This window comes from Streptomyces sp. NPDC034111, assembly GCF_055575375.1.
Genome location: NZ_JBVIST010000003.1, coordinates 284,014 through 341,684 on the forward strand (window position 1 = coordinate 284,014; position 57,671 = coordinate 341,684).

Below are 57,671 nucleotides of genomic sequence, written 5' to 3' on the forward strand. Positions count from 1 at the left end.
CAACAACAGGTCGTGGCCCATCTACGTGGCCTCGCTCTGCGCCATCATCTCCATCGTCTGTAGCATCGCCGCCCTGCTCATCCGTCCCACGGGCCGCGGGGTCCTGTGGGAGACGGGCGTGCTCGTCCTCGGCGTTGTCTTCTACATGGCCTCCCTGAGCATTGCCGTGGTCGGCGCCGCCCAGGCCGCGGGCGGAAACGGCCGCCCGACCTTCACCGACGTCAGACTCGACGGACCTCGCTCCCACATGCGGCTGCACTTCAGCGTGCACGCCGACGGCGTCCAGAAGTGGTCACACATCGAGGTGACCGTAAACCCTCAGAATCTTTCCTCCGGGAAGTGGGGCAGGGAGCTCTACTGGAGTGTGCTCAGACCTGACGATCAGGGGAAGGTTGCGCAGCAGATCGACATCCCGCTCTCGCCTCCGGCCGGAACATCGGTGGTCGCGGTTTCGGCCGTTAACCCAGACGAGTCCGGGCAGGGCGACTGCGAAGCCAAAACGCAGCACGGGCCGGCATGCACGGAACTCCACATCCCCTGAAGCCGGACCACAACGACGGGATCCACGGCTGGACTCCGCTTGTCAGCTGCCCGGCGGTTGGTGACGAGGACACGGGAGGCGATCACCGATCACTTGAGAAGGGCCCGGAGGACTCTCCCGCCCTGCCCCATCGGACAGGCTCTAGAGCTTTTCCACCGGGGCGTAGCGCAGGAGCAGGCGTTTGGGCTTTTCGCCGCCGAAGTCGATGGTGGCCTCGGCGTTGTCGCCGGTGCCCTTGACGCCGACGACCGTGCCGAGGCCGAAGCTGTCGTGGGTGACCCGGTCGCCGATGGCCAGTGGGACGACCTGGCGGTCCTTGGCGCGGCGGGTGGCGAAGCCGCTGGGGCCCTTGGAGCGGGCCGACGACAGCGTGGCGCCGATGCCCCCGCCGAGGCCGCCACCGCCACCGCCGCGCGACGAGAGGCCGCCCATTGAGGCGGAGGGGGTCGCGGGGCCGGTACGCCGCCAGTCCACGTAGTTGTCCGGGATCTCCTCCAGGAAGCGGGAGGGCGGGTTGTACGAGGGCTGGCCCCAGGCGCTGCGCATGGTGGAGCGGGTGACGTACAGCCGCTCGCGGGCGCGGGTGATGCCGACGTAGGCCAGCCGGCGCTCCTCCTCCAACTCCTTGGTCTGGCCCAGTGCGCGCATGTGCGGGAAGACGCCGTCCTCCATGCCGGTGAGGAAGACGACCGGGAATTCCAGGCCCTTGGCGGTGTGCAGCGTCATGAGTGTGATCACGCCGCTGCCTTCCTCGTCCTCGTCCGGGATCTGGTCGGAGTCGGCGACCAGCGCGACCTGCTCCAGGAAGTCGGAGAGGGTGCCCGGGCTCTCTTCGCCGCGGTCCTGCTCGAACTCGAGGGCCACCGCGGCGAGTTCCTGAAGGTTCTCGATGCGGGTCTCGTCCTGCGGGTCGGTGGAGGCCTGGAGTTCGGCGAGGTAGCCCGTACGCTCCAGGACGGCTTCCAGGATGGTGGCCGGTCCGGCGCCCGATTCGACGATCGTCCGCAGCTCTTCCATCAGGACGTTGAAGCGCTTGACGGCGTTGGCGGAGCGGGCGGCCATCCCGTACGCCTCGTCGACCCGGCGGAGCGCCTGCGGGAAGGTGATCTTCTCGCGGGCCGAGAGGGCGTCGATCATCGCCTCGGCGCGTTCGCCGATGCCGCGCTTGGGGACGTTGAGGATGCGGCGCAGCGGGACGCTGTCCTCGGGATTGGCGAGCACCCGCAGGTACGCGAGGACGTCCCGGACCTCCTTGCGCTCGTAGAAGCGCACACCGCCGACGACCTTGTAGGGCAGCCCGACCCGGATGAAGATCTCTTCGAAGACGCGGGACTGGGCGTTGGTCCGGTAGAAGACGGCGACGTCGCCGGCCTTGGCGTCGCGGGCGTCGGTCAGCCGGTCGATCTCGTCGGCGACGAACTGTGCCTCGTCGTGCTCGGTGTCGGCGACATAGCCGGTGATCTTGGGGCCGGCGCCGGCGTCGGTCCAGAGGTTCTTGGGGCGGCGGTTCTCGTTGCGCTCGATGACCGCGTTGGCGGCGGAGAGGATCGTCTGCGACGAGCGGTAGTTCTGCTCCAGCAGGATCGTGGTCGCGTCCGGGTAGTCCTCCTCGAACTGGAGGATGTTGCGGATGGTGGCGCCGCGGAAGGCGTAGATCGACTGGTCGGCGTCACCGACGACGCACAGTTCGGCGGCGGGGATCTCGGGGGTGCCGGTGCCGACGAGTTCGCGTACGAGGGTGTACTGGGCGTGGTTGGTGTCCTGGTACTCGTCGACGAGGACGTGGCGGAAGCGGCGGCGGTAGTGCTCGGCGACGTCGGGGAAGGCCTGGAGGAGGTTGACCGTCGTCATGATGATGTCGTCGAAGTCCAGGGCGTTGGCCTCGCGCAGCCGCGCCTGGTACATCGCGTACGCCTCGGCGAGGGTCTTCTCGAATCCGTCGGCCGCCGTGCCTGCGAAGGTCTCCTCGTCGATGAGCTCGTTCTTGAGGTTGGAGATCTTCGCGCTGAAGGACTTGGGCGGGAAGCGCTTGGGGTCGAGGTCGAGGTCGCGGCAGACCAGGGCCATCAGGCGCTTGGAGTCGGCGGCGTCGTAGATCGAGAAGGAGGAGGTGAAGCCCAGCTTCTTGGACTCGCGGCGCAGGATGCGGACGCAGGCGCTGTGGAAGGTGGAGACCCACATGGCGTTGGCGCGGGGGCCGACCAGCTCCTCGACGCGCTCCTTCATCTCCCCGGCGGCCTTGTTCGTGAACGTGATCGCGAGGATCTGGCCGGGGTGGACATGGCGCTCGGCGAGCAGATGCGCGATGCGGTGGGTGAGCACCCGGGTCTTGCCGGAGCCGGCGCCGGCGACGATCAGCAGCGGGCTGCCGGTGTGCACCACGGCCGCCTTCTGTTCGTCGTTGAGTCCCTCGAGCAGCGCCGCGGCGTCGACGGCCGGGCGGGCGGCGCCGTCGCGGTAGTACGCCTCCCTGGGCACGGGCACGTCGAAGCGCCCGCCGAAGAGGTCGGCGGGGATCTCCTCCGGGGCCGGCTCGTGCTCGTCCTCGGGGGGCGGCGGGTGCTCCTCCTCGCCCTTGTGGCCGAGGTCCGCCAGGAAGCTGTCGTCAAAGAGGCTGCTCATCGCCCACCGAGTCTAGGCCGCCGCACTGACAGCGTGCGGCGGAGTGGGGGATTGCCCGCCGGTTTACGGGACGTGCCCGGTGTTACGGGGGGCGGCGGCAGGTCAGGGGCCTGGCGTCGTCCTGTCGCTGCGGCCGTACGCCGGGACGGTACGGGCCGGGGCGGACCGGGTCGGGACGGGACGGGGCAGACCGGCTCGGGACGATGCGGGCCGGGTCGCGACGGCGGGCCGGGGCGGTACGGCGGGCCGGGTCGGATCGGGTCGGGTCCGGCAGCGGCGGCAGCAGCAGCACGTATCCCGAAACCGACATCTGCCGCAACAACCCCCGCATCGCGTTCAGGTCACGAAAAGGTTTCGGGCATATCGAACATCAGCCTTCACAGGAGCCACACGAGTTGGCTAACGTCCTCGCTCAGGCAGCCCGCCTCCCCGTGGACGACAGCGTCCGCACGGGCCGCCCGCGCCGAGTCCGGCCCTGCCACGAGGCATCCGGAGCCGGGGACCCACCAGCACCACCGGGGTGAATCGGTCCTGCGCCCGTCCAGGCGGACGCGCGGACCGTAGGGCAAGCCTTCCGTCAGCGACACCGCCCGAACCCGACAGCTAACCCGGTAGGCGGTCCACGGAAGGAGTTGCCGGCCTTGGCGTCCCATCGCAAGCCGCGCACCAGTGTTCTGACCTCGCCCGGAGGCCGGCGTACGGCGGCCGGGATCACCACCGCCGCCCTCGCCTCGGTCACCCTGCTCTCGCAGTCCGCCGACGCGGCCCCCAGGGCGCCCCGGCCCACCATCGAAGAGGTCAAGCAGAAGGTCGACGGGCTCTACCGCCAGGCCGAGGTGTCCACCCAGAAGTACAACGCCGCCAAGGAGCGGGCGGACCACCAGCGCGAGACCGTCAACGGCCTGCTCGATGCCGCGGCCAAGCGTGCGCAGCGGATGAACGACTCCCGGCGGGAGCTGGGCACCTTCGCGTCGGCGCAGTACCGCACCGGCGGGATGAACCCGACGGCGCAGCTGATGCTCGCCAAGGACCCGCAGCAGTTCTTCGACCGCAGTCACCTCATGGAGCGGCTGACCAGCCGGCAGAAGCAGGCGGTCACCGACTACCAGGAGCAGGCGGCCGCGGCGGCGCGCCAGCGGGCCGAGGCGACCCGCAGTCTGGAGCAGTTGCAGAGGTCGCAGAGCTCCCTCAAGGCGTCCAAGCAGTCCGTGCAGCAGAAGCTGGCCGAGGCCCGGCAGTTGCTGTCGCGGCTGACCGCGCAGGAGAAGGCGCGGCTGGCGGAGCTGGAGCGTCAGAAGGAGGCCGAGGCCAAGCGCCGGGCCGAGGAGGAGGCGCGCCGGCAGCAGGAGCGGGAGCGCCAGCGGCAGCAGGACGGCGACGGTACGAGCGGCGGTCAGACGGGGGGCGGCACCAGCGACGGCGGCTCCACCGGGGGCTCGCAGTCCACCCAGGCCGAAAAGGCCCTTGCGTTCGCCCGCGCCCAGATCGGCAAGCCGTATGTCTGGGGCGCGACCGGCCCGAGTTCCTATGACTGCTCGGGGCTGACGCAGGCGGCGTGGAAGGCGGCCGGGGTGGATCTGCCGCGGACGACCTGGGATCAGGTCAAGGTCGGCGAGCGGGTGGCGACCAAGGATCTGCAACCCGGTGACCTGGTCTTCTTCTACGACGACATCAGCCATGTCGGGATGTACATAGGCGACGGCAAGATGATCCACGCTCCGAAGCCGGGCGCCAATGTCCGGGAGGAGTCGATCTACTACATGCCGATCTACGGGAGCGTCCGCCCGGCTTGAGCCGCGGCCCGCGCCCCACTTCAGGCCACCCCCCACGGGTCACCCCCCACACGCCACCGCGCGGCCGTCGTTCCCGGATCCGGGGACGATGACCGCGCGGTGTGCGTGGGCGCTCCGCCGGAGCGGCGGGCCGCTCAGGTCCAGAGCACCGCGAGGAAGATGTTGGCGACCGTGAGCGCGCCGACCGCGGCGAAGAGCGGCTTGTCCACCGTCTCCTCGTCCCGCTTGACGTAGACCAGCGCGAGGATCACCACCAGTACGGCCATCTTGATGCCGATCTTGATGTTGTTGACCGGGTGGTCCTGGGCCTGGTTGAGGCCGACCAGCACGATGCCGGTGACGAGCATCGTCAGTGCTCCGTGCAGCATGGCCGGCACGAAGCGGGCGGTGCCCGCGCTCATCGCCTTCATCTGGGTCAGGAAGCCGCCCAGCAGGGCCGCGATGCCGATGATGTGCAGCCCGACGAAGATATTGGTTACTACGTCCATAGTGCTGGATCGTAGCCGCCGTATAGCACGGCCTCCCGGGCAGGGCGTCCGCAATCGCCGCTTCGGTCAGGGCAGACCGGTCCCGGCGTGCAGGCGGCGCCGCCGTGGTCACGCGCGTACCGGCTGGCGGTCGAATGCGAACAATGCCGGGCAATCGGGCTCATTCGCGAGACGTCCGGGCTTAGCGTCCTCCTCCAGGTGGCCGACTCCCCGCCATCGCCGGACGTGTACCGGTGCTCCGTCGGCCACCCCGCCGAGAGGTCCGGCGGCGGTCCGCTGCCTCGTGGCGGACCGCCGCCGGATCCACGGCCCGAAGGGAAGGAAGTGACGGCCACCGTGGCCTCGCACCGCAAGCCCAGGCAGCATCCGCTCGCCTCGCTGACCGGCGGCTCGCGCACCGCGCGCACCGCCCGTACGGCCGCCACCCTCGCCCTCGCGGGTGCCGCCACCGCCACCACCTTCGACGGCACCGGCCAGGCAGCACCACCGCCCACACCCGCCCAGGTCAAGGGCCGGGTCGACGCGTTGTACCAGGAGGCAGAGGTGGCCACACAGAACTACAACGGCGCCCGGCAGGCCGCCGGCGCCGCACGCGAGGAGCTGAGCAGACTCCAGGACGAGGCCGCCCGCCGGACCCGGCAGCTGAACGGCGCCCGCGCCGAACTGGGCGCCGTGGCCGCCTCCCAGTACCGCTCGGGAGGTGTGGACCCGACCGTGCGGCTGCTGTTGTCCGCGGATCCGCAGCGCTATCTGGACGGCGCCGCGGTCCTGGAGCGTACGGGCAGTCACCAGGCGACCGCGGTGGCCGGTTACGCCCGTCGGCTGGGCAGCGTACGGCAGGTCCGGCAGCGGGCCGAGGACACCGTGCAGCGGCTGGCGTCCACCGAGGCCACGATGAAGAGGCACCGGGTCACCGTCGTCCGCAAACTGGACGCCGCCGAGCAGTTGCTGAGCCGGCTGACCGCGGAGCAGCGGCAGCGGATGGTGGGCGCGGACGGCTCGCGGGAGGCGACCGGCGCCGGCCGGGCGGACCGGGGGACCGGGCGTGGCGACGGTCTTCTCGGGGGTGTGCCCACCGGTTCGGGGGGCTCCGCGGCGGCCGCGTCGTCCTCCGCGCAGGCCCCCAACGCCCGTGCCGCACGCGCGGTTTCCTTCGCCTACGCCGCGCTCGGCAAGCCGTACGTCTGGGGCGCGACGGGGCCGTCCGCCTACGACTGCTCGGGGCTGACCCAGGCCGCCTGGAAGTCCGGCGGGGTCGCCCTGCCCCGCACCACCTACACCCAGATCAACTCCGGCCCCCGTGTCGGGCGGTCCGAACTCGCCCCCGGTGACCTGGTGTTCTTCTACTCCGGCATCAGCCATGTGGGCCTGTACGTCGGGGACGGCAAGATGATCCACGCCCCGCATCCGGGCGCTCCGGTACGGATCGCGCCCATCGACCAGATGCCGTTCGCGGGTGCCACCCGGCCTGCGTAGGGGGTGGGCGGGGGCGGTTGTGGGGCGGCGCTGTCGGGTCGCCCCACGGGCTACGCCCGCAGCTGGCCGCCCAGCCAGCGGAAGGTCTGCGGCACCTGGTGGCGCCAGACCTCCGTGGTGTGGCCGCCCGCGTTCGCCGGGATCTGCTGCACGGTCACCGTCGTCGGAAGCTTGGCGAACTGGCGCAGGCCGATGCCTGCCTGGTAGCCGTCGCGCGCGGCGCCCGAGACGTACAGCGCCGTACGGGGCGGCTTTCCGGCGGCGTTGGCGGCCTTCAGGATGTGCAGCGGGTTGGACTGGGTGCGGAGCTTGGGGTCCTTGCCGGCGAGCGAGTCCGGCTCCAGCGCGGGGTCGTTGTAGCCGGACATGGCCACCGCGGCGCGGTAGCGGTCCGGGTGGGCGAGGGCGAGCTTGGCGGCGCAGTGCGCACCGGCGGAGTAGCCGGCCAGCGCCCAGGAGTCGGGCTTGTCGCCGGCCCGGAAGTTGTCGGTGATCATTTTGCGTACGTCGACGGTCAGCCAGCTGTCGGCGTTGACCTTGCCGGGGATGTTGACGCAGCCGGTGTCGGCGCCGGTGAGGAGGTTGGTGCGCGGCGCCACCAGGATGAACGGTTTGACCGCACCGCTCTGCATCAGCGGCCGGAGCTGCTCGCCCACGTGCAGCGATCCGAACCAGGCCTTGGACGAGCCGGGGTAGCCGGGCAGCAGCTCGACCACCGGGAACTTCTTGTTGCGGTAGGCGGGGTCGTTGTACTGCGGGGGCAGCCAGACGTACACCTCGCCCCGCACGCCCGAGATGCGGCCCTCGAGGTCGGTCATCTGCACGCCCGGGCCGACCCGTGGGTCGTCCGCCGGGCGGAACTGCTGGAGCTGCTTGGGCTCGTTCTTGATCTGCTGGCCGCCCATACCGTCGGGGCCGAGGTCCTTGGCCACCGCGACATGGCTGTCGGTGCCGAGCAGATCGCCCCAGGTGTCGTAGAGGTTGTTGGCGTTGTTGACCAGGACGAAGACCAGGGTGATGGCGGTGACCTGCGCGAACAGCAGCATCAGCAGACGGGCGAGGCCGCGCACCAGGCGCGGCCCGGCTATCCGGCTCCACAGGGCCAGCGGCAGTACGACGGCGACGATCAGCAGCGCGACCGAGGTGAGGAAGAAGGGCGTGCCCGTCAGGCTCATCGGGATCTCGCTTCCAGGACAACTACGCGAAGGATGTGGGGATGGTTCGGGCCCCGCCTTCGGCAGTGAGCCTCTCCGCGCCCTTAGATGGTGATCCGCGTGGTCCTGGTTGCCCGTCTTTTGTGCTTCTTTGCGCCGCCGCCCGCGGCGGCTCCCCGCTTTCCCCCGGCCTGTCGTGGGGCGCTGCCGCGGAGCGGTCCTTACCGCCGGCCCCGCAAGGACCCGCAGGTCAGGCCGTCACGGGCCGGCGGGGCAGCGGTCGGGGCGGTGGTCAGACCAGTCGCCGGGCGGCCGCCCAGCGGGTCAGCTCATGGCGGTTGGACAGCTGGAGCTTGCGCAGCACCGCGGAGACATGGGACTCGACCGTCTTCACGGAGATGAACAGCTGCTTGGCGATCTCCTTGTAGGCGTATCCGCGGGCGATCAGCCGGAGGACCTCGCGCTCGCGCTGGGTGAGGCGGTCCAGGTCCTCGTCGACCGGTGGGGCGTCGGTCGAGGCGAAGGCGTCCAGGACGAAACCGGCCAGCCGCGGGGAGAACACCGCATCGCCGTCGGCGACCCGGAAGACGGCGTTGACCAGGTCCTTTCCGGTGATGGTCTTGGTGACGTAGCCGCGGGCGCCGCCGCGGATGACGCCGATGACGTCCTCGGCCGCGTCGGAGACGGAGAGCGCGAGGAAGCGCACCGGCCGCTCGGCGTCGGCCGCCATCGTGGCGCAGCGGCGCAGTACCTCGACGCCGCCGCCACCGGGGAGGTGGACGTCCAGGAGGACGACCTCGGGGCGGGTGGCGGTGATGACGGTGACCGCCTGGTCGACGTCGGCGGCCTCGCCGACCACCTCGACGCCGGTGCGTGCGGTCTCGCCGATCTCGGCCTGGACGCCCGTACGGAACATCCGGTGGTCGTCGACCAGCACGACCCGTACGGTCCGGCCCCCGTCGGCGCCGCCGGCCTCGCCCTGCTGTGCGTCCTCGCTGTTCATGTCTTCCGTCCGTCCGTCGGTGTCTGCCCGGTCATCATCCCGTCTCCCGGCCGGTGCTGTCGCCGCCGGGTGCCTGTCCCCCGGCCCGTTCATGTCTCGCGTTCCTCGGCCGTGCGCTCCATCTCCAGCTCGACGACGGTGCCGCCGTCGGGGGCGGGGCGCAGCCGGGCGGTGCCGCCGTTGCGCTCCATCCGCCCGATGATCGATTCGCGTACGCCCATGCGGTCCGCGGGGACCGCGTCCAGGTCGAAACCGGGTCCTCGGTCGCGCACCGAGACGAAGACCGAAGCGCCCTCCACCTCGGCGAACACCTGCACCGCGCCGCCTTCGCCACCGTATTTGGCGGCGTTGACCATCGCCTCGCGGGCGGCCTGCATCTGGGCGCTCAGCGCCTCGTCCAGCGGGCAGTCGCCGACGACCACGACCTCGATCGGGACGCCGTGGTGGTCCTCCACCTCGGCGGCCGCGGTGCGGACCGCCTCCGCCAGGGTGGTGGGCTCCTCGTCCTCGTCCTTGCCGCGGCCCTCGGGTTTGTAGAGCCAGGCGCGCAGCTCGCGCTCCTGGGCCCGGGCCAGGCGCGCGACCTCCTTGGGCCGGTCGGCGTTGCGCTGGATCAGGGTGAGGGTGTGCAGCACGGAGTCGTGGACATGGGCGGCGACCTCGGCGCGCTCCTGGGCGCGGATGCGCATCAGCCGCTCCTCGGAGAGGTCCTGCACGAGCCGTACGAGGTACGGGCCCGCGAGCAGGGCTATGCCGACGACGACGGCGAGGGCGGCCTGAAGCACCGAGCCGAGGTGCCGCACCGAGCCCTGGAGCACGACGATGCCGGTGACCCCGATGCAGACCAGCAGCACCCCGGCGGCGCCGCGCAGCACCGGCAGCAGGCCCTTGCGGCGGCCGAGCTCCAGCCACTGGGCGCGGCGGGAGTTGTCCGCCTGCCGCCACACCAGGGCCACACCGGCGGCGATCAGCAGTACCGGCCAGAGATAGCCGTTGGCCCGGCCCAGCTGGAACCTGGAGGCGATGACCGAGGCGCCGATCAGCAGGGCGATCAGGGCGAAGACCTGGCCCTTGTCGGGTCTGCGGGTCCGCAGCCGCCGCTTCGTGCCGTCGCCGGCGGCGGGCCGGCGGTGCTCGACACCGCCGACGCCCAGCGGGACGAAGAACCAGAACGCGGCGTAGAGCAGCGCGCCCATGCCGTCGGCCATGAAGAGGGCCACGAACACGACGCGCACCCAGGAGACCGGCAGCCCCAGGTGTCCCGCGAGTCCGCGCGCGACGCCACCGAGCAGCCGCCCGTCGGCGCTGCGGTAGAGCTTGCGCACGGGCGGTTCGTCGGGGTCCGGCGCGGGGGCGAAGCCCGGCTCGGCGCGGGGTGGAGCTGTGGTCATGTCCCCGATCGTCACACGGTGCACGGGCCGGCGGCATCAGGGACGACCCTGACCCCGCCCCTGACGTTTCACGGGGCCGGTGCGGGGGCCCGCAGCCGTCAGCTCTTCGGCTCGGTCCTGCGGAAGCCGTCCTTCACGTTGTCGAAGACCTTCGCGTACTTCGTCCAGTTGGCCTCGGGCGCGGACAGGTTGATGGCGTACTCCGTGCCCCCCTCGCGGCCGAATCCCACGTCGATGCCCCGGTACGTCCGGGCCTTGCCCTGGTAGGTGTACTCCCAGATCGCCGCGGGGTCGCCCTGGAAAGTGGTGGGCTGCATGCGCAACTGCGAGTAGATGGGGTATGACCGCTTGATGCCGGCCTCGACGTCCCTGAGGTGCTGCACCTGATCCCCCGAGGAGAAGGGCAGGACGCTGAGTCTGATCTCGGCGAGTTCGGCCTGGGAGTAGTAGACGATCTCCCGGCCACCGTCGCCGACCTTGCGTTTCCAGCCGTCGGGCACCGGGAGGGAGACGCCGAGCGCGCTCTCGGTGGCCTTGCGGTAGCCGGCGGGGACGGGCGGCGGCGGGCCGATGCTGTCCGGGCCGGGCTTCACCGGGGCTTCCTTGCCCGGCTGCTTGGCCGCGTTGGCCGTGCCGGTGTCGTCGCGGTGCAGCACGTACCAGGCCGCGCCCGCGCCGCCGCCGGCGGCGAGCACCCCGACGAGGCTCCAGGCCACGACCCGGGCGCCCCGCCGCTTCCGGCGCGTACGGCCGCCGGACAGCACGTCCGTACTGCTGGAGGACCGCGTGCCGAGGCCGCCTTCCGGGACGGCGACCCGGCCGGTCGCGTCGTTGCCGGCGACGGCGTTCATGGCGGCCGGCGCTCCGGTGCGGCCGCCGGAGGAGCGGTCGGCCCCGCCGGTGTGCGGCACGGCGCGTGTCGTCGACTCCGCCTGCTCATCGGCTCCGGCCGCGTCACGCCCGGACTTCCGCAGCGACAGCGTGGGATAGCCCATCAGGGCGGTGTCCGCGTCGCTCTCGGCGGACCGCAGCGCCTGTTCGACGACCTCGGCCGTCGGCCGGTCCGCCGGCTCCTTGGCGAGCAGCGCCTCGATGAGCGGGGTGAGCGGCCCGGCGTTGCGCGGCGGTTCCAGGGGGTCCATGGCGATCGCGTACGCCGTCTCGACCGCGGTGTTCTTGCGGAACGGGGGCCGTCCCTCGACGGCCTGATAGAGCGTCGCGCCCAGCGCCCACAGGTCCGAGGCGGGGCCCGGGGTGCCGCCCTTGACGCGCTCGGGCGCCAAGTAGTCGATGGAGCCGACCAGCTCGCCGGTCTTGGTGAGGGTGGAGGTGCCGCTGGCGACCGCGATGCCGAAGTCGGTGAGCACGACCCGGCCGTCCTCGCCGAGCAGCACATTGCCCGGCTTGACGTCGCGGTGCAGCACACCGGCGGAGTGCGCCGCGCGCAGCGCCGCAATCATGCCGCGGCCGATCCGGGCGGCCTCGCGCGGGGCGACCGAACTGTCGGACCGGGCGGCCTCCTTGATGGCGTCGCCGAGCGTCGTGGACGGGACGTACTCCATGACGATGCACGGCAGCCCGGCGTCGTCCACGACGTCGTGGACACCCACCACATTGGGGTGGTTGATGCGGGCCGCGGCCTGCGCCTCGCGGGTGGTGCGTTCATGGCGGGTCGCCAGTTCGTCCGCGTCCAGCTGTGGCGAGACATGCAGGCGTTTGACGGCGACCTGGCGGCCGAGGACTTCGTCCCGGGCCCGCCAGACGGTGCCCATACCGCCCTGGCCTATCCGTTGAACCAGGCGATATCGCCCGGCGACCAGTCGCCCCTCGTCCACCGACGCCGCCTCCGTCACCGCACGCCCCTCCGGAAACCCGTACGTATCCAGGGCGCAACGATAGTCTCCGGCGGCGCCGGACAGCCCCCCGGCCACCGCGCGTCCCCGACCGACTTTCCGCCACGGCCGCGAGCGCGGGGTATATGCGAACCCCCGGGGGGTTTCGGGACCCCCCGAGGGCATCTCGGGGCTGCCGCCGGCGGATCTCAGGGATCTGCCAGGGTTTCCACGGATGCCGGAGCTGTGGCGATCTTGTCACCATGGGTGCATGAACGAAGCAGCCCCCGTCGAGGAGTCGGCGCCCACCGGCCCCACCGCGCCGCACCCCCCGCTGCGCCGCAGCCGGCGGCACAAGGTCATCGGCGGGGTGTGCGGCGGGCTCGGCCGGCAATGGGACCTCGACCCGGTGATCTTCCGGATCGTGCTCGCCGTGCTCGCGGTCGGCGGCCTCGGCCTGATCGTCTACGGCTTCGCCTGGCTGCTGATCCCCGTCGAGGGCGAGGACGAGAACGAGGGCCGCCGGCTGCTCTCCGGCCGGGTCGACGGCCAGGCGCTGACGGCGCTGCTCTTCGCACTGGTCGGCTGCGGACTGTTTCTGACGACCCTCGCCAAGGGCAGCATGATGTCCTTCGCGATCATGCTGACGCTGGCGGTGGCCGGCTCGGCGTACTGGTCGCGCAGGCGCCGGCAGGCGCAGGCACAGGGGCCGGAAGCGATGGACGCCGCCACCGCCCAGGCGGTCGCCGAAGCCCCGCCGGAGACCAAGGCGCCCCCGGCACCGGCCGGCCCGTCCTGGTGGCGCAGTCCGCGCCCCGGGGACGCGCCGCCGGGCTACCTGTGGGGGCCCGAGAGCGACCCGCTCCCCCTCGATATCGCCTACCGCTTCGAGCACGGCACCCCCGCGACCGACGCCTCTCCGTGGCCGGGCGGCCGGCCGGGCGCGGGCGGGCCGCCCGGTCCGCCGGTGCCGCCGCACGGCGCCCACCCCGCCCGCGCCCCGCACAGCCGTCGCCGCAGCGGCCGTCCGATCGGCGGCTGGACGTTTCTGCTCGCGCTGGTCGTCGGCTCGGGGACTGCCGTCGCCGTCTCCCGGCACCACGCCCTGGCCCCTGCCCTCCAGGCCGGGCTGGCCGCCGCGCTGGTCGTCCTCGGCCTCGGACTCGTCCTCAGCGCCTGGTTCGGCCGTACCGGCGGCGGCACGGTCTTCATGGTGGTGTGCACGGCCCTGCTCCTGGCGGGTGCGACGGCGCTCCCCGACAACCTCACCACCAACTGGCAGCAGCGCATATGGGCCCCCACGACCCTCGCCGCCGTCCAGTCACACTATGAACTCGGCTCCGGTGAAGGCGAGTTGGACCTCGGCGGACTGTCACTCAAGGGCGGCCGTACGCTCCACACCAGTGCGGAGGTGGGCGCCGGCCGGCTCCAGGTGACACTGCCGCCCGGGGTCACCACCCGCCTGCACATCTCGCTCGGTGTCGGCGACATCCAGCTGCCCGGCGATGCACCGGACGATGTGAACCTGCTGGCCGGCGGCCGGCAGCGGACGGTCACGCTGCCCGCCGAAGGCCTCAAGAAGGGCGAGCGGCCGCGCGGCTCGCTGGACCTCGACCTCCATGTCGGCGCCGGCCAGGTGGACGTTCAGCGCGCCGGCCCGTCGCCCTCCGCGCCGGCCCCCGTAGCGCCCGCGCCGGGCGCCTCCGCCGCGCCGACCGCCCCGACCCGCCAGGGAGCCCCCCAGTGAAGCGCCACCCCTTCGAGCCGGCCCGTCTGGTCTCCGGACTCACCGCCCTCACCGTCGGCACCGCCTACGGCCTGGATGCCGTCGGCCTCTGGCACGCCCCCGGCCCTTGGCTCTTCCTGGCCGTCCCCGTCGGTCTGCTGCTCTCCGGCCTGACCGCCACCCTCTGGGCAACGACCCGCCGCCGGCACGCCCGTCCGCCACAGGAGCCGCCTGCGGTCCACCAACCGTGAGGCCGTCACCGCGGAGGGACCCGCCAGGCCGGCTTCCCGCCCGGCCGGTCTCCTGGCGAGCGTCGGCTCCAGGCGGGCGCCGGCCCCTGACGCGCGCCAGCTCCTGGTTGGCCTCGCTCAGCCGAACAGCTGCGCCCCGTGCCGCTTCCGGCGCACGGCGATCACCGCGTCGAGGGAGAACCGTGGTGTGCCGGCCAGGAGGAGCGGCAGCCAGGCCACCAGATAGGCGAGGTCGTTGCCGTAGTAGTAGGGCTCGATCGACCAGCTCACGGTGAGCCAGAGGGTCAGGGAGATCAGCGCGCCGCCGAACGCCGCCAGCCGGCCCAGCAGTCCGACGAGCGTGCCGAGCCCCACCGCCAGTTCGCCCGCCGCGATGGCGTAGCCGAAGCCCACCGGGCTCTTCTGGGCGAGGTCGACCAGTTGCGGCAGCGCGGCCGTGTCATGGACCTGGCGCAGCATCCCGCCGAGTGAACCCGCGCCACCTGCCGCCAGAAATGCCGGATCGGTCAGCTTGTCGATGCCCGCGTAGAGGAAGGTGGCACCCAGGAAGAGGCGCAGTGGCAGCAGCGCATGGCGCGCCAGCTGGGCGCGCAGGCCGACGGCGGCGGCGTCGACGCCCGCCCCTGCCAAGTCGGCACCGATCGTGCGATTCGCGTGAACCATGACGTCCGCCTCTCCGTTGCCACCGGGAGCAGACGATTGTGCCCGCGCCCGCGCCTCAGGGGGAGATACGTACGCGCGGGCGCGAGAGGTTCAACCGACCGACGCACTTCGGGCGGCTGATGCACACAGAATCGACACGCCGCGGGGGTGATGCCGAGCCGCCGGGGGCCGCTGCCGGCTCAGGCCATGGCTGCCGCACCCGGGCCACGACCACCGGACTCAGTCCACGACATCAAGCGGATAGGCAGCCGATTCGACCCCCGCCGCCGTGATCACCCGGACCGCCACCCTGCCCGGTTCGACATCGACCGGGACCGGAACCGTCAGCACGGAGTCCGTCGGGTTGGCGAAGCCGCCGGCCACCGGGACGAGCGGGACGGGGACATGGACCGCACCGATCCGTACGACGGTGCGGGCGAGCCGGTCGGGGGCCGCGGCGCCGGGCGGGACGAAGCCGGTGCCACGGATCTCGATGTCCTCGCCGGTACGGACCGGCGCGGCGAGATCGCCCAGCTCACGGGAGCGGACGACGGACAGGATCACCGGCCGGCCGCCGGCCATCAGCTTCCCGGCCAGATACGTCGCCCCGGAGACGGCCACCAGGGCCACCAAGCCCCAGGGCAGCTGCGGGAGTTCCCCCGGCTGCCGGGCCAGCCGCACCAGGGCGAGGGCCAGTACGGCCGCATTGACCAGGACGTACTGCACGGCCGGCAGGCTGCCGCGTCCCGCGTCGTCGGTGAGCAGATCCGCGGCGCGCGGCCGCTCCGCCGGGACCTTCTGGAGCCGCCCCGTCCGCACCCGCGCGGCGACCAGTCCGTGCGCCAGTACCGCCACCGCGCAGCCGGTCGCGAGCACCGCGGGCAGCGCACCGCTCCGGGCCGGTTCCATGCCCTGGAGCAGGGAGTTCCGCAGAGGCGGGGTGCCGGCGAGCGCCAGTTGTGCGGTCAGCGTCAGCACGGCGTACAGCACCGCGGCCACCCAGCCAGCGGCGACCGTCCGCGAGGTGGACAGCCGGCCGTCCGCGCCGATCAGCGGGGCCAGCGCCCCGCCGTGCGTACGGTGCCCGACGGCCGCGGTGGTCAGCCCCAGCGCCAGGACGGCGGCGGCGAGCAGCCCCGCCGTACGGGCCGCGGTCCACTCCGCCCCGACGGCGGTCAGCGCCTGTCCGAGCAGCAGGGCCACCACCGCGCCCCAGACCGCCAGCAGGGTGCGCGCCCGTACGGCGGCCAGCCAGCTGATGCGCTCGGCGGCGCCGCGCCGGGCCAGTTCACGGGCGGAGAGGGTCAGTTCGTCGGAGACCCACTGGCGGGCGGCGCCGGCGGAGCGGGCGAGCCCGGCCGGTACACCGCGGCCGGCGGCGAAGTCCTCGCGCAGCGCCACGAATGCGGCGACCGCATGCCGGTGTCCGGTACGGGCGCCGTGCGGGCACCGTCCGCACCGGCACTCACCACCGCCGCCGTGCTCCGCGCCGTCCTCCGGCCCGCCCGTTCCGGCCATCCTGCCTGCCGCCTCAACCGCCACGTCCCGTACCGCCCGCCACCACTCGCCGTCAACTCGCACTACCGGACGGCAAATTGTTCCGTATGCGGACGGGTCCGGCGGTAAACGTCCAGCTGGCGGGGGGTGACGGGCGCGTCGGCAGGTTGACGCCCGCCGGCCGCGCCCCGCACATCCGGCCGCCGGCCGCCCGCGCAGGCCTTGCGCTTCCCCCGTTCGGGCGAACCGGGGCAGGGCGACGGCTGAGCGGCCCGTGGGTGGCGCAGGCTCTCGCCGTGCGTCAAATACCCGGATCTCATGGACCGCGCCGACGAGTTGAGCCGCGGCGGGGCGGCGGCCCGCCACGGGCGGCGGGGTGCGGCGGGACGGCCCGCCTCGCGGCCGTTGTGCCGGCCGCCGTCCTCCTTCTGCTGACCGGGGTCACCGCGCTGTTCGCCACGCTGTCCGTCACCGCGCCGCCGGCGACCGCCCAGGCCCGGCCCCACCGCCCGGTCACCGGCGACAACTGTGCCTTCGCCGGCACCGCTCCGCCCGTCGACGTACCGACCGGCTTTCCCCTGCCGCGCGGCTGGCACTTTCCCTGCACCGAGACCGAACGCCCGCCCGCGCCCTCCTCCCCGCCGGCCCCTCGCCCCCACGCCCCCCGTCCCGCGCCACGCCCCGCCGCCCCGGCCCCACGGCCGACACCACCCCCGCCACCGCCACCGCCGCCTTCGCCTCACGCCCGCCCCACTCCCCCGCCGCCGTCTCCGCCTCCCTCGCCGCCCCCGTCGTCCGCTCCGCGCGCCTCCGAACGCCCGCGCCGCCCGGCGTCGCCCCCGCCGCTGCCGCCCCGCAGCTACGTCCGGGCGTCCCACCCGCCGCGCGAAGGGCGCTCCGTGGTGACCACGACCCTGCTGCTCACCGCCCCGGCCGTGCTGGCGGCCGCCGCGCTCCGTCCCCGTTCGAGCTCCTCGTCCGGTTCCGCCGGGCGCCGTTCCTCGTAGGAGGTTCCATGTCGCAATGGCTGGTGCTGGGCATCGCCATGGCCGCCGTCTGCGGTGTCGTACTGAGCATCACCGTGCTCAAGTCGCGCCGGACCGGCGAGGACGACGAGCCGGCCGAAACGCCCGCCGTGATCGAGTATCTGACGATGATGGTGGGGGTGGTGTACGCGATCGTGCTGGGCCTGGCCATCGCCGGTGTCTGGGAGGCCAGGAGCGCGGCCGAGGACACCGTACGGACCGAGGCCCAGGCCCTGCACGAGGTCAGTACGCGGGCGCGGGCCTATCCGGCGCCGGTGCGGGACCGGATCCGCGCGGACACCGACGCGTATGTGTCGTACGTCGTGCACAAGGAGTGGCCGGTCATGACCGACCGGGGGCAGCTGACCGGGCGGGGCACCGCGCTGCTGGCGAAGGTGCGGGCCGATGTCACCGACTACCACCCCGCCAACGACTTCGAGGGGCAGTCCTACCAGCCGCTCGTCGACCAGGTCGCGGTGGCCGACGGGGCCCGCGCCGCCCGTGCGGACGCCGCCGGTTCGACGCTGCCGGGGGTGGTGTGGTTCGGGCTGATCACCGGGGGCGCCATCTCCATCGGCGTCATCTTCACCCTCCAGATCCGGCGTTCGGGGCGGGAGTTGCTGATGGCCGGGCTCTTCAGCGCGCTGATCGCCTTTCTGCTGTTCCTCGTCTGGGACTTCGACGCGCCGTTCAGCCGGGGCATCTCGGCGAGCGCGGAACCGTTCACGGACCTGTTCCCGCATCTGCCGCTGTGACCCGGGCCCTCCGCAAGGCGCCCCTGCCCGCCCCTGCCGCTAGCTGAAGAGCTCCGGGTCGCTCCGCACGATCTGCTGGTACAGCGGCTGGTAGTTGATCCAGGCCACCAGGTCGTTGCCCAGCTGCTCGCGGGTGCGGACGGCGTCGTGGTGGTCGATCAGCACCGGCTTGCCGGCCGCCCTCGCGGTCAGCTGCACCTGGCAGGAGCGCTCCATCGTCAGGAACCACCAGGCCGCGGCGTCCACCGAGTCGCCGACCGTCAGCAGCCCGTGGTTGCGCAGTATCACGGCCTTGTGCGGGCCCAGCGCGGCCGCGATCCGGCGGCCCTCGTCCTCGTCGACCACCACGCCGGTGTAGTCGTCGAAGAGCGCATGGTCCTCGTAGAACGCGCAGACGTCCTGGGTGATCGGGTCCAGCAGCTCGCCGAGGGCGGACAGCGCCCTGCCGTACGTGGAGTGGCTGTGGGCGGCGGCGATGACGTCCGGGCGGGCCTGGTGGATCTGTGAATGGATCGCGAACGCCGCCTGGTTGACGTGGTAGCGGCCCTCGACGACCTTGCCCTCGGCGTTCACCAGGATCAGATCGCTGAGCGTGAGGAGCTGGAAGGACCTCCCGAACGGGTTGACCCAGAAGCAGTCGGGGAACTCCGGGTCACGCACGGTGATATGGCCCGCGACGCCCTCCTCGAAGCCGTGGTGCCCGAAGAGCCGCAGCGCCGCCACCAGGCGCTCCTTGCGGTAGCGCCGCTCGCCGTCGACGGTCTGGTGCGTCGGCGGCATCGCGAAGTGCAGCAGCTCGGTGGGGATGGGCGTCGGCGCGCTCGACTCGGGCATCGCGGCGGTCCTCCTTTGCTGGTGGTTCGCCCGGGAAGCTACGCCGCGGTACGTGAAGAGGCCAGACATGGTGCCGGCGGTTGCGGTGGAGGTGCTGTGAACCCCGTACGAACGCCGCGCCATGATGAGGCAATGAGAACTGTCGTGGTCCACAAGGACATAGCGGCGCCGGCCGGCGAGGTGTTCGCGCTCCTCACCGACCCGCGCCGGCACGCCGCCCTGGACGGATCGGGCATGCTGCGCGGCGGCCCGCAGGGGCCCGAGGTGCTGACGCTCGGAGACCGGTTCAGCATGGGCATGCGCCAGGGCGGCATCCCGTACCGCTCGGTCAACGTCGTGGTCGAGTACGAGCGGGACCGGCTGCTCGCCTGGGAGACCTGGGGCGAGCTGGCCGGCCGCCGGCTGGTCGGCGGCCAGCGCTGGCGCTACGCACTTCAGCCGCTGGACTCCGGCGGGACGCGGGTGACCCACACCTACGACTGGCGCGGCGCCCGCTTCCCCCGCCTGGTGATCGAGCTCCCCGGCTACCCGGCCAAGATGGCCCCCGCGATGCGCCGGACCCTGGACCGCCTCGCCGCGTACGCCGGGGGCGGGGCGGGCGGCGACGCACCGGCTGCCTAGCCGCGCGGCCCTGTCGGAGGCGCAGCCACCCCGCGGGAACGACAACGCCGCCGCTCGGGCCCCCTTCCTCGCCGCATACGGGCGAGGAGGGAGGACGAGCGACGGCGCGGTCGTTGCCTCAGCGGGATATCAGCGGTTGATCAACGGGTGATCACTCCCACTCGATCGTGCCCGGCGGCTTGCTGGTGACGTCGAGGACGACGCGGTTGACGTCGGCGACCTCGTTGGTGATGCGGGTGGAGATGCGGGCCAGGACCTCGTACGGCATGCGGGTCCAGTCGGCCGTCATGGCGTCCTCGGAGGAGACCGGGCGCAGCACGATCGGGTGGCCGTAGGTGCGGCCGTCGCCCTGGACGCCGACGGAGCGGACGTCGGCCAGCAGGACCACCGGGCACTGCCAGATCTCGCGGTCCAGGCCGGCCGCGGTCAGCTCCTCGCGGGCGATGGCGTCGGCCTCGCGCAGCAGGTCCAGGCGCTCCTTGGTGACCTCGCCGACGATGCGGATGCCCAGGCCGGGGCCGGGGAACGGCTGGCGGTGGACGATCTCCTCGGGCAGGCCGAGCTCGGTGCCGACCATCCGGACCTCGTCCTTGAACAGCTTGCGCAGCGGCTCGACGAGCTCGAACTCGATGTCGTCGGGGAGGCCGCCGACGTTGTGGTGCGACTTGATGTTGGCGGTGCCGGTGCCGCCGCCGGACTCGACGATGTCCGGGTAGAGCGTGCCCTGGACCAGGAAGGCCACTTCCTCGCCCTCGGCGCCGGCCTCGGCGATCAGCTCGGCCTGGGCCTGCTCGAAGACCCGGATGAACTCGCGGCCGATGATCTTCCGCTTCTGCTCGGGGTCGCTGACCCCGGCCAGCGCGCCCAGGAAGCGCTCCTCGGCCTCGACGACCTTCAGCTGGACGCCGGTGGCGGCCACGAAGTCCTTCTCGACCTGCTCGGACTCGCCCTTGCGCATCAGGCCGTGGTCGACATAGACGCAGGTCAGCTGGTCGCCGATGGCCTTCTGGACGAGGGCGGCGGCGACCGCGGAGTCCACGCCGCCGGACAGCCCGCAGATGGCGCGCTTGGTGCCGACCTGGGCGCGGATCGCGGCGACCTGCTCCTCGACCACGCTGTGGGTGGTCCAGTTCGGCTCGATGCCCGCACCGCGGTAGAGGAAGTGCTCCAGGACCTGCTGGCCGTGCGTGGAGTGCATGACCTCGGGGTGGTACTGGACGCCGTAGAGCTTCTTCTCGTCGTTCTCGAAGGCGGCGACCGGGACCACGTCGGTGGACGCGGTGACCGTGAAGCCCTCGGGGGCGGCGGAGCAGGCGTCGCCGTGGGACATCCACACCGACTGCTCGGCGGGGGTGCCCTCGAAGAGGGTGGAGCCGGGGCGGGAGACGGTCAGGGGGGTACGGCCGTACTCACGGGCGCCGGTGTTGTCGACGGTGCCACCGAGGGTGGTGGCCATGAGCTGGAAGCCGTAACACATGCCGAAGACCGGGACACCGGCCTCGAACAGGGAACGGTCGAGGCTGGGGGCGTCCTCGGCGTAGACGGACGACGGGCCGCCGGAGAGGATGATCGCCTTCGGGTTCTTGGCGAGCATCTCCGCCACCGGCATGGTGGACGGCACGATCTCGCTGTAGACCCGGGCCTCACGGACTCGGCGGGCGATGAGCTGGGCGTACTGTGCGCCGAAGTCGACTACGAGGACGACGTCCGGGGCAGCGGCAGGGGGCGCTGATGGCACTTCGGCGGCCTTCCGGCGGGTGTGGAGCAGGGTTGGACTTTCGATTCTAACGGGCTCATACTGAGCGCCATGTCCAAGCAGCTGACCTTCGTCTTTACCTATGGCACCGGCCCGTCCGGCTGCCATGGTCGTGCTGCTTGATCAACTGACGAGCAAACTTCCCAGGCGCCCCGGGCCGACAAGGTCCGGGGCGTCTGTCGTGCGTCAGGACCGGTCGTCGGCTCCGGGGCCGGACACCCCAGGAGTTACGGACATGAGCACCGAGACCACCACCGCCCCTGCCACCGGCCCTGCCACCGCCCCCGACACCGGCGCCCGCACCCCGGAGGCGGCCGGGATCATCAGCGACGCACGGCGCCGGATCGACGATCTCGACGGCCGGATCATCGGCCTCGTACAGGAACGGATGGCCGTCTCGGCCGTCATCCAGCGCGAGCGGATCACCTCCGGCGGGCGGCGGGTGAACCTCTCCCGCGAGATGGAGATCCTCGCCCACTACCGCGACCAGCTCGGCAAGCCGGGCACCGCGCTGGCGATGACGCTGCTGGAGCTGTCCCGGGGGCAGATCTGAGGTGCGCCCCGGCCCGGGACTCGCGGCGGCCCTTGCGCCGGACCTTGTGGCCGAGTGTGGCCGGATTCATTTGCTGTTCGGTCGGTTTCGGCGCACAGGTCGGGGCGCATGGCACCGGAGCGCGCGCCCGGCGCAGCCGCTGGATCTGCGTTCGGTTGCCGTCTCACCCGTACGGCGCGTGACCGGCCGCCGCGGGCCTTCGTTGTTCCCGGTGCCACGCCAGCCAGGCGCGGCCTGCAGGACTACGCGTAGACGCCGCCCCACGGGCGGGAAACCCGGAGCGATGAGACGCCGGCCGCTCGCCGCGGCCCGCGTCGTGGGACCTCGTTCCGTTGCCGTGACCGGTCAGCAGGGGACAGCAGCCCGGTCACATCCGATGGGGTGGTCGGTCCTGGGGACGCCCGGGACCGACCGCATCCGGTCGAAACGGTTGCGCCAGGTGTGGCGCATCCAGGACCATGCTTGACGAATGACCTGCCGTTTCCGGTACGGACTTTTGCGCTGCAAGAGGCCCGGCCGGCGCGGAATCCGCACCATCGAGCACCACGCACGAGCACCACCCAAGAGCCAGCGGCGCTACCCCCCCCCAGCGCCGCCCGTCGGTGCCGGCGCTGCCCTGACGCCGGCACCGAAAGCCAAGGGCCCCGTGGCCGTCCGCATCCCCCCTCGCGGACGGTGTCCGGGGCCCTTCGCTGTGCCGGGCGGGCATCCGGCGCACCACCGGCGCGACGTTCGCGCCGGGCACCCGCTGTGCGCACCCTGTGAGACAGCTGTGACGCATGTGATCGGCGTCACGCCGATATTTCTGTTCGGCCGAACAACCTTTTTCAGCCATGGCTGGTCATGTACGTGCAATCGCACGGCCATACCGCGCCCCACCGCGACGGCCCGCACCAACGTGTGCCCCTCAACGGCACTTTGGACCCCGAGAGGTCTTCTCGATGAAGCTTCGCCGTGCCCTGACGGCTGCCGCCGCGACGGCCGTCATAGCCCCTGCCGCCCTGATGGCGGCGCCTGCCGCGTTTGCGACCGGTGCCGACACCGAGACCGGCGTGAGCGCCGAGCCGACGACGGGCACCCCCGGCTCGGACCAGACCGACGACACCGCGCAGCCGGAGACCCCCGCCGCCGGTGACGAGTCCACCGCCCCGGCCGAGGACACCACACCGGGCGACGACGCCGAGCCCGGTGACGAGACCGGCACCGGCGGCGAGACCGGCGGCGAGAGCGGCACCGGTGACGAGACCGGACCGAGCGCACCGGCCACCCCGGGCGGCGACACCAAGCCCAGCGACTCCCCCAAGCCCTCCACCTCGGCCAAGCCCACCGCCAAGCCGACCGAGGACGACGAGGACCCGACCTGCGCCAAGCAGTCGGAGGAGACGGCGATCAGCACCGAGCTGCGCGGTCTGCCGAGCAAGGTCGTGGCCGGTTCCGGCTGGAAGAACTTCACCTTCCGCGCCACCAACACCTCCGACAAGTCGATGAAGTCGGTCGACGCCTACGTCGCGCTGGGTGCCATCAACACCGGCAACTTCGACGACGTCTCCCACCTGCTGACCGTGCAGTGGTACAACGAGGGCGCCCACTCCTGGGAGTCCATCACCGACGAGGACGGCTACTTCGCCTCCGTCGAGGGCCTCAACCCCGGTGAGTACGCCGACGCCAAGCTGCGTCTGAAGGTCGACGCCAAGACCCCGGGCAGCTACGGCTTCGCGTTCACCATCGGCGCGTACCACAACGAGGACGACGTCTGCGGCTTCTCGGACGTCGCGCAGTACGACTTCGACGTCCTGGTCGCGGGCAGCAAGCCGGGCAGCGTGCCGCCGGCCAAGAGCAAGCCGGGCAAGCACAAGGGCAACAAGCCCGCCCCGCAGGGTGATCTGAAGGACCTCCCGGTCACCGGCAAGCTCGCCGAGACCGGTTCCTCCTCCGCGCTGCCGACCATCGCCCTCGTGGGCGGCGTCGCCATGGCCGTGGGCGCCGGCGCGATCGTCGTCGTCCGCCGTCGTAAGACGTCGGGCGGTGCTGCCGCCGCGTAAGCGGTAGCAGCAGGAGAGGCGAGGGGCCGCGTCCGCCGGGAGCGGCCCCTCGTCGTATCCGGCCTGCCGGGGGTGTCTCCCCTAGCTGTGGGACTTCTTCGGCGGTACGGGCGGGACGGCCAGGAACGGCAGTTTCAGCGCGCCGAAGGCCTTCTCGGGGACGGCGGGGTGCACCGGCTCGACGGGGGCCAGTCGCCGGTAGGGCAGGCCCGGGGTGGGACGGGGGTCCGGTTCGCCCTTGTTGGGCCACAGGGACATCGCCCGCTCGGCCTGTGCGGTGATGGTCAGGGACGGGTTGACGCCCAGGTTCGCGGAGACCGCGGCGCCGTCGACGACCGAGATGCCCGGATGGCCGTAGAGGCGGTGGTAGGGATCGATGACGCCGGTGTCCGCCGAGTCGCCGATCGGGCAGCCGCCGAGGAAGTGCGCGGTGAGCGGAGTGCCCATCAGCTCACCGACGTTGGAGCCCGCGAAGCCGTTGATCTCCTCGGCCAGCAGCGTCGCCGCGCGGGTGGCCTCGGGGATCTGGTTCGGGTTCGGTGCGCCATGGCCCTGGCGCGCGGTGAGCAGGCCCTTGCCGAGGCCCTTCGGCTTCCGGTACGTCGTCAGGGAGTTGTCGAGGGACTGCATGACCAGCCCGATGATGGTCCGCTCCGACCAGCGGCGGTTGGACAGTGAGCGCAGGGCGAGCCAGGGGTGGCGGGCGACGTTGCCGAGCCAGCCCATGACGCGCCCGGTGGGACGGTAGGGCACCTGGAGGATCGTCAGGCCGCCCATCGCGTTGGAGCCCCTGCCGTAGCGGACCGGCTCGATATGGGTGTTCTCGTCGGGGTGGATCGACGAGGTGATCGCCACGCCCCTGGTGAAGTCGGCCTTCGCCGCGCCGTGCCGCTTCCGGTAGCGGCGGTCGTCGGTCTGCGCGCCCACCAGCGCCTCGGAGTTGGTGCGGGTCAGCGTCCCGAGCCGGCCGGAGAGGTACGGGAGCAGGCCGCTGTCCTTCATACGGTGCAGCAGGGTCTGGGTGCCGTAGGTACCGGCCGCGAGCACGACGCGGCGGGCCGTGAAGGTGCGGCTCTCGCCCTTCTTCTTGTTGTCGGTCGGCAGCGTCTTGACGGCGAAGCCGCCGCGGGAGTCCTCGGTGAGCGCGACGACCGAGGTCATCGGGTGGATGACGGCCCCGGCCTGCTCGGCGAGGTGGAGGTAGTTCTCGTTGAGGGTGTTCTTGGCGCCGTGCCGGCAGCCCGTCATGCACTCACCGCACTCGGTGCACGCCTTGCGGGAGGGGCCCGCGCCGCCGAAGTACGGGTCCGCGACCTCGCCGCCGGGCGCCGCCCTGACGGTCCCGTCCGCGTCGTCCCCGTCGCCGAAGAACACCCCGACCGGCGCCATGTGGAAGGAGTCGCCGACGCCCATGGCCTGTGCGGTCGCCTTCAGATGGACGTCGGACGGCGTCATCGTCGGGTTGAGCCGTACGCCCAGCATCCGGCGGGCCTGGTCGTAGTACGGCTTGAGCTCGTCCTGCCAGTCGGTGATGTGCTTCCACTGCGGGTCGTCGAAGAACGGTTTGGGCGGTATGTAGAGGGTGTTGGCGTAGTTCAGCGAGCCGCCGCCGACCCCGGCGCCCGCCAGGACCATGACGTTCCCGAGGAGATGGATGCGCTGGATGCCGTAGAGGCCGAGCGCCGGGGCCCACAGATAGTTCTTGAGGTCCCAGGAGTTCTTCGGCAGCGACTCCCGGGTGAAGCGGCGGCCGGCCTCCAGGACGCCGACCCGGTAGCCCTTCTCGGTCAGCCGCAGCGCCGAGACGGAGCCGCCGAAGCCGGAGCCGATGACGAGCACGTCGTAGTCGTAACCGTCGTCGTGTCCCCCGGACGTCTCGTCCTGGTTCCGGGCAGAGTTCTCCTGGGGCACTGGCTCTCCCTGCTGTTCGTTCGGCGGAGTGGCTGGGCTACGGCGGGACTGTCACCTCAGCCGGAACGCCTTCATGGCGCGCAGGCTGCGGGTCATGAACCGGGCGTACTTCTCGTCGGTCATCCCGAAGGACGGGGCGAGCGGCATCAGCCGCTGGTGGGCGACGGTCTGCGCCTCGGTGTACTTGAGGATGCCCTCGGAGCCGTGCCTGCGGCCGAGACCGGAGTCGCCCATACCGCCCATCGGGGACTGGACGCTGCCGTAGCCGGCCGCATAGGACTCGTTGACATTGACCGTGCCGGTGCGCAGCCGGGCCGCGACCGCCCGGCCGCGCCGGCCGTCCTTGGTCCAGACGCTGGAATTCAGGCCGTACGGCGTGGCGTTGGCGAGCGCCACCGCCTCGTCCTCGTCGCTGAAGCGGTAGACGGAGACGACCGGGCCGAAGGTCTCCTCACCGCAGACGGCCATCGGGGCCTGCACACCGTCGAGGATGGTCGGCTCGTAGAAGAGCGGGCCGATGTCGGGGCGGGGGCGGCCGCCGGCGACCAGCTCGGCGCCCTTGGCGACGGCCTCCTCGACATGGCGGGTGACGGTCTGAAGCTGGCGCTCGCCGACCAGTGAGCCCATGTCGGCGCCGTACGCGAGGGAGTTGCCCAGTCGCATCGCCTTCGTACGGGCGGCGAAGCGCTGGAGGAAGTCGTCGGCGACGGACTCATGGACGTACAGCCGCTCGATGGAGATGCACAGCTGGCCGGCGGAGGAGAAGCAGCCGCGGACGGCGCCGGCGGCGGCCTTCTCCACATCGGCGTCGTGGAGCACCAGCATGGCGTTCTTGCCGCCGAGTTCGAGGGAGACGCCGACCAGGCGGGCCGCGGCGCCCTGGGCGACCTCGCGGCCGGTACGGGTCGAGCCGGTGAAGGAGACGTAGTCGGCGTGCTCGACGACGGCGGGTCCGACGACCGGGCCCTCGCCGATCACGACCTGCCATACGTCCTCCGGCAGCCCGGCCTCGATCAGCTGCTCACGGGCCCACAGTGCGGTCAGTGCGGTCTCGGTGTCGGGCTTCATCACCACCGCGTTGCCCGCGACGAAGGCCGGCAGGGCGTCACCGACGGAGAGTTCGAGGGGGTAGTTCCAGGGCGCGATCTGGCCGACGACCCCGCGGGGGTGGCGCAGTTCGGTGACCTTGGTGAGGGTCGGCACGACGCCGGTGTGGCCCTTGGGCCTGAGGTAGGCGGGGCCCTTGCGGCCGTAGTGGCGGGCGGCGACGGCGACCGCCTGCACCTCCTCGTGGGCGTGCAGCCGCGCCTTGCCGGTCTCCAGCTGGATCAGGTCCAGCACCTCGGCCTGGCGGCGCAGGACCAGGTCGTGGAAGCGCAGCAGCACGGCGGCGCGCTGCCGGACCGGGACCTTGGCCCAGCGCTCCTGGGCGGCGCGGGCGCGCTCGAAGGCGGTGGCCACGTCCTCGGGGGTGGACTCCGGCAGGTCGGCCAGTTTCTCCCCGGTGAACGGGGTGTGGTTGGCGGTGCGGCCGGTGCCGACCACGCCGCGGGTGAGGCGGGCGGCGAGCTCGGGGGTGACCACCTCGGCGGCGGTGCGGGCGCCGGCCGGGGCGGGGGCGACCGGGTTTCCTCCGGCCGGCGCCGCGGGGGTCTCCACGGCGGTCTGTGCGGGCGCGGGCGCCTCGGCGGCGGGGGCCTGGGCGGAGGAGGATGTTCCGGTGTCCTGCGAGTCCGTCATGTCGGCGAGGGTATTCCTCCCCGGACGCTTTGTGTACCCGTGAGTAATAGGTTTTCCCGCGGCACCCCGCACCGCGCCAGTGTCTGCTGGCCGTAATGGCTCTGGTCTGGGACGACCGGAACGTCCGGTGTCACGCCCCGGTCAGCCGGAATGCGTCGAGAGCGGTGTCGAAGTGACGTTTGGCCTCTGTGCGCGAGGCCACCGGCGAGGAGATCCACACATCGATCATCTTGCCGCCCTCGTCCCAGCTGAGGTCGTAGGTGTAGCGCGCGCCGCCGTCCTGCGCACTGCCGTCCCAGATGAACTCCCAGAGCCCGGCCTGGAGTCCGTTGTGGGTGGTCTCGGTGACCTGGCCCTGGCGGTAGCCGCGGTAGGTGGCCGGGCCCTCCGCGTCCGCCGTGCGCATCGCGCCGAGCGGCCCCTGCGGCACCGGGCTCTGCAACTGCACGCCGATCCGGAACCGCTTGCCCTGGGAGTAGTAGTAGACCCGGTCGTGCTCGTAGGAGCGGGTGAAGCCGTCCGGTACGGCGAGGACGAAGCCGGCCGGGTCGCGGACCTGGCGGTAGCCGGCCGGGAGGGTGCCGGTGGTGCCCGGGGAGGGCCCTGAGGTGACCGGGACGGTGGGGGCCGGTGTGCCCGGGCCCTTGGTCCGCCCGGTGGCCGGACGCTTGGCGGCCCCGGTGTGCGAGGCCTGCTGGGAGCGGCCGCCGGCCTCGTCGGCGGTGTCCTGGTTCATCAGCAGGGCGGTGAGGCCGGCGCCGGCGCCGGCGATCAGCACCACCGCGAGCGCGGTGAGCAGCGCCGTACGGGCACGGCCTGTGTGCGGGCGGGCGGCGGCGGCCAGTGCCCGTTCGTCGAGCGCGTCACGGACCGGCAGGCCCTGGGGGCGGCCGGCCGGACGGCCGCCCGTACGGTCACCGGGCGGCGCGGCGGAGCCGGCGGGCGTACGGCCGGGGCCGGGCGGGACGGCGGGCGGGACGACGGGCGGCCCGCCGACGACCAACGGGGCTTCGCCGGGCGGGTGTTCGCCCGGGCGGACGCCGTCCGGCCCGTCGTACGCAGGGGCATGGGAGCCGGGGCCGCCCGGGCCGCCGGCCACGGCCTCGGCGGCGATGCCCGCGGCCCCGCCTCCGTGGCCGGGCCCCAGGTGTCCGTCCGCCCCGCGCTCGGGGGCGCGGCCCGACCGGAGATAGCCGCGCAGCAGCTGTTCGGTCTCGGCGACGCCCAGTCGGCGCGTCGGGTCGCGCTCCAGGAGGCCGCCGACGACGGCGCGCAACGGGCGTGCGGACTCGGGGAGTTCGATCGCGTCGTACACCACGGCGTGCAGCACCCCTCCCAGTGAGTCGCGGTGGAAGGGTGAGGCACCGCTGAGCGTGGCGCACAGCAGCACCCCGAGCGACCAGAGGTCGGCCTCGGGGCCGGTGCCGCGGCCGGACATCCGCTCCGGGGCGGTGTATTCGGGCGAGCCCACGAAGCCGCCGGCGTCGGTCAGCGTCGTCGCGCCGGGGACCTGGGCGATGCCGAAGTCGGTGAGCACGACCCGGCCGGTGCCCGACTCGAGCAGGACGTTGGCGGGCTTGATGTCGCGGTGCAGCACCCCGCGGGTGTGCGCGGCGTGCAGCGCGCCCAGCAGCGCGACGCCGATCCGGGCCGCCTCACGCGGGGCGACCGGCCCGCCGCTGTCCAGGCGGTCGGCCAGCGACGCGCCCTCCACCAGCTCCATCACGATCCACGGCCGGCCGTCCTGCTCGACGACATCATGGACGACGATCACATTGGGGTGTTTGATCTGGGCCACGGTCCGCGCCTCGCGCATCGCCCGCTCGCGCTGCACCCGCGTCTCGGCCCCGGCCCCCTCGTCCAAGTGGAGCTCTTTTACGGCTACTTGACGGCCCAACAGTTCGTCGGTGGCCCGCCAGACCGTCCCCATGCCGCCGCGTCCCAGTCTGATGTCCAGGCGGTACCGTCCACCGACCAGCTGGCCCTCGCCCCCGAAGATCCCCATGCCTCCATCTTGCCGCACCGGCCCCCGCCGGGGAGGGGCGGCACCCGTGTGCCCGCCCCCTCCGACGGGCATACCGCCGCTGACCTGGCCCTTGCTCCCCGGGCCTCGTTCTCCCCGCCGCCGCCCGCCCGTTGGGGCGGACCGGACGGGCACCCGGGGAGGGGGGCTGGCTACCCTGCTGGAGCCGGCGAGAGGGGGCGGGGCCGTGGAAGCAGTGGTGGCAAGCGTGGTGGCCGTCATCGGCACCCTGCTGGGGTCCGGTATCACCCACTTCTTCCAGAACCGGGCCGCCGACCGCAGCGAGCGGTTCGCCCGCGCGGAACGGCTCCGGCAGGAGCGCATCGACGCGTACTGCGCCTATGCGGGGGCGCTGCTGGACTACCGCCGGATCCTCGTCCACCGCTGGTTCGTGCTGAACGAGGAGGAGCGCTGCGACGAGGACAGCCCCGAGCTGCGCGAGGAGATGTACAAGACCCGCTACACAGCCCAAGAGGCCATGTTCCGGGCGCAGATGGTGACCGACGACCCCGCGGTGCTGGAACGCACCGAGCAGGTGATGGAAGCGGTGACCGAGCTGCACCGGGTACGCGACCGCGACACCCTGGACGACGTACGGGCCGCCACCCGCCAGGGCATAAGGGACTTCATCGCGGCGACGGCACGACATGTGCGCTGAACACACGAATCGCCTCGCACGACACACGGGGTGGAACCTCCACCGGCTCTCCCACCGTCCTTGACACAGTGAGGCTGCCGTACGGGACGGGCCGGTACGGCGCCTGCGACAGGCGGAGCGGGGGTCGGTCATGGTGATGCAGGACGGTGGAACGGTGGACGTCCGGCCTGGCACCGATCCCGGCCGGGCCGCCTCCGAGCACAGCGGCGCCTATCTGGCGACCGGGCTGTCCCTGGCGCTCTACGCCGGCACACTGCTCGCCTGGACGGTGTACGGCATCGCCCAAGCGGACGGCACTCTAGGGGACTTCCTGGAGGGCCTGTTCAACCCGGGCGCCTCCCCCGCCGCCCAGGTGCTCGGCCCCTACGAGTGGTCCTTCACGATCGTGTTCCTGGTGGTCGCCGGGCTGGCGCTGGCGCAGCGGCGGGTGGCCCGCTCCGCCGCGCTGCTGTCGGGCTCTCTGCTGCTCGCGGTCTCACTGCGGGAGGGCCTGGGCCTCTTCGACGGCGGCTACCGCGACCAGTACAGCCATGACCCGCTGGGCGGCTGGGCGCTGGCCACCCGCGGTCTGGGGCTGGTGGTGGCGCTGGTCGTACTGGCCGCGCTGCTCCCGGCCACGGAAGGGCGGCGGGGCCGGCCCGCGGCCGACCGGGAGTCCGCGGGGCCGGACGCCTGGTGGCGCCGCCCGTCCCGCATCTGCGGCGTCCTCTTCCTCCTGATGGGCGTTGCCCGGCTCGGCTGGACCGTACGGGACCTGACGGCCGGCGGAACGGACGTGGCGCACTATCTGCGCGGAGTGGTCGACGGCTCCCTCCTGGGCACGCTGGACCTGGCGACATCCACCGAGTTCACCACCGCCGCCTCGGTGCTCACCCTGCTCACCGTGGGGGTGCTGGCCTTCCGGGGGCGGCGCGATGTCCGGGGCGCCCTGCTGGTGTTCGCCGCCGTCGAGCTGTACCTGACCGTGCGCACGGTGGTCTGGCTGACCGTCACGGACTTCTTCAACCGCTCCTTCGAAACCACCGAGGGCGCGCTGTCCATGGCGACGACGGCCTACGGCTTAGCGGCGATGACGTCGGTGGTGGTGCTGACCACCGGCCGCGGCTTCGGCCCGTACGACGGGGTGCGGGCGGAGAACTTCCGTACGGCGCAGGCGGGGCGCCCGTAGGGCGCTTGCGGGGCACCGGCACTCCCAGGGGTGGGTACTCCCAGGGGGTGCCCGCCCGGCGTCCGCGCCGGATTCGGCGGCGCGGTTTCGGCGGCGCGGTTTAGGCGTTGCGCGGGAGATCCCCCTCCGAACCTCCCCCGCAACGCCAAAAGGCGGCCGCCGCGTGTGGGGGTCGCGGCGGCCGCCGGTGTGAACTGCAACGCGTCCTGGGCTTGTGGCCTCTTCAGTGGTGCAGCATGTGAACAACTCTGCCTGTGGGGGGCTCCTCATGGCATCCTCCCGAGGTCGCGGGCTCACCCCCGCCGCTCGGCGGGGGTGAGGTACGTCGAAGGGCGGGCCCGGGCGACAGGGGTGCGGAGCCGCGCAGCGCCGGGCGGTTCCGCGAGGTCGGACGGGTGTGAACCAGCAGGAAGCAGAAAGGGGCGGCCGGTGATCCGTGTCGCTGTGGTGGACGACGAGCGGCTGGTCAGGTCGGGACTGCGGATGATTCTGGGGACCGCCCCGGACATCGAGATGGTCGCGGACTGCGGTGGCGCGGAGGCCGTGGAGACCGTGCTGCGCTGCGGTGCCGAGGTGGTGCTGCTCGACATCCGGATGCCGGACGTCGACGGGCTGACCGTGCTGCGCGGGCTGCGCGCCGCCCCGGAGCCGCCGGCCGTGGCGATGCTGACCACGTTCGACGCCCAGGAGTATCTGACCGCGGCGCTGCGCGAGGGGGCGGCCGGCTTCCTGCTGAAGGACTCCGACCCGGAGCAACTGGTGGGGGCCGTACGGACGCTGGCGGCCGGTGGCAGCGTGCTGGACCCCGGGGTGACACGGGCGGTGATCGGGGGCTATCTGACCGCCGAGGACCAGGCCGCAGCGGCGAGGGCGGTCAGCGGGCTGACACCGCGGGAGTCGCAGGTGCTGGCCCTGCTCGGCGAGGGGCTGGGCAACGCCCAGATAGCCGACCGGATGGGGCTGGCCCCCAGTACGGTCAAGGACCATGTACGCGCCCTGCTGGGCAAATTGGGCGGCATCAACCGGATACAGGCGGCGATCGTCGCCGACCGGGCGGGCCTGGTGACGGGGACCCCGCGGGGTGCCTGGTGACCTCCGCGGGCGGGCGGCTGCTCGCGCGCGGTGCGGCGGCCGGGCGGGCGTTCGCACGGGGGCCGCTGGGGCGGCGGCTGCGGCGGATCGCCCCTGTGGTGGTGCCGGTGCTGCTGGCGATCGCCGACGCGGTCCTGGTCAACGGGCTGGAACTCGCCCTGGAGCTGGGCGCTTCGGCGGTCGCCGCGGCGGCCCTGCTGCTGCGCCGCCGCTTCCCGCTGCTGGTCTTCCTCTTCACCCTGCCCGGGCTGTACATCGGCTACATCTGGTTCGCGCCGATGATCGGGCTCTACACGCTGGCCGTCCGGCGGCCGGGGCGGGCGAGGCTGGGGATCTGCGCGGTGCTGCTGATCGCCGCGCACTTCTTCCCGTACCCGATCTCCGACTTCGAACTCAGCGCGTACCGCGAGAACACCCTGGTACTGATCGACGCCTGCGTCACCTCGGCCGCGCCGATCGCACTGGGCCTGCTGATGCGCACCCGCCGGGAACTCGCCTCCCGCGTCGAGGACCTGACCCGCAGTCTGCGCCGTGAGGACCGGCTGCTGGCGGACCGGGTCAAGACCACCGAACGCGCCCGGCTCGCCCGGGAGATGCACGATGTGGTCGCCCATCAGGTCAGCCTGATCAGCCTCCAGGCGGGGGCGGTGCAGGTCAGTACGGCGGACGAGGCGGCGCGCGCGGGTGCCCGCACGATCCGGGAGCTGTCCGTACGGACTCTGGAGGAGCTGCGGCACATGGTCGGGGTGCTGCGCGCGGACGGCGACGACGCGGCGGAGGCGCGCGGGCTCGCACCGCAGCCCGATCTGGAGGAGCTGCCGCGGCTGATCGAGATGAGCGCGCTCGATGTGACGTACGAGGGCGGTGTGGTGGCCGATGCGAAGGGGGCGAAGACCGTGGAGCGGGCAGCGTTCCGCACGGTGCAGGAGGCGCTCACCAACGTCCGCAAGCATGCGCCCGGGGCGCGGGTCCGGGTGCGGGTCGATCCGGTGGACACGGGGCTGCGGGTGGAGATACGCAACGGTCCGGCGGACGCCTCGGCGCCGGTCCCCGTGCTTCCGGGGGGCGGCCACGGCCTGGTGGGGCTGCGCGAGCGCGCACAGAGCCTCGGCGGGACGCTGGAGGCGCGTCACACGTCCGACGGCGGCTTCGTCGTCCGGGCGGAATTCCCGTACGGAGCCGGACAAAAAGGGTGAAGGCGGGCGAAAGCGTGGCGCGAGGGAGGTCGGCCCGTGGGGTCGTCCGGCCGCGTCAGGCGGAGAGCGGTGCGGCGGCCTCGTCGACGGCGGTGTGCAGATCCGGATAGACCTCGAAGAGCCGGCGTACACCGAGCGCGGCCAGGACCCGGTTGACGTGCGAACCGTCGACGGCGCCCTGGGCAGGGAGGATCAGCCGCAGCCGCCCCTGACAGGAGCGCATCAGACGGCGGGCGGCGATCAGTACGCCGACGCCGCTGGAATCGCAGAACCGGACCTCGGAGAGGTCGAGTACGAGGGATCTCCGGCCCTCCGCCACCGCGTCGTGCACGTGCTGGCGCACCGCAGGCGACGTGACCAGGTCCATCTCACCGGAGACCTGGAGTACCGCCCAGCGGCCCTGTTCGTCCTCTGCCACCTTCAACGACACGCGCTCGAAGCCTTTCGCTCGCTTTCGGACCGGATGTGCCCGGTTGCATCCGGAACTCATCCATCCCCGGTTGCTCGACTGCCCGGCCTCGATCCCCTGAAACACGTGCGTACCCATGGCACGTCCACGGCGCATCCGTGGCGCATCCACGGCGCAACAGGCCGTTCTCCCCAAGGCTATGCCCAGGGACGGCCGTTGTTTCGCCGACACCTGGTCACACCCGGATAACAGATCGACTCATACGAGCACAGACGCTCCACAACGAGCGACATCGAGCAGCTTCGATCGGCCGCTCCGGGGCAGCAGCACCACAGAACGAGGCCGCCCGCCGTCAGGCCACTACCATCCGAATCCCCCGCAGGGCTCGGTTTGCCGCAAAGGAGCGTGCGTTGTCGGACCCCCGCATTACATTCGAGGGCACGGTGGAGTTCTGTGAGCGTGCACACAATCCGGGCGCGGGCGTGTGCAGGAGTGACGGCTGAGGTGTGAGCTCGAAGGCGACGGGCAGGGATGGGGGTCCGATGGGACACGACGCGCCACCGCGCTGGGACAGGCGGATGCAGCAGCGGCTCGCCCGCGGCGAGGCGGCCGCGCTCGGTGAGCTCTACGACCGTTTCGCCTCGCTCGTCCACAGCCTCGCCCACCGCGTCCTGGACGACGAGGACGCCGCCGACCGCGTCACCCGCGAAGTGTTCGCCTACATCTGGGAACACCCGGATTCCTACGACCCCAAACAGGGCCCGCTGCGCTCCTGGGTCGCCGGTGTCACCCGCCATCAGGCCGTCCAGCGGCTGCGTCAGACGGAGGCCGCCTCGGCCCGCGACTGCGGCGACGAGGCGCCCGCGCCCGCCGAGACGGAGCAGAAGATCCGCGAGGCCTCCACCGCGGCCCGCGCCGACTACATCGTCACCTCCATGCCCGCGCCGACTACATCGTCACCTCCATGCCCGCGCCGCTGCGGGACGCCCTGGAATTGGCGTACTTCCAGCGCCGGGACTACCGCCAGACCGCCGCCGACCTCGGCGTCACCGAGGACGAGGCCAGGCGCCGGCTCCGTCTGGGCCTCCAACTGCTGTCCACCGCCCACAACCACCAGACCGTGCCGCCCGCCCACCGCACGACGTACGCGTCGAGCACGGTGCGCGCCACCCCTGTGGCGCCCCGTGCGCCACGCCCGCCGCACACCCGGCGCAGCGGCCCGGGCTCCTCCGCACCGCCCGGCCCGGGCCACGGACGGGCGCTGTGAACGGCCCGGACAAGTGGGACGGCCGCGAGCTCCCCGGCAGCCCCGGTGAACGGCCGCGCATACCGGCACCACGGGCCGCCGCCGAGGACCACGGCCCGCTGCCCGATCTCCCTCCCGCTCCGCTCGGCGATCCGGCGGACGATGCGGAAGCGGCCGGCCCCCGGCCCGACGACGCCCCGCAGCTCGGCTCCTGGCCCGACGACGCCCCGCAGGCCGGCACCCAGCCCGACGACGACGCACAGGCCGACCTCCGGCCCGAGGACGTCCCGCGCTCCGGCCCCCGGCCCGAACCGGAAGCCGAGCCCGTGGCCGACCCGGAAGCCGAGCGCGTGGCCGACCCCGTGACCGAGCCCGTGACCGAGCCCGCCACCGAGCCCATGGCCGACCCCGCACCCGCCCCGCTGTCCGCGCCGATGCCCGCCCCGCCGCACCGCGTCCTCAAGTCGCTGCTCGGCGCCTGGGCGCTGTCGGCCTGCTCCGCCGAGGAGACCGCCGCCGTCGAGGAGCATCTGACCGACTGCGCCACCTGCGCCGACGAGGCACTGCGACTGCGCGATGCGGTCGGGCTGCTGCACCCCGCCGACAGCCTCGACCTCGATCCCCTGCTGCGCTCCCGCGTCCTGGAGGGCTGCCTGGGCCGCCGCCCGGCCCGTATCCCGGTGCCCGAGTGGGCGGTTCCGTATGACGCCGAGACCGCCAAACTGGATGCGCTGCTGCGCGACATGGGGAAATCGGAGTGGCGCGCCCCGGTGCGGCTGCGCTGGTTCGAGGGCGAGCGCCCGGTGGAACGGGAGACCACCGTCGCCGGGGTCATAGGGCATCTGATGGCGGTGGACGGCCTGGTCGCCACCGCGCTCGGCCTCCCCGACCCGCTCGGCACGGCGGCGCCGCCCGGCACCCCGGCGCCCCTCGTCCGCACGGAGACGCTCTGGCGGGCGGCCGACGAGGCACAGAGCCCGACGGCCACGCACGGACCATGGCGCGACCAGAGCTACTCCCTGATACGGCAGGTGTCGTTCGCCGGCAGCAAGGTCGCCGAACTCGCGGTGCCGTACGGGGACTTCAGACTCGCCCTGCGCGATGCGTTCCTGGACCGCGCCTTCGAGTGCTGGGTGCACGCCGGCGATATCGCGGAGGCGGTGGACTATCCGTACGAGGCCCCGGCCGCCGCGCATCTCCACCGCATGGTCGACCTGGCCGCCCGGCTGCTGCCCAGCGCACTGGCCGACCGCCGCAGGGCGGGGCTCGCCTCACCGCCGCAGCGGCTGGTGGAGGCCGGCGCCCCGGGCCGTACGCTCCATCTGGAGGTCGAGGGCAACGGCGGCGGCCACTGGTACATAGCGCTGGACTCGCCGGCCGCCCTCGGCACACCGGACCACATCGTCGCGCACATCGCCCTGGACAGCGCCGAGTTCTGCCAGCTGGCCGCCGGCCATATCTCCCCCGCGGAGGCCGCAGCGGGGCAGCACGGCGAGCGCGACGCGATCCGCGATGTCCTCTTCGCGACCGCGTCGCTGTCCCGTCTGTGAGGCCTGCCGGCCGGTGAGCCGTCCTGGGCGGGCCGGTGGGCTGCCCTAGGCGAAGACGACGGTCCGGCTGCCGTTGAGCAGCACGCGGTGCTCGCTGTGCCACTTCACGGCCCGCGCCAGGGCCTGGCACTCGACGTCCCGGCCGATCGCCACGAGCTGGTCCGGCGTGACCTCATGGCCGACGCGCTCGACCTCCTGCTCGATGATCGGGCCCTCGTCGAGGTCCGCGGTGACGTAGTGCGCGGTGGCACCGATGAGCTTCACACCGCGGGCGTGCGCCTGGTGGTACGGCTTGGCGCCCTTGAAGCTCGGCAGGAAGGAGTGGTGGATATTGATGATCCGGCCGGACAGCGCCTTGCACAGATCGTCGGAGAGCACCTGCATATAGCGGGCGAGGACCACCAGCTCGACGTTCTCCGCCTCCACCAGCTCCAGCAGCTGCGCCTCGGCCTGCGCCTTGGTGTCGCGGGTGACCGGAATGTGGTGGAAGGGGATGTCGTACGAGCCGACCAGCTCGGCGAAGTCCGTGTGGTTGGAGACCACTGCCGCGATCTCGACCGGCAGCGCACCGATCCGGGAGCGGAAGAGCAGATCGTTCAGGCAGTGCCCGAACTTGGACACCATCAGGATGACCCGCATCTTCTCGTCGGCGCGGTGGATCTGCCAGTCCATGCCGAAGGAGTCGCCCACCGCCGCGAAGCTGGCCCGCAGCTTGTCCAGGCTCACCGAGGTGTCCGCGCTGAAGTGGACCCGCATGAAGAACAGCCCGGTGTCGTGGTCGCCGAACTGCTGGCTGTCCTCGATGTTGCAGCCGGTGATGAAGAGGTAGCTGGAGACGGCGTGCACGATCCCCTGCTTGTCCGGGCAGGACAGCGTCAGGACGTACTGGTCGTTCCGGCCGTGGTGATCAGGCTGACCGGGCTGGGTGGGCTGCGACTCGCTCATGACCTCATAGGGTCGCACACCCGCGGAGCAGGTCAGGCGGGGGCTTCCGCCTGACCGGTCATGATGGCCAGCACCTCCAGCGAGCGCGGCGGGGCATCGGGGTCCTCGCCGTCCGCCGCCGCCAGCCGCACATGGGCCTCCCGGGCCGCCCGTACGGCCTCCGGCCAGCCCTGGTGCGCCATGTACGCGGTGACCGGGGCGTCCGCGCCGACCTGGTGCATGATCCGCAGCACCCGCAGGACGGCGACATCGACCAGCTGTGCTTCCTGGGCGTCACGGAAGATCGTGCCGACGTACTTGTCGGCGGACCAGTTGTCCAGCCAGGTGTCCTCGACGAGCCGGTAGACGGCGTCGGTGACGTCTCCGTAACCTGGCCGGCCGGCCAGCCAGGTCTCCTGCTGGAATACGGGGTCGGAGAGCATGTGCAGCGCAGAGCGCACATTGCTGCGCCAGCGCCACCACGGCATGTCGTTGAGTGGCATGCCGCCCATGGTGGTCGAGCGACGGCCTCGACGGGAAGACTTCTCCGAACCCTGCACAGCAGTCGATCGTACGTTCCGCGCAAACGATCTCGAGCAGCCCCCCGGAGTTCACCTCGACGTCACCATCCGTTATCCCTTCGTCACTCACACGTTCCGGGCAGGACGGAAGGCTGCGGTGCCATGACCGGACGGCGACGCTCCTCCTCCCGCCCTTTCCGACGTGCTCCCGCGGTCGTCATCACCGCCGTGGTGGTGTCGGGGGCGGCCATCGCCTCGCTGCTCGCGGCCTGCGGCTCCCTCCCCGGATCGGGGGATTCCGGGGAGAAGGAGCCGCTCACGGTGATGACCTGGGCGCCGGAGGACACCAAGGCGACCAATATGCCGGGAATGCCGGCCATGGCGCAGGCGTACGCCCGCTGGGTCAACTCCCAGGGCGGCATCAAGGGCCACCACCTGCGGGTGCTGACCTGCAACGAGCGCAACGACTCGGTGTCCGCGGCGCAGTGCGCGCAGCGCGCGGTGGACAACGACGCGGTCGCCGTGGTCGGCTCCTACAGCCAGTTCGGCCGGCAGTTCATGTCGCCGCTGGAGGTCAAGGGCATCCCCTTCATCGGCGGTTACGGCGCCTCCGACGAGGAGTTCGAGAGCCCGCTGTCCTACCCCGTCAACGGCGGCCAGGCGTCCCTGCTGGCCGGGAACGGCCGCCAGTTGGCGCGGGACTGCCGGCGCGTCGCGCTGGTCCGCCCGGACACCATCCAGGGCGACAAGATGCCGTCCCTGCTCAACTCCGGCCTCCAGAGCGGCAGCCGCAAGCCGGCCAAGGACATCAAGGCGCCCGAGGACGGCACCGACTACTCGCCGCAGGTGACCCGCGCCCTGGACGAGGTGGGCGCGGACCCGGCCGTCTACGGGACGTCCGAGGCCGGCGGCAAGGCGCCCGGCTCCTGTGTGACCGCCTCGCTCGGCGACCACACGGACGCGTTCTTCGACTCGTTCCGGCGCCTCCAGGAGGACGGCCCCAGGGTCCGGGTCGCCTCCGTACTCGGCAGCGTCGGCCAGGCGCTGGTCAACCGTACGGGCGGCCGGTCAGGACCGCTGGAGGGCGCGGACATCACCGGCTGGTACCCGGTCGCCGACGACCCCCGCTGGAATCCGATGCGCAAGGTCATCACCGACTTCGCCTTCGACGACAACCGCATCGACCCCGCCGACCAGGGCGTCCAGACCACGTGGATCGCCTACACCGTGCTGCGCGCCCTGATCGAGCAGCTCGACGACGAGGGCGTCGAGGACATCACCCCGCACAGCCTTCAGGCGGCCCTCGACGGCGGCGGCCGCGCCATCGACACCGGCGGGCTGACCCCGAAACTGCGCTGGCGCGACGACGACATGCTGGCCGTCCAGGACTTCCCGCGCATCGTCAACGGAATGGTGACGTACCAGGTCGTACGGGACGGCGAACTGGTCGCCGCCCAGGACGGCTTCGTGAACGTCACCAGGACGCTGGAACGGCGCCGGACGGACGGCTGAACCGGGGCGCCCGGTCGGGGCCGCTCCCCCGCGCGGGCCGCGCGGAGGTGCCCGGTGCCGGGTGCGTACCGGCTCTCAGAGCTGTTCGGGGCGGCGTTCCGTCAGGCCGTACTTCTGGGCGAGGGGGTTCCAGATCTGTGCGGCCTGCTTCTTGGCCTGGGTGGCCTGGCCGCTGGCGGCGTTGCCCTGGGCGGTCTGCCCGGTGAGCCGGGCCTTGCCCTTGTGGCAGCCCTTCTTGCCGCCGACCTGGCCGGCCCAGGCCGCGTAGTGGTTGTCCGCGGCGGCCGAGGACTGCCAGGCCTTGGTCAGCGCCGCGGTCAGCTGCGCATGGTTGGGGATCTTGTCGACGGGCAGCTGCTGGAGCCGCTTGACCAGATCGTTGCGCTGCCCGGCCGCGGCCCGCAGGGCCTTCGCCGCGCCGCCGAGGTTGTCGCAGGACTTGATGCTGTTGACGGCGCCGATCACGGAGGAACGGCTGTTGTTGCTGTCGCCCAGCAGCGCGTCCAGGGCCTTGGCCTGGGCCTCGGCGGGGTCGGTGGTCGGCTTCGGCTCGTCCTTCTCCTTCGCGGCCGTGGTCGCGCCGCTTGTGGAGCCCTTCTTCTCGGTGTCGTCGCTGCCGCCGCTCAGCGCCCAGCCGACGCCGAGGCCGGCGCCCGCGAGCACCACGACGATGATGCCGATGAGCGCCGCCGGGGCGAGCCGGCCGCGCCGGCCGCCGCCGTCCTCCTCGTAGGAGGGCTGCTGGTCATAGCCGCCACCGGGCGGGAACTGCTGGCCATGGCCCTGGCCCGGTCCGCCGTACGGCGGCCGGCCCGGGTCCTCGAAGCGGGGCAGCTGCGCGGTGGAGTCCGGCGAGGCGGGCTGCTGCGCGGCCGGCCCGTCGCGGAACAGACCGTCGAACTCGGCGGGCGTCGGGCGGTCTCCGGGGGCACCCGGACGGACACCGAAGGGCGCGCCCGGAGGCGGGGTCGGCCCACCGGCGCCCACCGGGGAGATGAGCTGGGTCGCCTCGGAATCGCCCCCCGCGCCGGCGCCCGGCATCGGCTGGGACTGCTGCATGGGCTGGGACGGGCTCTGGGGCCTGCCCTGGCCCGGCTTCACGGCGCGCAGCATCGTGGTGGACTCGTCGGGTGTCTCGGGCCGCGTGGCGCCCTCGGGCGGCAGCGCGCCGCCAGGGCCGCCGGAGCGGTCGTTGAAGGGCGGGATGACCGTGGTGGCCTCCGCGTCGTTCGCGGCGGGCGGCAGCGGCGCCCCGGTCTGCGGGGTGGCCCGCACCAGCTCCCCGGAGGGGCCCTGCTGGGGCTGCGGCTCGTGGCCGTACGGCTGCGGTGCGGGCTGCTGGCCGGCCGGCGCGTACGGCTGGCCCCCGTAGGAGGGGTTCTCGGGCGGCAGCGCCCCGGGCGCGCCCGGCTGCGGCGGTGCCTGCTGGGGCATCGACGGCGGCAGCGGCGGCGGGCCCTGGGGCGCGTGACCCTGGGGCGGTTGCGGGAACCCCTGGCCGCCCTGGGGCTGCGACGGGTACTGCGGCTGGCCCGGCGACTGGGACGGGGGCTGCGCCTGCGGCGGGCCGGCCTGGGAGGCCTGTGCCGGGGGCTGGCCGTAGCCCTGCTGCCCGCCGTAGCCCTGCGGCTCGGCGGGCGGCTGCCCGTAGCCCTGCTGCCCGTACGGCTGCGGGGCGGCGCCGGGCTCGGGGGCGGCCTGCTGGCCGGGCCCCCAGGGCTGTCCCCACGGCTGTCCGGCCGAGGGGGCGGCCTGCTGGTCGGGGACGTACGGCTCACCGTTAGCGGGCAGCACAATGCCCTCTCGCGCGGGGCCGGCCGCAGAATTCTGCGGGTCGGGACCCTGTCCGCTCTGCGTCACCGTGACTCCTACCAACGTGCAGACCTACGGAATCGTCGGCTGCACGCTACCGGTTCGCAGCGACGTTCGACCACGTCGCCTGGTCACCGCCCCCGGCACACCGCCGGGCCCGCCCCGGCCCGCCCCCTCCCGTGAGGCCGTTCTCACACCGCCACGGCCTGCCGCACACCAGATGTCCCGGTTCATACCGCGGCGGCTCGACGGCACACCGCCGCGGTATCGCTCAGGCGGCCGTGGCCCGCAGGTCCAGCCGTGCGCTGAACTCCCGCACCACCGGTTCGTCCCGATATGGCTCCAGACGCAGCTGGAAGTCCTCCAGATACTCCGAACCACGGTCCGACCGCAGCCCGCTCAGCAGCTCCACCGCCTGGGTACCCGTATGGCAGGCCTGCTCGACCTCGCGCTGCTGGGCCTGGGCACCGGCCAGCAGCAGCAGACCGATGGCGCGGCGCCGTGCCCGTCCTTCCGGGTGCCGGTCGAGTGCCTCCTGCGCGCGCTGGGCCGCGGGCGCTGGCTGCCCCAGGTCCCGGTGGCAGTGCGCGAGTTCGTCGGCCAGATAGGCCTGGTCGAAGTGGGCGATCCACACGGGGTCGTCCCCCGAGTCGGCGGCCCCTTCGGCGCGCTCCATCGCGGCCACCGCCCGGCCGGCCACCGCCTGGAAGGCCCGGCCGTCGCCCATCAGGGCGTGCCCGCGCGCCTCCGCCGCGCAGAACATCGCCTCGGTGCGCGGGGTGACATGCCCGCGGGCGCCTTCCTGTGCGGCGCGGGCGAGTTGGGCGATCTCTCTCGGGTTGCCGAGCGCGGCGGCGAGGTGGCTCATGCTCGCGGCGAGCACATAGCCGCCGTAGCCGCGGTCGTCGGCCGCCTGGGCCAGCCGCAGCGCCTGGATGTAGTAGCGCTGCGCGAGGCCGGGCTGACCGGTGTCGACGGCCATGTAGCCGCCCAGTTCCGTCAACCGCGCGACGGCGGCGAAGAGTTCACGCCCCACGGACTCGCGGTACGAGCCGGCGAGCAGCCCGGAGACGACACTGTTGAGGTAGTGCACCACCACGGGCCGGACGTGGCCCGCGCCGAAGCGGTGGTCGAGCTCGCTGAGCGCCGTGGTCATGGCGCGGACCGCCTCGACGTCCGAGACCCCCACCCGGGCGCCGGCGTTCCGGGCGACCTGGGAGTCCGCACCGGTGATCAACCAGTCGCGGCTGGGCTCCACGAGGGCCGAGGCCGCGACCGTCGAGCCACTGAGGAAGTCGCGCCGTCCGACATCGCTGCGCCACAGCTCACAGACCTGCTCGATCGCCCCCAGTACGGTCGGTGAGAACTGAAGGCCCACCCCGGACGCGAGGTTCTTTCCGTCGGCCATCCCGATCTCGTCGATGGTGACCGTGCGCCCCAGTTTGCGGCCCAGTGCCTCGGCGATGACGGCCGGGGCACGGCCGCGTGGCTGCTGTCCGCGGAGCCAACGGGCCACCGAGGTCTTGTCGTAGCGCAGGTCGAGTCCGTGTTCCGCGCCGCACATGTTGACGCGGCGGGCGAGCCCCGCATTGGAGCACGCGGCCTCCTGGATGAGCGCCTGCAGCCGCTCATTGGGCTGCCGCGCGACGAGTGGCCTGGCGGCCATGCTTGTACCCCCTGATTGCTGCTGCGCGTTCACCGTCGAACGCCGTCCCCCGTGATCGATGCCCCGCGCATATCCCGGATATCCGAGAGATCCCGGATACGTGCGATAGGCAGGATCGGAGCGATAAGTGCTTTGCAACGGATGCCGATTAGTGAGCGGTTTGTGCCACCTTCGGGACATCACATGCGCAGCGCGCTCGCCGGGGACGGGCTCGGCGGTGTCCGTGCAGGGAGAGCGGCGCCGTCGTACAGGGCCTCCCCCTCATGCACCACGGCCTGCCGCCGGGCGGCCTCTCCGCCCGTCAAGCTGGTGGCTACCCGCTTCCCGGGCCCCGCCCGCATGCGCGCCCCCACCGGTGCACCCATGCGCCCCACGTGCGAGAACTATGCGCCGGGGAGTTCATCCATTCGGGCGTAACCCTTGGTGACACGGAGAGTTGTCCTCTGCGTGGAAGACACCATAGGAGTCACAGGAGCCGCGCAGATCCCCAAGCAGCGCGGCGAGCAGCTGCTCGAAACTGCGGTGCGTTACGCGGAAGAACGGCATTGGGACGTGTTCCCCGGCGCATGGCTGGAGCACGACGGCGAGAGGCCGCGCTGCTCGTGCGGCGCCGATGACTGCGCTGCGCCCGGTGCGCACCCCACCGCACCCGGCTGGGCCGGACTGGCCAGCGGCAGCGCGACCGCGGTCCGCCGTATGTGGAGCAAGCAGCCGCGCTCCTCCATCCTGCTGCCGACGGGCCGGACCTTCGAAGCGCTCGATGTGCCCGAGACGGCGGGCTGCCTGGCGCTGGCCCGTATGGAGCGGATGGGGCTGACGCTCGGCCCGGTCACCCGCACACCGGACCGCCGGATGCTCTTCCTCGTCCTGCCCGGTGCCTCGGTGAAGGTCCCCGCTCTCGTACGGGCCATCGGCTGGTCACCGGCCGGCCTCGATCTGATCTGCCGCGGTGAGGGCGAGTACATCGCCGCACCGCCGACCCGGGTGGGCTCGCACGGCTCGGTGCAGTGGGCGCGCCGCCCCACCGCCACCAACCGCTGGCTGCCGGACGCCGAGGAGCTGATCAGTCCGCTCGCGTACGCCTGCGCCCAGGACGCGGTGGCGAAACGCGGTCGCTGACCGGGGCGGGGCGGCGAAGGCGTCGCCCGGTGCGCGACCGCCGCCCGGATTGTCGGTGCCTGCTCGTATCGTGGGACGACGGACGGGGGCCAGGGGGGCTCCTGCGGGGACGTCGGAGGGCAGGACCGGTGGCCAACGAGCCGCAACACAACGAGGAGCGGGGCGCGCCGCAGCAGCAGGCCGGGGGCGCACCGGCATCGGCGCCGCAGGCATCGGCCCCCTCTCCGGGCGGGCCGGCCACGGCCCCCGGTGGTGCCGCGGCCGGCCCGCCCGCGGTCCGTATCCAGGGGCTGTGGAAGAGGTTCGGCGAGCAGATCGCCGTCAACGGCATCGATCTGACGCTGCCCGCGGGCCGCTTCATCGGACTGGTCGGCCCCAACGGCGCGGGCAAGACCACCACCCTCTCCATGGTGACGGGCCTGCTGCGGCCGGACTCCGGGCAGGTCGAGATCGGCGGGCACGACGTCTGGCGCGACCCGGTCGCCGTCAAGTCCCGGATCGGTGTGCTGCCCGAGGGGCTGCGGCTCTTCGAACGCCTCTCGGGGCGCGAACTCCTCGGCTACATGGGGCGGTTGCGCGGCCTGCCGGGCGAGGAGGTCGACAAGCGGGCCGGCCAGCTGCTGGACGTCCTCGACCTGTCCGGCTCCCAGCACAAGCTGGTCGTGGACTACTCCACCGGTATGCGCAAGAAGATCGGGCTGGCCGCGGCGCTGCTGCACAACCCCGAAATACTCTTCCTCGACGAGCCCTTCGAGGGCGTCGACCCGGTGTCGGCGCAGACCATCCGCGGCGTACTGGAGCGCTATACCGCCTCCGGCGCGACGGTGATCTTCTCCAGTCATGTGATGGAGCTGGTGGAGTCGCTGTGCGACTGGGTCGCGGTGATCGCCGCCGGGCGGATCCGGGCGGACGGTCCGCTGGCGGAGGTGCGCGGCGCGGCGCCCTCCTTGCAGGACGCCTTCCTCGAACTGGTCGGCGCGAACGACCGTGGCGCCGGGCAGAGTCTGGACTGGCTGGGCGGTGGCGGCGCCCGATGAGTACGGAATCCGCCGCGACGGCGCCGCAGGCAGCCGCCGCGCCGTCCCTGACCGCCGTCTTCGTACGGCTGAAGCTGTCGCTGCTGCGCAACGGGCTGCGCCAGTCCCCCGGGCGCGCGCTGGCCTACATCGCGTCCGTCCTCGTGGGCCTGCTGTTCGCGGCCGGCATCGTGGTGGGACTGATCGCGCTGCGCGGCAACCCCCATGTGGGCGCGCTGGTCGTGCTGTTCACGGGGATCCTCGCCCTGGGCTGGGCGGTGATGCCGCTGTTCTTCCCCGCGAGCGACGAGACACTGGATCCGACCCGGCTGGTCATGCTGCCGCTGCGGCCGCGGCCGCTGATCGTCTCGCTGCTGACGGCGTCCCTCGTCGGCATCGGGCCGGTCGTCACGCTCGCCCTGGTGACCGGCTCGGTGATCGCGCTGGCCGACGGACCGGCCGCGGCGGCCGTCGGCGTCCTGGCCGTCGTCCTGGTGGTGCTCGTCTGCGTGTCGCTGGCGCGTGCCATCGCCACCGCCTCGGTGCGGCTGCTGACCAGCCGCCGCGGCCGCGATCTGGCCGTCCTGGGCGGTCTGTTCATCGCGCTCGGCGGGCAGGGCGTCAACATCGCCGCCCAGAAGCTGGGCACGCCGGACGGCCTGTCCGTACTGGAGCCGCTGGGCGAGGTGCTGCGCTGGGTGCCGCCGGCCTCGGCGGTCAGCGCCGTCCAGGACGCCGGTCAGGGTGCGTACGGGCGGGCACTGGCCGGTCTGGCGCTGACGGCGCTGGCGCTGGCGCTGCTGCTGTGGTGGTGGCAGCGGACGTTGACCACCCTGATGACCTCGCCGGACTCCTCCACCCTCCAGGCGGTGGAGAAGGACACCGCGCGCCGTTCCGGCAGCGGGGAGCGCGGGCTCGCACGGCTGCTCCCGGACGGGCGTACGGGCACCGTCATGCTCCGTACGCTGCGCTACGCATGGCGCGACCCCAAGTCGAAGATGGCCTGGGCCACCGCGCTCGGCGTCGGCCTGCTGGTGCCGGTCGTCTCCGCCGTACAGGGCAGGGGCAGCATCTTCACCGCGTTCTCGGCATCCGCGCTGCTCGGGACGCAGATGTACAACCAATTCGGGCAGGACACCTCCGCGTTCTGGATGGTCGCCTCGACGATCGCCACGCCACGGGACGCCTATCAGGAGCTGCGGGCCCGGGCACTGACGCTGACGCTGGTGGCCGTGCCGTTCGTGACGCTGGTGGTGGTCGGCGCCGCGGCGCTCATCGGGCCCTGGTCGGACTTCCTGGAGGTGTACGGGCTCTCGCTGGCCCTCCTGGGTGCGCTGCTGGCCACCGGCGCCCTGTCGTCGGCACTCGCCCCGTACTCGATCCCCTCGGAGAGCAACAAGAACGTCGCACCGGGTCAGGGCGCCATCGCCTGGTTCAGCCTCTTCGGCGGAGTGGTGGTCGGTGCGGTGCTGTGCGCACCACTGGCCGGACTGACCATCTGGCTCCATATCGCGGGCCTCCACGGGCTGTTGTGGATCCTGCTGCCGGTCGGAGTCATCTACGGCGTGGGCGTCGCCGAACTGGGCCTGCGCCTGGCGGCACCCAGGGTGGCGCGGCGTCTGCCGGAGATCCTCACGGCGGTCAGCAAGGGGTGAGAGGGGTTGGGGGAAGGCCGGTACTGAGGCCGGGTTCCCTGCGTCGGGCGGTGCGGCGTTGCGCTCGCCGGCGGGCGCGGAAGGGGTGAGGCAGGGGCCCTCCACGTAGGGCACGGACGGCCACCTCCGCTCTCCCCCCCACCCCCGAACCCACCCCCGCCCCCTCCCCCGAAGGGGGAGGAGGGGGAGGGGGCGGGGGACGCCCCGGCGGCGGCCTGCGGCTACCGCGGCCTGCGGCCACAGCGGCACGTGGCCAACGCGGCCCGCTGCTACCGCGGCCCGTCGCCACGGCGGCCCGTAGCCAGCGCGGCCCGCTGCTACCGCAGCGCACCGCCCCGTGGAGTTATCCACAGGCTGCACCGGCCTGCGCGCGGTGGCGGTAGCGTCATCGCGACGACATGAACGAGGGGTGGTGGGGGCGGTGCTGCGCGCCGGAATCGTGCTGGTGACAGGCTGGCTGGCAGTGCTGTTCTGCGCCGGAGCGGTGCAGGCCGCACCGGCCGGTCCTGACACCCCGACGCAGACCGCCTACCTCGCCGAGCAGCTGCGCAAGAGCCCGGTCTACATCAGCGACCAGCTCCCGCGCGAGGTCCCCCGGTCGACGGCGCCCGAGTTCGCCCGGCAGGCCCGGCGGCTGGGCGTTCCGGCGTACGTCATCGTCCTGCCGAACTCCTCCTACGGCGCCGAAGGTTCCGCACTGCTCGCCGGTGTCCATGACCGGCTGGGCCGCAAGGGGCTGTATGTCGCCTTGACCGACTCGGGCCTGGACGCGGTGCAGACATACGGCGTGAGCGTGCCCGGCGCCGAGGATGCGCGGCGGGCGACGCTGTACGGGCTGCCGTACGACGCCACCCCTCGCGAGGTGTTCCGGCACTTCGTCGAGGTGGTCACCTCAGGGCATGCGCGCGAGCGCGCGGAGGAGGCGCAGGCCGCCTCCTCGGACGAGGTGGACGGGCCGCCTTCTCTGCACACCGACCGGACCGACCGCGAGGACCAGAGCTTTGTGACCGGCCTCGCGGCCAGCGGAATCCCGCTGACGGCTCTGCTGATCACGGTGTACGCGCTACAGCGGCGGCGGGTGCGGCGTGCTGCGTCCGCGGGCGGGGCCGTGCCCGTACCGGCCGCGCGCGGCGGGGAGAAGGCCGGCGGGGGCCGGAAGGCGGGCGGCGCCGGGCAGAAGGGCAGCAAGGGCGGGAAGGCCGTCGGCGGTCCGGGGCCGTTTCCGCGTAGCCGGCTGTTGCCTCTGCTGATGGCCGCCTCCGTGCTGGGCGGGCTGATCGCCTTCACCGCGTCGCAGGTCTTCGATGACACCACCAGCGGTGACGGCTCCCGGCCGACGCCCGCCGATATGCGGGCCCGGATCGACAGGCTGGCCGACGGGCTGCGCCGCGACCCGCTCTATCTCGACCCGGAGAGCCCGCCCGTGCTGGACTCCGCCGAGCGCGCGCACCTCCGGAAGCGGCTGCGTGCGCTGGACATCCCGGTGGTGATCGCCGCCGTGCCCAGCAGCCCGGACGACGAGTCGGGCGGCGACTCGGACCTGCTGGCCAAGACGCTGCACGACCGGCTTCACCGTGACCTGCTCATCGTGCTCGCCGAGCCGGACACCGGCAGCATCGACCTCGTCAACTACGGCACCCACGTTGACGCCATGTACCTCATCGACCGCCCGCGTGAGCTCGCGTACTCCCAGTCCGCCGACGACCACGCCCTCGGCCGTCGCCTCGACCAGCTGCTGACCTACGTCAGCAAGTCCCCCAAGGCCAAGGCGGGAAGCCCGCCGTATGAACCGCGGCCCGCCGAGGACCCCGTCAAGGAGCAGGCGCTGCCCGGGCTGTTCAGCGGGGACTTCGAGCCCGGACTGGTCGTCGGCACCTTCCTGGCCGGGCTGGTCTTCGGGCTGGTGGCGGCGGTATGCGGTGTCGCCCGGCTGATCACCCGCCGCCGGCGGACGGCGGACGGCGCATCCGGCGGGGCTGCCGGTGCCGCGGCCCCGGGCCGGCCGTCGCTGTCGTGGCTGCGGCGCACCGCCCGGCAGGAGCTCGACGCCCTCACCGCCGCGCTGGAGCCGGCGGCCGCGCTGCCCGAGGACGCCCACCGGCGGGCGTGGGAGTGCCTGGACGCCGCGGCGCTGCTGATCGACGGAGACAGCGACGGCCGGATCGACGGCGACGCCACACCGGCCGCGCTGACCTGCGCGATCGTGCTGGCCCGGGCCGGCCGGACCGCGGTCGACGAGCCGGCCGCCGCACAGCACGTCTGCCACCGCAATCCGCTGCACGGCGCGGCCCGTCGGCGCGCACAGATACGACCCGACGCCGGTGACGGTTCCCGGACCCGGGCGCGGTCGCTGCCGGTGTGCGAGGCGTGCCGGGTGACGCCAGGACCGGTGCTGCGGCTGCGCTCTCCGGGGAGCGCCGGGCGTGGTCCGTATGTCCCGTACGCCACACTCACCGGACCGTTGGCCGCGCTCGGCGACGGCGCCGGAATCGATCAACTCACCCGCGATGTACGGGAGTACTTCGGTGTGCACTGACCCCTCCCCCCTCTCCGGCGCCCAGCGGTCCTCGGCCATGCGTCGGCTGCCGACCGCCCTTGCCCTCGGCGCTTCGTCCGTCGCGCTGCTGCTGGGCGCGGCGGCGCCCGGTGCGGCCGCCGACGGAAGTACGGGGCGGCAGAGCCCGGGGCAGAAGATCGCCGATGCGCTGCGCGGCTCCCCCGTCTACGTCGATCCGTCCCTGGCCACGGCCGTCGACGCGGATCAGCAGCGGCAGTTGGTCCGCCAGATCCGGGGGACGCATCTGCCCATCCGGGTCGCGCTGGTGCCGCTGGTCGAGGGCGACAGCTGGGGCGGCAAGCCGGAGCAGCTGGCCGAGGTGGTCCATGACCGGATGGGCGGCGGGCCGTCCATCCTCATCACCCTCGGCGACTCCCCCGGGGACATCGCCGCCCGCGAATGGCCGTCGGACAGCCATCAGGCGTTCCATGCCGCCGCCGCGGTCCTCTTCCAGGACGACATGGAGGGGGCGGGGCCGGCCAAGCGCGTCGCCCGCGCGATCAGCATCATCAAGGCGGGCAACGGCGACAAGGTGTACGAGCAGGCCACCGCCGCCAGCCTGGGATCCCCCACGCCCAGGCCGGGCGAGGGGGACGGCGCAGACCGGGGAGGCAAGGGCGCCGGGCAGCGCTCCCCGCTCGTACGGGTCCTGGCTCTGGTCGTGGGGCCGTTGCTGCTGGTGGCCGCGGCGGGGCTGCTGCTGCGACGGCGGGCGCGACTGCGTGATCTCTCGACGCCGTTCGCACTGCCGCGTTCGGTCTTCGCCGCCGCCCGGAAGGCCGACGAGGCCGGGCTCCGCGACCGCGCGAACGAGGAGGTCGTACGGCTGGGTGAGGAGGCGCGCGCCGCCGAGGGCGACCCCACGGCCGTCGAACGGGCCCTGGACGCCTATGCCGCGGCCGGCACGGTCCTGGACCGGGCGCGTGGAACCGCCGATCTGGCGGGGGTGTTCGCGCTGATCGCCGAGGGCCGGGCGGCGCTGTCCACGGCTCCGGTCGCCCTCCCGCTGTGCTTCTTCCATCCGCTGCACGGGCCCGCGGTCCGCCGCATACCGTGGCGGCCCCTGGGCCGCCGTGAGCAGCTGCGGGTGGCCGCTTGTGAGAGCTGTCTGCGTGCCGTACGTACCCGGCGCGCACCAGAAGTGCTCACCGACCGGCTGGACGGCCGCCCGGTCCCGTACTTCGAGGTCCCGGCCGAGGACAGCCTCTGGGCGGCCACCGGCTATGGCTCGTTGCTCACCGGTGATGGCGACTCGCTCGCCGGGCGCGTCCAGCGCGGCGACTTCACCCGCACCCTGGGGTAGGACCGCGCGACCGCAGCTGCCAGGGCTGATGTGAAATTACTGACGCCTTATCAAGGCAGCCGAATTCACCGCGCAATTGGACAGAAGCACCGGAGAACCTGCCTGGCTTTTCGGGACATTGCCGCGAATCTCCTCGATAGGCTGCCCTGGTTGTGACGTAAGCGTTTCGACAAAGCAGAATGCCCGCTCTTATGCTCCGCGGACACAGCCGTTCGCATACACACGCGGAACTGTGTGGTGCGACGGGGGAGAACGTCTGCTAGGAGAGCGTTTTGCTGCACAGGAAGACCGCATGGCTGCGCGCTGCCGCGCCCGTTGCCGTACTGGCGCTGGCCCTGACCGCATGCGGCGGCAAGAAGAACTCGGCCGGCACCCAGGACGGCAAGAAGAGCGATGCGGCCGCCGAGGCCCCGAAGACGGAAAAGAAGCCGGCAGAACCGGCGGGCGAACTGAAGCCCGGCCAGGGCGGCACCGGCAAGTTCAAGGAAGAAAACGGCAAGCAGACGATCACGTACGAGGTCGCCGCGCAGAAGGTGCAGGTGGCCACCGAGGCCGATACCAAGAAACTGGTCTCGGACCCGAAGGACGCCAAGGGCCTTGTCGCCGCCACCGCCTGGATCAAGTACACGAACAAGGGCGGCGGTGTCGTCAAGGACATGCCCCGGGTGGGCAATGAGTCCGAAATCCATGCGGACGGCCAGCGCGGCGGGCTGCTCATAGGTGCCGCCGAGGACGGCCCCGGCTGCGAGGACACCATCGAGATCGAGAACTGGAAGGTCGGGCAGAGCCACACCATCTGCCAGACCTACATGATCCCCAAGGGCGCGAAGTCCGTGGAGGTCCACTGGGCGGGCGAGGGCCAGAGCGCCCCGTTCGTCTGGAAGTTCAACAACGCCGGCTGAACGGCCGCGCGGCGCGCGGCCTCCCGCGGGCGCGCGCCGGCTCACCTCGTCGCGTGTCACGGCTCCTCGCGGGGCCGTGACACGCGACAGTGCCCTGGCACACGGCACACGGCACACGGCGAGCCGTGGCACGCCGTGGGGCCACGGCAACTCGGTGGCTCAGCCGGGCATCGTGGCCGCGTGCAGAAAGGGCTCGATGGCGGCGTACCAGGCGTCGGGTTTCTCCCAGGGGAGCAGATGTCCGGCGTCGGGGATCTCGGCGTAGGCGCCGCGCGGGAGGACGCGGACCATCTCCTGGGCCTCGGCGCGGCCCAGTTCGGCGTCGAGGCCGCGGACGACCAGTGCCGGGCAGGACACCTGGGCGAGCTCCTCCCAGTGGGCGTCATGGACCCAGGTCTCGCGGGCGGTGAGCATCTGCCGCCGGGAGAAGACCGGGCGCCAGCCGTCGGCGCGCTCGGCCATCACCTCCGCGAAGAATTCGCCACGGGCCGGGCGCGGCCGTTCCAGGACGGGGTCGTCCTCGCCGAACCACTTACGGACATCCGCGAGCGTGGCGAACGGCATCGGCCAGGAGCGGAACCACTCGGTCCATTCACGCTGCGAGGCTGCGCCCAGTGCGGAGGCCCGCATATCGCAGATGACCAGCGCACTGACCAGATCCGGGCGGCGGGCCGCTAATTGCCATGCCGTCAGGGCGCCCATGGCATGCCCGACCAGAGCGACCGGTGCGAGGCCGAGCTGCTCGATGGCCGCGAGGGCGTCCTCGACATACGCCTCGCGGTCGTACGGCCCCTCGGTGGGCTTCTCGCTGCGGCCGTGACCCCGCTGGTCCAGGGCGACGGGGCGGTGACGGGCACTCAGCCGGCGGGCGGTGTCCGCCCAGTGGGAGGCGCGCCCCATCAGGCCGTGGAGCAGCAGCACGCCCGGCCGCTGCTCGGCTCCCTCCGGCCCGCCGCAGTCCTTCGGCGGGTCGGTGAATTCCCAGGCGGCGAGCCGCACGCCGCCGGTCCCTGTCACATCGATACGCCGCACCATGTGCCCTGGCACCCCCAATCGTCCCTTGAGCAGCTCCACACTATCGAACCCCTATTCGAACGCACCGGTTCGGCGTGCAATACCCCTCGTTCGAGTGACGTCGCTCAGGGATTGACCGCGCTCGCCACGGGGAGACATCTGCCGGGAGGCGGGCCCCACCGGGAAGGGGGCCCGCGGGGGAAGACCCTGGGAGCTCGGGGCTCCGGGTCTTGGGTGGGGGACATGGGGAGGCAGGGCCCCGGCTGCTCGCAGCGCCGGGGCCCTGAGCGTCTCCAGAATCAGTGGATGCATCCGAGCCCCCTCCCTGGCAAGGACAGGCCGACGCATGGCCATGCGCCAGCGTGTCATGAGAGCGGCCGCAACGCACGGATTCGCACAAGTCCGTTCAGGGCACAAGAACGTGCCGAGCCCGCTCAGCGGCGCATCGGCGCAGCTCAGCGCGCTCACACGGCAGTTCAGGGAAGAGTGCGGAAAGGAAAGAATCACCTTTGGGTGGCGGGGCGTCAGCACCCGTCACCACCGACCGGACCGACCGGCGCCAACCAGCACCTGCCGAACACCGGGCAGGCGGCTCCCTCAGCCGGCGCCCGTCAGAGGGCGGCCGTCAGACGCCGCCCGCCATCGGCCCCGGGCGTTCAGCGCTTGGCGACGAAGACGTGCGAGGCGATGTCGGAGGCCAGCTCGGCGGCCTCGCCGCTGCTGCCGACCAGGACCCCGGCCGGTGACTCCGTCACGCTCACCACGGCGCCCGGCTGCACACCGGCGCGCCGGAGGGTGTACATCAGCTGGGCGTCGGCCTGGATCGGCTCGCCGATCCGGCGCACCACGGCCGTCTTGCCGTCGGCCCCGGCGTCCAGGTCCATCAGGCTGACCATGCCGGTGTCCAGGAACGGGTCGGCCTCGGACTTCTCGCCCAGCTCCTCAAGGCCCGGGATGGGGTTGCCGTACGGCGACTCCGTCGGGTGCCGCAGCAGCTCCACGACGCGGCGCTCGACCGCCTCGCTCATCACATGCTCCCAGCGGCACGCCTCGGCGTGTACCTGCTCCCATTCGAGCCCGATGACGTCGACCAGCAGGCATTCGGCGAGGCGGTGCTTGCGCATCACCCGGGTCGCCAGCCGCCGGCCCTCCTCCGTCAGCTCCAGATGCCGGTCGCCCGCGACCGTCAGCAGCCCGTCTCGCTCCATGCGCGCGACGGTCTGGCTCACCGTCGGGCCGCTCTGTTCAAGCCGCTCCGCAATGCGGGCGCGCATGGGGACCACACCTTCCTCTTCCAGCTCGAGGATGGTGCGGAGATACATCTCCGTGGTGTCGATCAGTCCGGACATGCGTGCCCCTCGATGTGTGGTGCGGTGGCCCTGGACTCAATTCTGACGCATCCCACTGACAACGGTGCCTCCTCGTCCACCGACCGAACCCGCCCGGCCGTATTGACAGGGCACTGGTCCAGACCGCAACGTGATCCGCGCCACTGATCAAATGCGGCGCGATCCGACGGGATCCGGCGCGAGCGAACCACAAAGATCCGATGGGATCCGAGGAGAGGGGCCCGCGGGAAATGGCTGACAGCGACCGGAGCGACCGGCTGGCCGGGAAGTACTTCGACGCCGCGATCGACCTGCTGCACCAGGTCCGCGACGAGGAGAGCGACCGGATCACCGCGGCCGGCCGGCTGATCGCGGACACCGTCGCCGCGGGTGGCCGGGTCTTCTCCTTCGGCGCCGGGCACTCCTCGCTCCCCGCACAGGACACCGTCTACCGCGCGGGCGGTCTGGCGCTGATGAATCTGCTGTCCGTCCCGGGTGTCGTCGGCGTCGACGTACGGCCCGCGACGCTCGGCAGCGCGCTGGAGCGGGTCGACGGGCTGGCCGCGGCCGTCCTGGACACCAGCCCGCTGCGGTCCGGCGACGTGCTGGTGATCATCTCGCTGTCCGGGCGCAACGCACTGCCCGTCGAGATGGCGAAGCACGCCCGGGCCCTGGGGATCAAGGTCATCGGCGTCACGTCGGTGGCGTACGCGGAGGCCACCACGTCCCGGCATGCCTCGGGCAGCTTCCTCAAGGACCACTGCGACCTCGTCCTGGACAGCCGGATCCCGGTGGGGGACGCGGAGCTGACGGCGCCGGGCATCGACGCGCCGTTCGCCCCCGCCTCCACGGTGGTCACCAGCGCGATCATGCAGGCCATGGTGGCGACGGCCGCGGGCACGCTCGCCGAACGGGGCATCGACCCGCCGCTGCTGCGCTCCGGGAACGTCGACGGCGGGCACGACTGGAACGCCCGGGTGATGAGCGAGTACGCGGACCGGATCTTCTACCGGCAGTGAGAGTGCGGCACTCGTAAGGAGTACCTCACAACGACGCCGCGCCCGCGAGGTCCAGGGCCGCCGCGATCCGGGCCGCGACCTCCTCGGCGTAGTCGGCGTCGGCGCGGTCGAAGGGCCGGCGGGCGGGCGAGCGCAGGAACGTCGCCACGCCCAGCGTGCGACCGCGGCTCCGCAGCACCACACACAGGCCGTGCACGGTTCCGTCCGGCCAGTGGCGGGCGGCCGCCCAGCCCTCGGCCGGGGCGGAGCCGGCGCTGGCACGCACCGAGCCGCGCCGCTCGTACGCCTGGAACGCCGGATGGCCCGGCGGATAGGGCACGGGGATACCGGTCGGCGCGAGCGGCTGCGTGGGGCCGGGCGCACCGGCCGGTGAGGCCAGCGTCCGCACCAGGCTGCACACCGGGCGGCCCCCCGCGTGCCCGCCCTCTGCGCCTCCCGTCCCGCCTGTCCCGCCCGTCCCGTACGAGGGGTACGGCTCGGTCGCCTCGTACGCGTCGCAGGCGTCGTCGTCGGCGACCGCCCCGTACGGCGCCGGGGCGGGCTTGGCGGCGAGGTCGACCAGGCCGTGGTCGGCGAAGCCGGCCAGCGCGAAGTCGAGGTGGACGGCGGCGGCCTCGGCGGGGTCGGGGCACTCGGCCGCCGCCCGGCCGGCGCGGTGCAGCTGATGGGCGCGGAAGCGGAGCAGGGAGTTGTCCTGCTCGGCACGCTTGGCCTCGGTGACGTCCTGGAAGAGCCAGGCGACGCCCAGCGGGACCGGCTCCTCGGCCAGCGGCGAGGCCAGCCGGACGAAGCCGCTGCGCCAGCACCGCCGCGGCAGCTCGGCCTCCTCGGAGCGCAGCGTCACCCACAGTTCGGCGGCGGCCGGCGGGGCGCCCTCGGCCAGGACGTGCTGGAGGGCGCACTCCAGTTCCTCCACGCCCTGGGCCAGCAGATCGCCCAGCGGGCGCCCGAGCAGGGCGGTCCGCCCGACGCCCAGGGTGCGGGCGGCGTGTGCGTTGACGACGGCGGGCCGCAGATCGGCGTCGACCAGCACCACGCCCCACGACGCGTCCTCGAAGAGCGCCTCGCTGAGGGCGATGGACCGCTCCAGGTCCATCTGGGTGTGCACCTCGCTGAAGGCGCAGTAGACGCCCGCGACCCGGCCGCCCGGGCCGCGGACCGCGGAGGCCTGGGTACGGACGAGCACCCGGTGGCCGTCCTTGGTGAGCAGGGTGAATTCATGGACCTGGCGGCCCGGGGAGCGCATCGCGGCCGCCAGCGCGGCCTCGATGCCGTCGGCGTCCTCCTTGCGGACCGCCCAGCCGGTCAGGCCCGTGCGGCCGACCGCCTCCTCGGCGGTCCAGCCCAGGATGCGGGAGGCTTCGTGGTTCCAGTGGGTGACCGTGCCGTCCGCCGCGAAGGCGATCAGGGCGGCGTCCATGCCGTCCAGGAGAGCGGCGAGCAGGCCCGAGTCCTCGGGCTCGTCGGCGGCGCAGCGCGCCGAGGAAGCTGAGCCGGACAGACCAGAAGAAGCTGACGAAGCAGTCACTGGCACCCCTCACGAACGCGGCCACACATGCTCCACCTGGGAACATTCAACTGGAACGTGACCTGGCCCACACCCGATTCGCGGAAATCGTTGCTCCCGGAAAAATTCGCTTGTCCCGTGCCGGACAGCTTCCTACTGTGTGGTGCACACGAGAAGGGAGGTGGTTCGGCCAATGATTTCGCACCGGACGCGTGAGGTGGCTGCGGGCTAGCGGCCCGTCGCTTCACCGAAGTGCAGCGCCGGACCAGCGCATACTGCAGATGCGCAGCCGGCCAATCCCAAGCAGTCACCCGACCCGCGGGCTGTCGGTTCGTCCGACCGGCCCTTCGCGCCGACCGAGCGCGGAGGAAGCAGCCCGCGGGTCGTCTGCGTCTGCGCCCGCTCTCGTGGACTGCTTCCGTGTGCACGGGCTTCTGTGTGCACGGGCTTCTGTCGTGCACGGGTTTCTGTCGTGCACGGCGCGACGGGCCGGTCGGCCCGCCCGCGTCAGGGCGCCAGCCGCTCCACGCGCCAGGTCACGCCCCCGGCCTCGGCCCGGGCCGCTCCGCCGGTCTGGCGTACGTAGCGCAGCCGGTCGTGCAGGCGGTTCATCCGGCCCTGCCAGAATTCGACGGTTTCGGCGACAACGCGGTAGCCGCCCCAGTGCGGTGGCGCCGGCACCTGCTCGCCCACGGGGTAGCGGGCCGCCAATTCCTCGTACGCGCGCTCCAGTTCCTCGCGGGAGGCGACCGGCGACGACTGGTTGCTGGCCCACGCGCCGAGCTGGGAGCCGTGCGGGCGGGTGCGGAAGTAGGCGGCGG

At 72.6% G+C, this 57,671-nt stretch carries 44 protein-coding genes, 1 pseudogene and 1 riboswitch (2 of these 46 only partly in view); of the genes and pseudogenes, 23 read left to right on the forward strand and 22 right to left on the reverse strand.

The annotated features are described in order from the left end of the window. Positions 1 to 541: the 3' portion of a hypothetical protein gene (locus ACZ55A_RS10640; protein ID WP_468837214.1), read on the forward strand. Its footprint begins 89 nt before the window's first position; only the last 541 of its 630 coding nucleotides appear in the window; its start codon lies off the left edge, out of view; the stop codon is at positions 539 to 541. 141 nt (positions 542 to 682) lie between these two features. Here the strand turns inward: ACZ55A_RS10640 and pcrA are convergent, their stop codons facing one another. After that, positions 683 to 3,163 (reverse strand): DNA helicase PcrA, encoded by a 2,481-nt coding sequence (pcrA, locus tag ACZ55A_RS10645; RefSeq protein ID WP_468837216.1) that lies wholly within the window; start codon positions 3,161 to 3,163, stop codon positions 683 to 685. A 451-nt stretch (positions 3,164 to 3,614) separates the two neighbouring features. Beyond that, positions 3,615 to 3,797: riboswitch (cyclic di-AMP (ydaO/yuaA leader) on the forward strand. Between the two features lie 7 nt (positions 3,798 to 3,804). Between pcrA and ACZ55A_RS10650 the strand changes: the two genes are divergently transcribed. Further along, entirely contained in the window at positions 3,805 to 4,956 is a 1,152-nt protein-coding gene (locus tag ACZ55A_RS10650; protein WP_468837219.1) for a C40 family peptidase, read from the forward strand. A gap of 134 nt (positions 4,957 to 5,090) precedes the next feature. On the opposite strand, the gene ACZ55A_RS10655 is transcribed toward ACZ55A_RS10650, so the two are convergent. Continuing rightward, positions 5,091 to 5,444, reverse strand: coding sequence for a hypothetical protein (locus ACZ55A_RS10655; RefSeq protein WP_468837222.1), 354 nt, complete (start codon positions 5,442 to 5,444; stop codon positions 5,091 to 5,093). A 324-nt stretch (positions 5,445 to 5,768) separates the two neighbouring features. Here ACZ55A_RS10655 and ACZ55A_RS10660 point away from each other — a divergent pair, with 324 nt between their 5' ends. Next, positions 5,769 to 6,920, forward strand: coding sequence for a C40 family peptidase (locus ACZ55A_RS10660; protein WP_468837224.1), 1,152 nt, complete (start codon positions 5,769 to 5,771; stop codon positions 6,918 to 6,920). A gap of 50 nt (positions 6,921 to 6,970) precedes the next feature. Here ACZ55A_RS10660 and ACZ55A_RS10665 read toward each other — a convergent pair whose 3' ends face one another. The 4 genes from ACZ55A_RS10665 to ACZ55A_RS10680 form a co-directional block, all read right to left on the reverse strand. Then, positions 6,971 to 8,095, reverse strand: a complete 1,125-nt coding sequence (locus ACZ55A_RS10665) for an alpha/beta hydrolase (protein WP_468837227.1) — start codon at positions 8,093 to 8,095, stop codon at positions 6,971 to 6,973. Between the two features lie 271 nt (positions 8,096 to 8,366). Next, positions 8,367 to 9,077, reverse strand: a complete 711-nt coding sequence (locus ACZ55A_RS10670) for a LuxR C-terminal-related transcriptional regulator (RefSeq protein WP_468837229.1) — start codon at positions 9,075 to 9,077, stop codon at positions 8,367 to 8,369. Between the two features lie 89 nt (positions 9,078 to 9,166). Next, complete coding sequence (locus ACZ55A_RS10675) at positions 9,167 to 10,468, reverse strand: PspC domain-containing protein (protein ID WP_468837232.1); 1,302 nt, start codon at positions 10,466 to 10,468, stop codon at positions 9,167 to 9,169. A gap of 98 nt (positions 10,469 to 10,566) precedes the next feature. Next, positions 10,567 to 12,240 carry a serine/threonine-protein kinase gene (locus tag ACZ55A_RS10680; protein ID WP_468837928.1) on the reverse strand — a complete coding sequence of 558 codons (1,674 nt, stop codon included), beginning with the start codon at positions 12,238 to 12,240 and terminating at the stop codon, positions 10,567 to 10,569. Between the two features lie 331 nt (positions 12,241 to 12,571). Between ACZ55A_RS10680 and ACZ55A_RS10685 the strand changes: the two genes are divergently transcribed. After that, a complete protein-coding gene (locus ACZ55A_RS10685; protein WP_468837235.1) occupies positions 12,572 to 14,047 on the forward strand; it encodes a PspC domain-containing protein in 1,476 nt (491 codons plus the stop codon). Next, positions 14,044 to 14,277 (forward strand): hypothetical protein, encoded by a 234-nt coding sequence (locus ACZ55A_RS10690; RefSeq protein ID WP_468837238.1) that lies wholly within the window; start codon positions 14,044 to 14,046, stop codon positions 14,275 to 14,277. Before ACZ55A_RS10685 ends, ACZ55A_RS10690 begins: the two co-directional genes overlap by 4 nt. Before the next feature lie 117 nt (positions 14,278 to 14,394). On the opposite strand, the gene ACZ55A_RS10695 is transcribed toward ACZ55A_RS10690, so the two are convergent. Both ACZ55A_RS10695 and ACZ55A_RS10700 read right to left on the reverse strand, forming a co-directional pair. Next, a complete protein-coding gene (locus tag ACZ55A_RS10695) occupies positions 14,395 to 14,940 on the reverse strand; it encodes a TQO small subunit DoxD (protein ID WP_468837240.1) in 546 nt (181 codons plus the stop codon). 219 nt (positions 14,941 to 15,159) lie between these two features. Continuing rightward, positions 15,160 to 16,437 (reverse strand): hypothetical protein, encoded by a 1,278-nt coding sequence (locus tag ACZ55A_RS10700; RefSeq protein WP_468837931.1) that lies wholly within the window; start codon positions 16,435 to 16,437, stop codon positions 15,160 to 15,162. Positions 16,438 to 17,431: 994 nt separating this feature from the next. Between ACZ55A_RS10700 and ACZ55A_RS10705 the strand changes: the two genes are divergently transcribed. Next, a complete protein-coding gene (locus tag ACZ55A_RS10705) occupies positions 17,432 to 18,196 on the forward strand; it encodes a bestrophin-like domain (RefSeq protein ID WP_468837243.1) in 765 nt (254 codons plus the stop codon). A gap of 39 nt (positions 18,197 to 18,235) precedes the next feature. On the opposite strand, the gene ACZ55A_RS10710 is transcribed toward ACZ55A_RS10705, so the two are convergent. After that, positions 18,236 to 19,153: a class II aldolase/adducin family protein gene (locus ACZ55A_RS10710; RefSeq protein ID WP_468837245.1), complete on the reverse strand. Its 918-nt coding sequence runs from the start codon at positions 19,151 to 19,153 to the stop codon at positions 18,236 to 18,238. A gap of 9 nt (positions 19,154 to 19,162) precedes the next feature. Here ACZ55A_RS10710 and ACZ55A_RS10715 point away from each other — a divergent pair, with 9 nt between their 5' ends. Then, on the forward strand, positions 19,163 to 19,651 hold the full coding sequence (locus ACZ55A_RS10715; RefSeq protein WP_468837248.1) for an SRPBCC family protein: 489 nt from the start codon (positions 19,163 to 19,165) through the stop codon (positions 19,649 to 19,651). A gap of 151 nt (positions 19,652 to 19,802) precedes the next feature. On the opposite strand, the gene guaA is transcribed toward ACZ55A_RS10715, so the two are convergent. Continuing rightward, complete coding sequence (gene guaA / locus ACZ55A_RS10720) at positions 19,803 to 21,389, reverse strand: glutamine-hydrolyzing GMP synthase (RefSeq protein WP_468837251.1); 1,587 nt, start codon at positions 21,387 to 21,389, stop codon at positions 19,803 to 19,805. 253 nt (positions 21,390 to 21,642) lie between these two features. On the opposite strand from guaA, the gene ACZ55A_RS10725 reads away from it, so the two are divergent. Then, complete coding sequence (locus tag ACZ55A_RS10725; RefSeq protein WP_468837254.1) at positions 21,643 to 21,960, forward strand: chorismate mutase; 318 nt, start codon at positions 21,643 to 21,645, stop codon at positions 21,958 to 21,960. Positions 21,961 to 22,901: 941 nt separating this feature from the next. After that, on the forward strand, positions 22,902 to 24,002 hold the full coding sequence (locus ACZ55A_RS10730; protein ID WP_468837257.1) for an LAETG motif-containing sortase-dependent surface protein: 1,101 nt from the start codon (positions 22,902 to 22,904) through the stop codon (positions 24,000 to 24,002). 81 nt (positions 24,003 to 24,083) lie between these two features. Here the strand turns inward: ACZ55A_RS10730 and ACZ55A_RS10735 are convergent, their stop codons facing one another. The 3 genes from ACZ55A_RS10735 to ACZ55A_RS10745 all read right to left on the reverse strand — a co-directional run bounded on the left by ACZ55A_RS10735 (position 24,084) and on the right by ACZ55A_RS10745 (position 29,658). After that, positions 24,084 to 25,913, reverse strand: coding sequence for a GMC oxidoreductase (locus ACZ55A_RS10735; protein WP_468837259.1), 1,830 nt, complete (start codon positions 25,911 to 25,913; stop codon positions 24,084 to 24,086). 51 nt (positions 25,914 to 25,964) lie between these two features. Continuing rightward, entirely contained in the window at positions 25,965 to 27,653 is a 1,689-nt protein-coding gene (locus tag ACZ55A_RS10740) for a succinic semialdehyde dehydrogenase (RefSeq protein WP_468837262.1), read from the reverse strand. A gap of 130 nt (positions 27,654 to 27,783) precedes the next feature. After that, positions 27,784 to 29,658 carry a serine/threonine-protein kinase gene (locus ACZ55A_RS10745; protein WP_468837265.1) on the reverse strand — a complete coding sequence of 625 codons (1,875 nt, stop codon included), beginning with the start codon at positions 29,656 to 29,658 and terminating at the stop codon, positions 27,784 to 27,786. 205 nt (positions 29,659 to 29,863) lie between these two features. Between ACZ55A_RS10745 and ACZ55A_RS10750 the strand changes: the two genes are divergently transcribed. The 4 genes from ACZ55A_RS10750 to ACZ55A_RS10765 all read left to right on the forward strand — a co-directional run bounded on the left by ACZ55A_RS10750 (position 29,864) and on the right by ACZ55A_RS10765 (position 33,790). After that, on the forward strand, positions 29,864 to 30,334 hold the full coding sequence (locus ACZ55A_RS10750) for a hypothetical protein (RefSeq protein WP_468837267.1): 471 nt from the start codon (positions 29,864 to 29,866) through the stop codon (positions 30,332 to 30,334). Positions 30,335 to 30,464: 130 nt separating this feature from the next. Then, entirely contained in the window at positions 30,465 to 31,502 is a 1,038-nt protein-coding gene (locus tag ACZ55A_RS10755) for a hypothetical protein (protein ID WP_468837270.1), read from the forward strand. Positions 31,503 to 31,931: 429 nt separating this feature from the next. After that, a complete protein-coding gene (locus tag ACZ55A_RS10760; protein ID WP_468837273.1) occupies positions 31,932 to 32,594 on the forward strand; it encodes a response regulator in 663 nt (220 codons plus the stop codon). 65 nt (positions 32,595 to 32,659) lie between these two features. Further along, positions 32,660 to 33,790, forward strand: coding sequence for a sensor histidine kinase (locus tag ACZ55A_RS10765; RefSeq protein WP_468837933.1), 1,131 nt, complete (start codon positions 32,660 to 32,662; stop codon positions 33,788 to 33,790). Positions 33,791 to 33,845: 55 nt separating this feature from the next. Here the strand turns inward: ACZ55A_RS10765 and ACZ55A_RS10770 are convergent, their stop codons facing one another. Continuing rightward, positions 33,846 to 34,220 carry an STAS domain-containing protein gene (locus ACZ55A_RS10770; protein WP_468837275.1) on the reverse strand — a complete coding sequence of 125 codons (375 nt, stop codon included), beginning with the start codon at positions 34,218 to 34,220 and terminating at the stop codon, positions 33,846 to 33,848. Positions 34,221 to 34,741: 521 nt separating this feature from the next. Here ACZ55A_RS10770 and ACZ55A_RS10775 point away from each other — a divergent pair. Both ACZ55A_RS10775 and ACZ55A_RS10780 read left to right on the forward strand, forming a co-directional pair. Then, positions 34,742 to 35,310, forward strand: a pseudogene (locus tag ACZ55A_RS10775) (sigma-70 family RNA polymerase sigma factor); the annotation flags it as partial. Positions 35,311 to 35,462: 152 nt separating this feature from the next. Beyond that, the gene (locus ACZ55A_RS10780) at positions 35,463 to 36,995 is read left to right on the forward strand and encodes a zf-HC2 domain-containing protein (RefSeq protein WP_468837278.1); all 1,533 of its coding nucleotides are present in this window, start codon (positions 35,463 to 35,465) and stop codon (positions 36,993 to 36,995) included. A 45-nt stretch (positions 36,996 to 37,040) separates the two neighbouring features. Here the strand turns inward: ACZ55A_RS10780 and purU are convergent, their stop codons facing one another. Both purU and ACZ55A_RS10790 read right to left on the reverse strand, forming a co-directional pair. After that, positions 37,041 to 37,940, reverse strand: coding sequence for a formyltetrahydrofolate deformylase (gene purU, locus ACZ55A_RS10785; RefSeq protein ID WP_468837280.1), 900 nt, complete (start codon positions 37,938 to 37,940; stop codon positions 37,041 to 37,043). Positions 37,941 to 37,972: 32 nt separating this feature from the next. After that, the gene (locus tag ACZ55A_RS10790; RefSeq protein WP_468837282.1) at positions 37,973 to 38,431 is read right to left on the reverse strand and encodes an SCO4402 family protein; all 459 of its coding nucleotides are present in this window, start codon (positions 38,429 to 38,431) and stop codon (positions 37,973 to 37,975) included. A 171-nt stretch (positions 38,432 to 38,602) separates the two neighbouring features. Between ACZ55A_RS10790 and ACZ55A_RS10795 the strand changes: the two genes are divergently transcribed. Next, the gene (locus ACZ55A_RS10795; protein WP_468837285.1) at positions 38,603 to 39,952 is read left to right on the forward strand and encodes an ABC transporter substrate-binding protein; all 1,350 of its coding nucleotides are present in this window, start codon (positions 38,603 to 38,605) and stop codon (positions 39,950 to 39,952) included. A 75-nt stretch (positions 39,953 to 40,027) separates the two neighbouring features. Here the strand turns inward: ACZ55A_RS10795 and ACZ55A_RS10800 are convergent, their stop codons facing one another. Both ACZ55A_RS10800 and ACZ55A_RS10805 read right to left on the reverse strand, forming a co-directional pair. Beyond that, positions 40,028 to 41,812: a hypothetical protein gene (locus ACZ55A_RS10800; protein WP_468837287.1), complete on the reverse strand. Its 1,785-nt coding sequence runs from the start codon at positions 41,810 to 41,812 to the stop codon at positions 40,028 to 40,030. Positions 41,813 to 42,035: 223 nt separating this feature from the next. Further along, positions 42,036 to 43,430, reverse strand: coding sequence for a transcriptional regulator (locus tag ACZ55A_RS10805; protein ID WP_468837290.1), 1,395 nt, complete (start codon positions 43,428 to 43,430; stop codon positions 42,036 to 42,038). Positions 43,431 to 43,877: 447 nt separating this feature from the next. Between ACZ55A_RS10805 and ACZ55A_RS10810 the strand changes: the two genes are divergently transcribed. The 6 genes from ACZ55A_RS10810 (at position 43,878) to ACZ55A_RS10835 (ending at position 51,982) form a co-directional block, all read left to right on the forward strand. Then, positions 43,878 to 44,549: a bifunctional DNA primase/polymerase gene (locus ACZ55A_RS10810; protein ID WP_468837292.1), complete on the forward strand. Its 672-nt coding sequence runs from the start codon at positions 43,878 to 43,880 to the stop codon at positions 44,547 to 44,549. A 281-nt stretch (positions 44,550 to 44,830) separates the two neighbouring features. Next, positions 44,831 to 45,586 (forward strand): ABC transporter ATP-binding protein, encoded by a 756-nt coding sequence (locus tag ACZ55A_RS10815; protein ID WP_468837936.1) that lies wholly within the window; start codon positions 44,831 to 44,833, stop codon positions 45,584 to 45,586. Continuing rightward, positions 45,583 to 47,220, forward strand: a complete 1,638-nt coding sequence (locus tag ACZ55A_RS10820; protein ID WP_468837295.1) for a transporter — start codon at positions 45,583 to 45,585, stop codon at positions 47,218 to 47,220. Before ACZ55A_RS10815 ends, ACZ55A_RS10820 begins: the two co-directional genes overlap by 4 nt. Before the next feature lie 421 nt (positions 47,221 to 47,641). Further along, positions 47,642 to 49,756, forward strand: coding sequence for a hypothetical protein (locus tag ACZ55A_RS10825; RefSeq protein ID WP_468837298.1), 2,115 nt, complete (start codon positions 47,642 to 47,644; stop codon positions 49,754 to 49,756). Positions 49,757 to 49,793: 37 nt separating this feature from the next. Next, positions 49,794 to 51,080: a hypothetical protein gene (locus tag ACZ55A_RS10830; RefSeq protein ID WP_468837939.1), complete on the forward strand. Its 1,287-nt coding sequence runs from the start codon at positions 49,794 to 49,796 to the stop codon at positions 51,078 to 51,080. Between the two features lie 275 nt (positions 51,081 to 51,355). Continuing rightward, the gene (locus ACZ55A_RS10835) at positions 51,356 to 51,982 is read left to right on the forward strand and encodes a hypothetical protein (protein ID WP_468837942.1); all 627 of its coding nucleotides are present in this window, start codon (positions 51,356 to 51,358) and stop codon (positions 51,980 to 51,982) included. A 159-nt stretch (positions 51,983 to 52,141) separates the two neighbouring features. Here the strand turns inward: ACZ55A_RS10835 and ACZ55A_RS10840 are convergent, their stop codons facing one another. Next, positions 52,142 to 53,017 (reverse strand): alpha/beta fold hydrolase, encoded by an 876-nt coding sequence (locus ACZ55A_RS10840; protein WP_468837300.1) that lies wholly within the window; start codon positions 53,015 to 53,017, stop codon positions 52,142 to 52,144. Between the two features lie 635 nt (positions 53,018 to 53,652). Further along, positions 53,653 to 54,345, reverse strand: coding sequence for a metal-dependent transcriptional regulator (locus tag ACZ55A_RS10845; protein ID WP_468837304.1), 693 nt, complete (start codon positions 54,343 to 54,345; stop codon positions 53,653 to 53,655). A gap of 230 nt (positions 54,346 to 54,575) precedes the next feature. Between ACZ55A_RS10845 and ACZ55A_RS10850 the strand changes: the two genes are divergently transcribed. After that, a complete protein-coding gene (locus ACZ55A_RS10850) occupies positions 54,576 to 55,343 on the forward strand; it encodes an SIS domain-containing protein (protein WP_468837307.1) in 768 nt (255 codons plus the stop codon). Between the two features lie 25 nt (positions 55,344 to 55,368). On the opposite strand, the gene ACZ55A_RS10855 is transcribed toward ACZ55A_RS10850, so the two are convergent. Further along, the gene (locus ACZ55A_RS10855; protein WP_468837945.1) at positions 55,369 to 56,763 is read right to left on the reverse strand and encodes a PAS domain-containing protein; all 1,395 of its coding nucleotides are present in this window, start codon (positions 56,761 to 56,763) and stop codon (positions 55,369 to 55,371) included. Between the two features lie 594 nt (positions 56,764 to 57,357). Further along, on the reverse strand, positions 57,358 to 57,671 hold the final stretch of the coding sequence (gene pdxH / locus ACZ55A_RS10860) for a pyridoxamine 5'-phosphate oxidase (RefSeq protein ID WP_468837310.1). Its footprint extends 406 nt past the window's final position; only the last 314 of its 720 coding nucleotides appear in the window; its start codon lies beyond the right edge, outside the window — the gene reads right to left on this strand; it ends in the stop codon at positions 57,358 to 57,360.

Excerpts from the sequence above, each read along its gene's own strand:
- ACZ55A_RS10675 (WP_468837232.1), bottom strand. The coding sequence starts at position 10,468 with ATGACCACAGCTCCACCCCGCGCCGAGCCGGGCTTCGCCCCCGCGCCG.
- ACZ55A_RS10685 (WP_468837235.1), top strand. The coding sequence starts at position 12,572 with ATGAACGAAGCAGCCCCCGTCGAGGAGTCGGCGCCCACCGGCCCCACC.
- ACZ55A_RS10715 (WP_468837248.1), top strand. The coding sequence starts at position 19,163 with ATGAGAACTGTCGTGGTCCACAAGGACATAGCGGCGCCGGCCGGCGAG.
- ACZ55A_RS10680 (WP_468837928.1), bottom strand. The coding sequence starts at position 12,240 with ATGGGCACCGTCTGGCGGGCCCGGGACGAAGTCCTCGGCCGCCAGGTC.
- ACZ55A_RS10850 (WP_468837307.1), top strand. The coding sequence starts at position 54,576 with ATGGCTGACAGCGACCGGAGCGACCGGCTGGCCGGGAAGTACTTCGAC.
- ACZ55A_RS10740 (WP_468837262.1), bottom strand. The coding sequence starts at position 27,653 with ATGACGGACTCGCAGGACACCGGAACATCCTCCTCCGCCCAGGCCCCC.
- ACZ55A_RS10665 (WP_468837227.1), bottom strand. The coding sequence starts at position 8,095 with ATGAGCCTGACGGGCACGCCCTTCTTCCTCACCTCGGTCGCGCTGCTG.
- ACZ55A_RS10705 (WP_468837243.1), top strand. The coding sequence starts at position 17,432 with ATGTCGCAATGGCTGGTGCTGGGCATCGCCATGGCCGCCGTCTGCGGT.
- ACZ55A_RS10655 (WP_468837222.1), bottom strand. The coding sequence starts at position 5,444 with ATGGACGTAGTAACCAATATCTTCGTCGGGCTGCACATCATCGGCATC.
- ACZ55A_RS10855 (WP_468837945.1), bottom strand. The coding sequence starts at position 56,763 with ATGGACGCCGCCCTGATCGCCTTCGCGGCGGACGGCACGGTCACCCAC.
- ACZ55A_RS10820 (WP_468837295.1), top strand. The coding sequence starts at position 45,583 with ATGAGTACGGAATCCGCCGCGACGGCGCCGCAGGCAGCCGCCGCGCCG.
- ACZ55A_RS10755 (WP_468837270.1), top strand. The coding sequence starts at position 30,465 with ATGGTGATGCAGGACGGTGGAACGGTGGACGTCCGGCCTGGCACCGAT.
- ACZ55A_RS10845 (WP_468837304.1), bottom strand. The coding sequence starts at position 54,345 with ATGTCCGGACTGATCGACACCACGGAGATGTATCTCCGCACCATCCTC.
- ACZ55A_RS10670 (WP_468837229.1), bottom strand. The coding sequence starts at position 9,077 with ATGAACAGCGAGGACGCACAGCAGGGCGAGGCCGGCGGCGCCGACGGG.
- purU (WP_468837280.1), bottom strand. The coding sequence starts at position 37,940 with ATGAGCGAGTCGCAGCCCACCCAGCCCGGTCAGCCTGATCACCACGGC.
- ACZ55A_RS10795 (WP_468837285.1), top strand. The coding sequence starts at position 38,603 with ATGACCGGACGGCGACGCTCCTCCTCCCGCCCTTTCCGACGTGCTCCC.
- ACZ55A_RS10830 (WP_468837939.1), top strand. The coding sequence starts at position 49,794 with ATGCGTCGGCTGCCGACCGCCCTTGCCCTCGGCGCTTCGTCCGTCGCG.
- ACZ55A_RS10730 (WP_468837257.1), top strand. The coding sequence starts at position 22,902 with ATGAAGCTTCGCCGTGCCCTGACGGCTGCCGCCGCGACGGCCGTCATA.
- ACZ55A_RS10710 (WP_468837245.1), bottom strand. The coding sequence starts at position 19,153 with ATGGCGCGGCGTTCGTACGGGGTTCACAGCACCTCCACCGCAACCGCC.
- ACZ55A_RS10790 (WP_468837282.1), bottom strand. The coding sequence starts at position 38,431 with ATGGGCGGCATGCCACTCAACGACATGCCGTGGTGGCGCTGGCGCAGC.
- ACZ55A_RS10840 (WP_468837300.1), bottom strand. The coding sequence starts at position 53,017 with ATGGTGCGGCGTATCGATGTGACAGGGACCGGCGGCGTGCGGCTCGCC.
- ACZ55A_RS10695 (WP_468837240.1), bottom strand. The coding sequence starts at position 14,940 with ATGGTTCACGCGAATCGCACGATCGGTGCCGACTTGGCAGGGGCGGGC.
- pcrA (WP_468837216.1), bottom strand. The coding sequence starts at position 3,163 with ATGAGCAGCCTCTTTGACGACAGCTTCCTGGCGGACCTCGGCCACAAG.
- ACZ55A_RS10805 (WP_468837290.1), bottom strand. The coding sequence starts at position 43,430 with ATGGCCGCCAGGCCACTCGTCGCGCGGCAGCCCAATGAGCGGCTGCAG.
- ACZ55A_RS10745 (WP_468837265.1), bottom strand. The coding sequence starts at position 29,658 with ATGGGGATCTTCGGGGGCGAGGGCCAGCTGGTCGGTGGACGGTACCGC.
- ACZ55A_RS10725 (WP_468837254.1), top strand. The coding sequence starts at position 21,643 with ATGAGCACCGAGACCACCACCGCCCCTGCCACCGGCCCTGCCACCGCC.
- ACZ55A_RS10700 (WP_468837931.1), bottom strand. The coding sequence starts at position 16,437 with ATGGCCGGAACGGGCGGGCCGGAGGACGGCGCGGAGCACGGCGGCGGT.